48 protein-coding genes and 1 pseudogene (1 of these 49 only partly in view) are annotated in these 57333 nt (G+C 71.5%); 23 read left to right on the forward strand and 26 right to left on the reverse strand.

Annotated elements, in window-relative coordinates; all coding sequences use genetic code 11:
• Positions 1-91: 91 nt before the first annotated feature.
• The 7 genes from AB0O15_RS36055 to AB0O15_RS36085 all read right to left on the reverse strand — a co-directional run bounded on the left by AB0O15_RS36055 (position 92) and on the right by AB0O15_RS36085 (position 6622).
• On the reverse strand, positions 92-679 hold the full coding sequence (locus AB0O15_RS36055) for a hypothetical protein (protein ID WP_364328420.1): 588 nt from the start codon (positions 677-679) through the stop codon (positions 92-94).
• A 35-nt stretch (positions 680-714) separates the two neighbouring features.
• Positions 715-2076, reverse strand: a complete 1362-nt coding sequence (locus AB0O15_RS36060) for an ATP-binding protein (RefSeq protein WP_364328422.1) — start codon at positions 2074-2076, stop codon at positions 715-717.
• Entirely contained in the window at positions 2069-2749 is a 681-nt protein-coding gene (locus AB0O15_RS36065) for a response regulator transcription factor (protein WP_364328425.1), read from the reverse strand. The genes AB0O15_RS36060 and AB0O15_RS36065 overlap by 8 nt, the downstream gene beginning before the upstream one ends.
• A gap of 5 nt (positions 2750-2754) precedes the next feature.
• Positions 2755-3984: a sigma-70 family RNA polymerase sigma factor gene (locus tag AB0O15_RS36070; protein WP_364328908.1), complete on the reverse strand. Its 1230-nt coding sequence runs from the start codon at positions 3982-3984 to the stop codon at positions 2755-2757.
• A 10-nt stretch (positions 3985-3994) separates the two neighbouring features.
• Complete coding sequence (locus tag AB0O15_RS36075; protein WP_364328428.1) at positions 3995-4354, reverse strand: YciI family protein; 360 nt, start codon at positions 4352-4354, stop codon at positions 3995-3997.
• A 268-nt stretch (positions 4355-4622) separates the two neighbouring features.
• Positions 4623-5000, reverse strand: a complete 378-nt coding sequence (locus AB0O15_RS36080; protein ID WP_364328431.1) for an ATP-binding protein — start codon at positions 4998-5000, stop codon at positions 4623-4625.
• A 29-nt stretch (positions 5001-5029) separates the two neighbouring features.
• Positions 5030-6622, reverse strand: a complete 1593-nt coding sequence (locus tag AB0O15_RS36085; protein WP_364328434.1) for a PP2C family protein-serine/threonine phosphatase — start codon at positions 6620-6622, stop codon at positions 5030-5032.
• A 198-nt stretch (positions 6623-6820) separates the two neighbouring features.
• On the opposite strand from AB0O15_RS36085, the gene AB0O15_RS36090 reads away from it, so the two are divergent.
• From AB0O15_RS36090 to AB0O15_RS36110, 5 genes and pseudogenes are all read left to right on the forward strand, one after another.
• The gene (locus tag AB0O15_RS36090; protein ID WP_364328437.1) at positions 6821-9805 is read left to right on the forward strand and encodes a discoidin domain-containing protein; all 2985 of its coding nucleotides are present in this window, start codon (positions 6821-6823) and stop codon (positions 9803-9805) included.
• 20 nt (positions 9806-9825) lie between these two features.
• Positions 9826-10602: a DUF3800 domain-containing protein gene (locus tag AB0O15_RS36095; RefSeq protein WP_364328439.1), complete on the forward strand. Its 777-nt coding sequence runs from the start codon at positions 9826-9828 to the stop codon at positions 10600-10602.
• Positions 10603-10653: 51 nt separating this feature from the next.
• Positions 10654-11091: a GNAT family N-acetyltransferase gene (locus AB0O15_RS36100; protein ID WP_364328442.1), complete on the forward strand. Its 438-nt coding sequence runs from the start codon at positions 10654-10656 to the stop codon at positions 11089-11091.
• A 34-nt stretch (positions 11092-11125) separates the two neighbouring features.
• A pseudogene (locus tag AB0O15_RS36105) lies at positions 11126-11293 on the forward strand (sigma factor); the annotation flags it as partial.
• Between the two features lie 5 nt (positions 11294-11298).
• Positions 11299-12174, forward strand: coding sequence for a CU044_5270 family protein (locus tag AB0O15_RS36110; protein WP_364328445.1), 876 nt, complete (start codon positions 11299-11301; stop codon positions 12172-12174).
• Between the two features lie 144 nt (positions 12175-12318).
• Here AB0O15_RS36110 and AB0O15_RS36115 read toward each other — a convergent pair whose 3' ends face one another.
• Positions 12319-14532 carry a discoidin domain-containing protein gene (locus AB0O15_RS36115; RefSeq protein WP_364328448.1) on the reverse strand — a complete coding sequence of 738 codons (2214 nt, stop codon included), beginning with the start codon at positions 14530-14532 and terminating at the stop codon, positions 12319-12321.
• Between the two features lie 236 nt (positions 14533-14768).
• Between AB0O15_RS36115 and AB0O15_RS36120 the strand changes: the two genes are divergently transcribed.
• Entirely contained in the window at positions 14769-15326 is a 558-nt protein-coding gene (locus AB0O15_RS36120) for a DUF305 domain-containing protein (protein ID WP_364328451.1), read from the forward strand.
• A 16-nt stretch (positions 15327-15342) separates the two neighbouring features.
• On the opposite strand, the gene AB0O15_RS36125 is transcribed toward AB0O15_RS36120, so the two are convergent.
• Complete coding sequence (locus tag AB0O15_RS36125) at positions 15343-16734, reverse strand: DUF1996 domain-containing protein (protein ID WP_364328454.1); 1392 nt, start codon at positions 16732-16734, stop codon at positions 15343-15345.
• Positions 16735-16887: 153 nt separating this feature from the next.
• Here AB0O15_RS36125 and AB0O15_RS36130 point away from each other — a divergent pair, with 153 nt between their 5' ends.
• A complete protein-coding gene (locus tag AB0O15_RS36130; RefSeq protein ID WP_364328457.1) occupies positions 16888-17946 on the forward strand; it encodes a LacI family DNA-binding transcriptional regulator in 1059 nt (352 codons plus the stop codon).
• 730 nt (positions 17947-18676) lie between these two features.
• Here AB0O15_RS36130 and AB0O15_RS36135 read toward each other — a convergent pair.
• The 5 genes from AB0O15_RS36135 to AB0O15_RS36155 all read right to left on the reverse strand — a co-directional run bounded on the left by AB0O15_RS36135 (position 18677) and on the right by AB0O15_RS36155 (position 25386).
• Complete coding sequence (locus AB0O15_RS36135) at positions 18677-19762, reverse strand: ionic transporter y4hA (RefSeq protein WP_364328460.1); 1086 nt, start codon at positions 19760-19762, stop codon at positions 18677-18679.
• A gap of 95 nt (positions 19763-19857) precedes the next feature.
• Complete coding sequence (gene gap / locus AB0O15_RS36140) at positions 19858-20859, reverse strand: type I glyceraldehyde-3-phosphate dehydrogenase (protein WP_364328463.1); 1002 nt, start codon at positions 20857-20859, stop codon at positions 19858-19860.
• 78 nt (positions 20860-20937) lie between these two features.
• The gene (locus AB0O15_RS36145) at positions 20938-21876 is read right to left on the reverse strand and encodes a DJ-1/PfpI family protein (RefSeq protein ID WP_364328466.1); all 939 of its coding nucleotides are present in this window, start codon (positions 21874-21876) and stop codon (positions 20938-20940) included.
• On the reverse strand, positions 21873-24806 hold the full coding sequence (locus tag AB0O15_RS36150; RefSeq protein ID WP_364328469.1) for a P-loop NTPase fold protein: 2934 nt from the start codon (positions 24804-24806) through the stop codon (positions 21873-21875). Before AB0O15_RS36150 ends, AB0O15_RS36145 begins: the two co-directional genes overlap by 4 nt.
• 10 nt (positions 24807-24816) lie before the next feature.
• Positions 24817-25386 (reverse strand): TetR/AcrR family transcriptional regulator, encoded by a 570-nt coding sequence (locus AB0O15_RS36155; RefSeq protein WP_364328472.1) that lies wholly within the window; start codon positions 25384-25386, stop codon positions 24817-24819.
• Positions 25387-25424: 38 nt separating this feature from the next.
• Between AB0O15_RS36155 and AB0O15_RS36160 the strand changes: the two genes are divergently transcribed.
• The 9 genes from AB0O15_RS36160 (at position 25425) to AB0O15_RS36200 (ending at position 38414) form a co-directional block, all read left to right on the forward strand.
• Positions 25425-26504 carry an FAD-dependent monooxygenase gene (locus tag AB0O15_RS36160; protein ID WP_364328475.1) on the forward strand — a complete coding sequence of 360 codons (1080 nt, stop codon included), beginning with the start codon at positions 25425-25427 and terminating at the stop codon, positions 26502-26504.
• A gap of 217 nt (positions 26505-26721) precedes the next feature.
• Positions 26722-27717 carry a glutathione S-transferase C-terminal domain-containing protein gene (locus AB0O15_RS36165; RefSeq protein WP_364328478.1) on the forward strand — a complete coding sequence of 332 codons (996 nt, stop codon included), beginning with the start codon at positions 26722-26724 and terminating at the stop codon, positions 27715-27717.
• Between the two features lie 73 nt (positions 27718-27790).
• Positions 27791-29194: an AAA family ATPase gene (locus AB0O15_RS36170; RefSeq protein ID WP_364328480.1), complete on the forward strand. Its 1404-nt coding sequence runs from the start codon at positions 27791-27793 to the stop codon at positions 29192-29194.
• Positions 29195-29303: 109 nt separating this feature from the next.
• A complete protein-coding gene (locus tag AB0O15_RS36175) occupies positions 29304-32120 on the forward strand; it encodes an SWIM zinc finger family protein (protein ID WP_364328483.1) in 2817 nt (938 codons plus the stop codon).
• Between the two features lie 31 nt (positions 32121-32151).
• Positions 32152-33213 carry an AAA family ATPase gene (locus AB0O15_RS36180; RefSeq protein WP_364328486.1) on the forward strand — a complete coding sequence of 354 codons (1062 nt, stop codon included), beginning with the start codon at positions 32152-32154 and terminating at the stop codon, positions 33211-33213.
• Positions 33206-35506 (forward strand): DUF5682 family protein, encoded by a 2301-nt coding sequence (locus AB0O15_RS36185; RefSeq protein WP_364328488.1) that lies wholly within the window; start codon positions 33206-33208, stop codon positions 35504-35506. The genes AB0O15_RS36180 and AB0O15_RS36185 overlap by 8 nt, the downstream gene beginning before the upstream one ends.
• 117 nt (positions 35507-35623) lie before the next feature.
• Positions 35624-36805, forward strand: a complete 1182-nt coding sequence (locus tag AB0O15_RS36190; RefSeq protein WP_364328491.1) for a VWA domain-containing protein — start codon at positions 35624-35626, stop codon at positions 36803-36805.
• A gap of 226 nt (positions 36806-37031) precedes the next feature.
• The gene (locus tag AB0O15_RS36195) at positions 37032-37796 is read left to right on the forward strand and encodes a class I SAM-dependent methyltransferase (protein WP_364328494.1); all 765 of its coding nucleotides are present in this window, start codon (positions 37032-37034) and stop codon (positions 37794-37796) included.
• A gap of 180 nt (positions 37797-37976) precedes the next feature.
• On the forward strand, positions 37977-38414 hold the full coding sequence (locus AB0O15_RS36200; protein WP_364328497.1) for a nitroreductase family deazaflavin-dependent oxidoreductase: 438 nt from the start codon (positions 37977-37979) through the stop codon (positions 38412-38414).
• Here AB0O15_RS36200 and AB0O15_RS36205 read toward each other — a convergent pair.
• The 4 genes from AB0O15_RS36205 to AB0O15_RS36220 are packed head-to-tail and all read right to left on the reverse strand — an operon-like array spanning position 38383 to position 42363.
• The gene (locus tag AB0O15_RS36205; RefSeq protein ID WP_364328500.1) at positions 38383-39192 is read right to left on the reverse strand and encodes an ABC transporter ATP-binding protein; all 810 of its coding nucleotides are present in this window, start codon (positions 39190-39192) and stop codon (positions 38383-38385) included. The two genes, AB0O15_RS36200 and AB0O15_RS36205, sit on opposite strands and share 32 nt — an antisense overlap.
• A complete protein-coding gene (locus AB0O15_RS36210) occupies positions 39189-40280 on the reverse strand; it encodes an iron chelate uptake ABC transporter family permease subunit (protein WP_364328503.1) in 1092 nt (363 codons plus the stop codon). Before AB0O15_RS36210 ends, AB0O15_RS36205 begins: the two co-directional genes overlap by 4 nt.
• Positions 40277-41353 (reverse strand): iron chelate uptake ABC transporter family permease subunit, encoded by a 1077-nt coding sequence (locus AB0O15_RS36215; RefSeq protein WP_364328506.1) that lies wholly within the window; start codon positions 41351-41353, stop codon positions 40277-40279. The genes AB0O15_RS36210 and AB0O15_RS36215 overlap by 4 nt, the downstream gene beginning before the upstream one ends.
• A complete protein-coding gene (locus AB0O15_RS36220; RefSeq protein ID WP_364328509.1) occupies positions 41350-42363 on the reverse strand; it encodes an ABC transporter substrate-binding protein in 1014 nt (337 codons plus the stop codon). The genes AB0O15_RS36215 and AB0O15_RS36220 overlap by 4 nt, the downstream gene beginning before the upstream one ends.
• 177 nt (positions 42364-42540) lie before the next feature.
• Between AB0O15_RS36220 and AB0O15_RS36225 the strand changes: the two genes are divergently transcribed.
• A complete protein-coding gene (locus AB0O15_RS36225) occupies positions 42541-43686 on the forward strand; it encodes a DUF5925 domain-containing protein (protein WP_364328512.1) in 1146 nt (381 codons plus the stop codon).
• 97 nt (positions 43687-43783) lie between these two features.
• Here AB0O15_RS36225 and AB0O15_RS36230 read toward each other — a convergent pair whose 3' ends face one another.
• Both AB0O15_RS36230 and AB0O15_RS36235 read right to left on the reverse strand, forming a co-directional pair.
• The gene (locus AB0O15_RS36230; RefSeq protein WP_364328515.1) at positions 43784-44497 is read right to left on the reverse strand and encodes an ABC transporter permease; all 714 of its coding nucleotides are present in this window, start codon (positions 44495-44497) and stop codon (positions 43784-43786) included.
• The gene (locus AB0O15_RS36235) at positions 44494-45177 is read right to left on the reverse strand and encodes an ABC transporter ATP-binding protein (protein ID WP_364328518.1); all 684 of its coding nucleotides are present in this window, start codon (positions 45175-45177) and stop codon (positions 44494-44496) included. The genes AB0O15_RS36230 and AB0O15_RS36235 overlap by 4 nt, the downstream gene beginning before the upstream one ends.
• Before the next feature lie 109 nt (positions 45178-45286).
• Between AB0O15_RS36235 and AB0O15_RS36240 the strand changes: the two genes are divergently transcribed.
• Together AB0O15_RS36240 and AB0O15_RS36245 are read left to right on the forward strand one after the other, a co-directional pair.
• Positions 45287-46342, forward strand: a complete 1056-nt coding sequence (locus tag AB0O15_RS36240; RefSeq protein ID WP_364328521.1) for a histidine kinase — start codon at positions 45287-45289, stop codon at positions 46340-46342.
• Entirely contained in the window at positions 46339-46929 is a 591-nt protein-coding gene (locus tag AB0O15_RS36245) for a response regulator transcription factor (protein WP_364328524.1), read from the forward strand. The genes AB0O15_RS36240 and AB0O15_RS36245 overlap by 4 nt, the downstream gene beginning before the upstream one ends.
• A 7-nt stretch (positions 46930-46936) precedes the next feature.
• On the opposite strand, the gene AB0O15_RS36250 is transcribed toward AB0O15_RS36245, so the two are convergent.
• From AB0O15_RS36250 to AB0O15_RS36270, 5 genes are all read right to left on the reverse strand, one after another.
• On the reverse strand, positions 46937-48166 hold the full coding sequence (locus AB0O15_RS36250) for an adenylosuccinate synthetase (RefSeq protein ID WP_364328527.1): 1230 nt from the start codon (positions 48164-48166) through the stop codon (positions 46937-46939).
• A complete protein-coding gene (locus tag AB0O15_RS36255) occupies positions 48163-49092 on the reverse strand; it encodes a hypothetical protein (protein ID WP_364328529.1) in 930 nt (309 codons plus the stop codon). The genes AB0O15_RS36250 and AB0O15_RS36255 overlap by 4 nt, the downstream gene beginning before the upstream one ends.
• A 2-nt stretch (positions 49093-49094) precedes the next feature.
• Positions 49095-50081 (reverse strand): molecular chaperone DnaJ, encoded by a 987-nt coding sequence (locus AB0O15_RS36260; RefSeq protein ID WP_364328532.1) that lies wholly within the window; start codon positions 50079-50081, stop codon positions 49095-49097.
• A gap of 66 nt (positions 50082-50147) precedes the next feature.
• A complete protein-coding gene (locus tag AB0O15_RS36265; protein WP_364328535.1) occupies positions 50148-50897 on the reverse strand; it encodes an NUDIX domain-containing protein in 750 nt (249 codons plus the stop codon).
• Positions 50898-51400: 503 nt separating this feature from the next.
• Positions 51401-51691 (reverse strand): DUF1540 domain-containing protein, encoded by a 291-nt coding sequence (locus AB0O15_RS36270; RefSeq protein WP_364328537.1) that lies wholly within the window; start codon positions 51689-51691, stop codon positions 51401-51403.
• Positions 51692-51859: 168 nt separating this feature from the next.
• Here AB0O15_RS36270 and AB0O15_RS36275 point away from each other — a divergent pair, with 168 nt between their 5' ends.
• On the forward strand, positions 51860-52954 hold the full coding sequence (locus AB0O15_RS36275) for a glycosyl hydrolase (protein ID WP_364328539.1): 1095 nt from the start codon (positions 51860-51862) through the stop codon (positions 52952-52954).
• Positions 52955-53158: 204 nt separating this feature from the next.
• On the forward strand, positions 53159-54373 hold the full coding sequence (locus AB0O15_RS36280) for an IPT/TIG domain-containing protein (protein ID WP_364328541.1): 1215 nt from the start codon (positions 53159-53161) through the stop codon (positions 54371-54373).
• Positions 54374-54461: 88 nt separating this feature from the next.
• On the opposite strand, the gene AB0O15_RS36285 is transcribed toward AB0O15_RS36280, so the two are convergent.
• Positions 54462-55127: a hypothetical protein gene (locus AB0O15_RS36285; RefSeq protein WP_364328543.1), complete on the reverse strand. Its 666-nt coding sequence runs from the start codon at positions 55125-55127 to the stop codon at positions 54462-54464.
• Between the two features lie 145 nt (positions 55128-55272).
• Between AB0O15_RS36285 and AB0O15_RS36290 the strand changes: the two genes are divergently transcribed.
• Entirely contained in the window at positions 55273-56979 is a 1707-nt protein-coding gene (locus tag AB0O15_RS36290) for a S8 family peptidase (protein WP_364328546.1), read from the forward strand.
• Between the two features lie 30 nt (positions 56980-57009).
• Positions 57010-57333, forward strand: the beginning of a protein-coding gene (locus AB0O15_RS36295; RefSeq protein WP_364328549.1) for an aldo/keto reductase. It continues 606 nt past the right edge of the window; the window shows 324 of its 930 coding nt (coding positions 1-324); its start codon is at positions 57010-57012; the stop codon falls past the right edge of the window.

The raw sequence follows: 57333 nt of genomic DNA on the forward strand, positions 1-57333 counted from the left end.
CCGCATAAGTCACCGCTTCAACCAAGACCCATCCCACGCCGCTTCGCGCCGCGGGATGCTGCCGCGTATCTGGTCACGGTCGATTTTCGAGTTAGCCGATGGCCACCAGCCGCGCCGTGGTGGCCGAACCGTCCTTGGCGCCGGCCACGCCGACCGTGCCGCCGTTCTTGATCGCGCTCGCGTCGGCCTTCTTGCGGTCCTGGACGACCCGCAGGTCGGAGGCCACGGTCCAGGTCAGCGTGAAGCCGTCGGTCGACTTGACGGTCAGGGTCTTGCCGTCGGTGGCGGTGACCGTGCCGCGCTGCACCACGACGGTCTTCACGCCGTCCTTGCCCTGCACCGTCATCTCGCCGTGCAGGGTGTTCTTGCGCAGGAACTTGCGGGCGGCGACCCGGCGCTCCTGGCGCTTCGCCTTGCGGTCCGGCGCCGCCGCCGACGAGGACGGCGACGGGTCGGGCGCGAGCTCGGTCTGGTAGCCGACGGCCTCGAGGGCGGCGACCTCGTCACCCAGTGAGGCGTCGAGGGAGTCCGCGACCGCGGCGGGGGCGGCGTTCGGGGCCGGCCCGGCGGCACAGGCAGACAGGCCGAGCACGGCGGCGAGCCCGAGCGCGGTCGCGGTCAGCGCCGCGCGGCGGCGGTGATGCGTGGGTGTGCTCAGAGCAAAGCGGGTGCGAGTCATGCCGACAACTCTCCGCCGGGACGGCGAAGGCCGGGTCAGGGCAATGTTCGGGTTCCGTAAGGGAGCTGCGGGAGGGTCACGGTGAACTGGGCGCCGCCCTCGGGGGCGTGACCCGCGGTGATCGTGCCGCCCAGGCGTCCGACCAGCCGCGAGGCCAGGGCCAGCCCGAGGCCGCTGCCGACCTTGCGGATCCCCCGGTAGCGCTGGTGCAGGGCGCCGCGCTGGAAGGCCACCGCGAGGTCCTCGTCGGTGAAGCCGGGACCGCCGTCGCGCACCTCGATGACGCCGCCGGCCGGAGTGGCCCGCACGGCCAGGATCAGCGGGGCGCCCTGGGGCACGGCGCGCAGCGCGTTCTCGCACAGGCCGTCGACCACCTGGCGTATGCGGCCCGGGTCGGTGCTCACCAGCACGGGGTGGGCGGGCAGTTCGGTGCGCAGGGCGGGGCCGTCGGGGAGGCAGCGCGGCGCCCACGCCTCGCCGGCCGTACGGATCAGGTCGGTCAGGTCCACCTCGACGATGTCCAGCGGGAGGTCGGCCGCCTCCAGGCGGGACAGCACGAGCAGGTCGGAGATCAGGCGGTCCAGGCGGTCGGCCTCGGCGAGCATGGTCGCGCCGGCCTTGGGGGCGCCGTCCGCGCCGACGACACCGTCGGCGAGCGCTTCGGCGTACCCGCGGATGGTGGAAAGGGGTGTTCGAAGCTCGTGCGAGACGCTGAGCAGGAAGTCGCGCTCGCGGCCCTCGCTGATCTGGAGCGCGCTGGCCAGCCGGTTGAACGCCGTGGCCAGCTCGGCGGCCTCGGCCGGGCCCTCGGTGACCAGGCGGACCGAGCGGTCGCCGGCCGAGAGGTGACCGGCGGCGACGGCGGCGCGGCGGATCGGGCGGACGGTCAGCCGGGCCAGCAGCGCGCCCGCCAGCAGGCCACCGAGCAGGCCGGCGGCGAGCGGGAACCACACCGCGCCGAGCAGGCCGCCGGCGACGCCCGAGGCGACCGGCTTGGTGAGGATGACGCCGCTGCTCTGGCCGGTGATCGGGCGGCCGACGATGAACACGGCCCGGCCGCCGACCCGGCCGCGGGTGTCGACCTCGTCGCCCTCGGACACGAGCTGGACGATCCGTTGGGGCAGGCCGGGCGTGTCGACGACGCCGCGCCGGATCAGGTAGACCGAGATGCCGTCGCGGCGCAGGTCGCGCACGATGCGCTCGCGGGCGGCCGGGCGGACCGGGAGCAGCTCGACGGCCAGGCCGGCCCGCTCGTTCAGCTCGGCGCGGGCCTGCCGGTTCACCGCGTTGACGGCCAGGGGCACGGCGACCAGCGCGGTGATGATCACGGCGATCACCGCGGTCGCGGCCGTGACCAGCACGACCCGGGCGGTGAGCGTGCGGAAGACGTTAAACATCGGCGGTGTAGCCGACCCCGCGTACGGTGCGGATCAGCCCGGCCGCCCCGCCCAGCTTGGCCCGCACCTGGGCGACGTGCACGTCCACGGTCCGGGTGCCGGCGTGCGACGCGTAGCCCCACACCGAGGCCAGTAGCTCCTCCCGGGTGAACACCCGGCCGGGCCGCCCGAGCAGGTGCCCGAGCAGGTCGAACTCGGTCGGGGTGAGGGACAGCGGCGCGCCTTCGACGGTGACGAGACGCCGGCCGGGGTCGAGGGTGAGCGGGCCGAGCGTGCGTACCCGCTCGCCCTGGTCCGGACCGGCCGCGCGCCGCAGCAGCGCCTTGACCCGGGCGACCAGCTCGCGCGGGCTGAACGGCTTGGTCACGTAGTCGTCGGCGCCCAGCTCGAGCCCGAGGATCCGATCGACCTCGTCGTCGCGGGCGGTGAGGAAGATGACCGGCGTCCAGTCGCCGTCGGCCCGCATCCGCCGGCAGATCTCGGTGCCCTCCAGCCCGGGCAGCGCGATGTCGAGGATGGCCGCGACCGGGCGCACCCGGCGGGCGGCGGCCAGCCCGGCCGTGCCGTCGTGCTCGACGTGCACGCCGAAGCCCTCCCGGGCCAGGTAGAGCCGGACCAGGTCGGCGATCGGCCGCTCGTCCTCGACGACCAGCACGAGCCCCTTTTCCGTCACGGCACCTATCTTGCCGGTTCTCCGTGTTCGGGCGTTGTAAGAGATGCGCGCAGCGTGAGGTACCGCTGCTCGGGGACGCTGGTGGTGAGCGCGGCGGCCCGCACGTAGGCGTCGTGGGCGCCGGCCCGGTCGCCGGCCCGTTCCAGCAGGTGGGCCCGCACCGCGTCGACCCGGTGGTTGCCCGACAGCCGCTCGTCGCCGTCGACCGAGCCGAGGACCGCCAGCCCGGCCAGCGGCCCGCGCGCCCAGCCCATCGCGACCGCCTTGTTCAGCGTGACGATCGGTCCCGGGGCGAGCCGCTCGATCACTTCGTAGAGGGCGAGGATCTGGGGCCAGTCGGTGTCGTCCGCGGTCGCCGCCTCGTCGTGCAGGGCGGCGATCGCGGCCTGGAGCTGATAGGGCCCCACCGGCCCTTTGCCCAGGCAGGCCGAGACCAGCGCCACCCCCTCGGCGATCTGCGCCGCGTCCCACACCGAACGGTTCTGCTCGTGCAGCGGCACCAGCGCGCCCTGGGCGTCGGTTCGCGCGTCCCGCCGCGCGTCGGTGAGCAGCATCAACGCGAGCAGCCCGCCGGTCTCCACGTCGTCCGGGGTCAGCGAGCGCAACATCCGGGTGATCCGGATCGCCTCCACGGTCAGGTCGTCCCGCTTGAGGTCGGGCCCGCCGCTGGTCGTGTAGCCCTCGTTGAACACCAGGTAGAGCGTCTGCCGCACGACCCGCAGCCGCTCGGCGCGCTCGCCGGCCGGCGGCATCTCGAACCCCAGCCCGCTCTTCCTGATCGTGGCCTTGGCCCGGCTGATCCGCTGGGCCATCGTCGCCTCGGGCACCAGGAACGCCTTGGCGATCTCGGCCGTGCTGAGACCACCGACCGCCCGCAGGGTCAGCGCCAGCTGCGAGGGCGGCGACAGCGACGGGTGGCAGCAGAGGAACAGCAGCGTGAGCGTGTCATCCGTGGCGCTGACCTGGTCACCGGGAGCCGGCGGCGGCTGCAGCAGGAACTCGTTCTCCTCCCGCTTGCGCCGGGCCGACTCGCTGCGGAACTCGTCGACCAGCCGGCGCCCGGCCACCGCGAGCAGCCACGACCGCGGGTTGCCGGGCATCCCCTCGACCGGCCACTGGGTGGCCGCGGCGAGCAGCGCCTCCTGCATCGCGTCCTCGGCCGCGTCGAACTGCCCGTACCGCCGGGCCAGCGCACCCAGGACCTGGGGCGCCAGCTCGCGCAGCGTCGTTTCGATCTCCACGCGCTCAGACCTCGGGCGGCCCCGCCGGGACCTCACGCAGCTCGACCCGCTGCGCCCACGGCAGGATCTTCGACGCCAGCTCGATCGCGCGGGCCTCGTCCTTGACGTCCCAGATCCAGAACCCGGCGAGCGACTCCTTGGCCTCGGCGAACGGCCCGTCGGTGACCACCACCTGCCCGCCGCTCAGGCTCAGTGTCTTGGCCGTGGTGGGGTCGGCGAGCCCTTCGGCGAAGACCCACTCACCGGAGGCGTTGACCTCCTGGTTGAAGCTCTCCATGAACTGGATCATGTCGCGCACCCACTGGGTGTCGTGATCCTCCATCATCGTCGAGCTGTCACCGAACATCATCAGCATGTACTTCATCGCAGTCCCTTCGTTGTTCCGTCACCCGTGGTCGGAGCGGGCGGGGTGGTCTCGACATCGCGCCGACAAGAATTCGGGACCGAAATTCAAGAACCAGTTCAAGATCTGGATTTTCCCACGTCCGTCGTGGTCCAGACCGCATGCTCCCGCGGGCTCCAGGTCCGTGCCTGGTTCCGCGGCTGAAGCCGCAGATCAAACCAGATCAAACCCGAACGTTCTTTCTCTCCAAGCCGGGCGCACATGCCGGACGCGGAGCATGAGACTCGCTCTACGGGTGGCGGGAGACCGGGATGTCGGCCCAGACGACCTTGCCGTTGTCCTGGTGGTGGGTTCCCCACTCGCGGGTCAGCGCGGCGACCAGGAGCAGCCCGCGGCCGCCGATGCGGCGCGGGTCGGGGCCGAAGACGCGCGGCAGCTCGGGGCTGCTGTCGGCCACCTCGATGCGGACCGCGTCGTGGTGGCGGCGCATGGTCAGCCGGCCGCCGTCGCCGGTGTGCTGCACGACGTTCTCGACCAGTTCGGTGATCACCAGCAGGGCGTCGTCGACCAGGTCGGAGCTGTGCCACTGACCGAGGACGAGCCGCGCTTCGCTCCGGAGGGACGCACAGTCGGCACTGTGCTCGAAGGTCAACCGGAGCGGATCCATGCCCGGGTCAGTACCCGTTCCGGCCGGAGCTACGCCGACACCGCCTTGACGACCGTGATGGCGATGTCGTCCTCGGCGTCGCCGGAGAAGGATTCGAGCAGGTGGTCGCAGAGCTGCTCGGCGTCCAGGTGCTGCCGGTCGGTCAGCGCGACGGCCAGGTGGCGCAGCCGTTCGTCCAGGTCGGCGCGGCGCCGTTCGATGAGCCCGTCGGTGTAGAAGACGACCGCCGCGCCCGGTTCCAGGGCGATCGTGTGGTCGGTGCGTGCGACGCCCGCGCGTACCCCCAGAAGGGTTTCCCCCGGCGTCTCCAGCAGCCGGACGCTCCCGTCGGGACCCAGCAGCGCCGGCGGCGGGTGGCCGGCGTTCGACCAGCGCAGGGTCCGCACGCCCGCACCGACCTCGATCTGCGCGAGCACGACGCTGGCGAACGCGTGGACCGGCAGCCCGGCCATGGCCGCGCCGAGGTCGGTGAGGATCCGGGACGGCGGCGTACGCACGGTGAAGGCGATCCCGCGCAGCACGTTGCGGATCTGGGCCATCGCCACCGCGGCCGACCGATCGTGGCCGGAGACGTCGCCGACGGCCACGGTGAGCGTGCCGTCGGGCAGCTGGAAGGCGTCGTACCAGTCGCCGCCGATGTGCGCCTGGGCGATCGACGACAGGTAGCGCACGGCGACCTGGGTGTGCTCGGGCTGCGCGGGCTGGGTGAGCAGGCTCTGCTGGAGCGCCTCGGACATCGCCCGCTCCATCGAGACCAGCAGCCGGTCGGTGTGCCGGGCCCGGATCCGGCCCAGCGCCTGGGTCAGTGTCCGGCCGAGCAGCCGGATGAAGCCCAGGTAGGCGTCGTCCATGGTCAGGTGGGGGCTGAGCCGGGCGATCAGCACGCTGTCGTCGTCGCCGGCGGCCGGGTCGGCCAGCCGGAAGTGCACGCTGGCGCCGGTGTCGTCGGGCAGGACGGTGAGCATGTCGGGCGGCGCGGTCAGCGGTTCGAAGGTGGTGGCCGGCTCGTCGGAGGCCGGGACCATCAGCACGACCGAGGCGAGATCACTCTCGGCCGAGCGGAGCACCGGCAGGGCTCGGTCGATCAGGTCGGCCCGGCGCTCGGCCCCGGCCAGGGCGTCGCCGAGCCGGCGCAGCAGGTGCAGCCGGCGTGTGCCGATCACCTGGGCGGTGGTCTCGGCGGCGATGTCCATGACCCCTTCGACCTGCCCGGCCGGGCTGGTCACGGCCGAGTAGGAGAAGGTGAAGTAGGTCTCCTCGAGGAAGCCCTGCCGGTTCATGAGCAGCCGCAGGTTCTCGACCCAGGTGCCGTCGCCGCCCTTGGCCGCCGCCTCCAGCATCGGCCCGATGGTCTCCCAGATCTCCGGGAAGACGCCGCGCGCCGGGGTGCCGAGGGCGGCCGGGTGCTTGTCCGCGATCATCGGCGCGTACGCCTCGTTGTAGAGCAGCGCGAACTCCGGCCCCCAGAACAGCGCCACCGGGAACCGGGTGTGGAACGTCGTCCGCAGGGTGGTGGTCAGCGTGGGGCTCCACGACTCGACCGGACCCAGCGAGGTGGCCGCCCAATCGGTGCCGGCGTAGAGCTCACGCAGCGCACCGGCCGCACCGAACAGGTCACCCACCCGCTGAATCTAACCCCCGGCCGGGGACGTGGCCTCCGACGGGCCACTCCCGACACTTGGAGAGCGCTTTCCAAGAAGCGAGATGAGCGCCCGTTTTACCCGCATACACCCGGCCAGGCATTGACAGGGGCGAAACTCACGCGTAACACTGCGGCCACCATGGAGAGCGCTTTCCCCGAGCGCTGAGAAGGAGTCCCCATGCATCCCCGCCGCCGGAAATTCCTCGAGCGAAGCATCGTCCTCACCGTTCTCGCCGCCTGGCTGGCCGTCCCCACGGCCGCCCGGGCCGCCGATCCCCTCATCTCCCAGGGCAAGCCCGCCACCGCCTCGTCGGCCGAGGGCAACGACGTCGTCGCGGCCAACGCCGTCGACGGCAACACCGCGACCCGATGGTCGAGCCAGTTCAGCGATCCCCAGTGGCTCCAGGTCGACCTCGGCGCCACCGCGACGATCACCCAGGTCGTGCTGCGCTGGGAGACCGCGTACGGCAGCGCGTACCAGATCCAGACCTCGGCCAACGGCACCGCCTGGACCACCATCTCCACCCAGACCGGCCGCACCGGCGGCACCGACACCCTCAACGTCACCGGCAGCGGCCGCTACGTGCGCATGAACGGCACCGCCCGCGGCACCGGCTACGGCTACTCGCTGTGGGAGTTCGAGGTCTACGGCTCGACCGGCGGCACCACGCCGACGCCCGACCCGGAGCCCGGCTGGACCAACGTCTGGCAGGACACCTTCGACGGGCCGGCCGGCACCAGCCCGGCCGCGGCGAACTGGCTGATGCGCACCGGCACGCAGTACCCGGGCGGCGCCGCGAACTGGGGCACCGGCTCGGTCGAGACGGCCAGCAACGCCACCGCCAACGTGTCGCTCGACGGCGGGGGCAAGCTGAACATCACCGCGCTGCGGGACGGCGCCGGCCGGTGGACGTCCGGCCGCCTCGAGACCCAGCGCACCGACTTCACCCCGCAGCGCGGCGAGATGATCAAGTTCGCGGCGGTGCTCAAGCAGCCGAACGTCGGCAACGGGCTCGGCTACTGGCCGGGGTTCCGGGCGACCGGCGCGGCGTACCGCGGCAACTTCAACAACTGGCCGGGCGTCGGCGAGACCGACATCATGGTCGACGTCAACGGCCGCGGTCAGCTGGCCCAGACGTTGCACTGCGGCACCGCCCCGGACGGACCCTGCGCCGAGTACAACGGCCGGTCCAGCGGGCTGGCCTCGTGCACCGGCTGCGCCACCGGCTATCACGAGTTCGCCCAGGTGATCGACCGCACCAAGACCGACGAGGAGGTCCGGTTCTCCCTGGACGGGCGGCAGACCTGGGTGGTCCGCGAGTCGCAGGTCGGCGTGACCGCGTGGGCGGCGGCCGTGCAGCACGGCTTCTACCTGCGGCTCGACCTGGCCATCGGCGGCTCGCTGCCGAACGCGATCGCCGGGCGCACCACCCCGACCGCCGAGACGACCAGCGGCGGCGTGCTCAGCGTCGACTCGGTGACGGTCAGCCGGGCGACCGGGACGACACCGGCCGCGATGACCGACCCGGCGACGCCGGCCGGGCCGAGCACGGTCCGGGTCACCGGCTCGCAGGGCACCTGGCAGCTCCAGGTCAACGGCGCGCCCTACGAGATCAAGGGCATCACGTACGGTCCGCCGCAGGCGGCCGCCGACGGCTACACGCGCGACCTGAAGAACATGGGCGTCAACACGATCCGCACCTGGGGCGTGGACGACGCGAACACGCCGGCGCTGCTCGACCGAGCGGCCCAGCAGGGCATCAAGGTGATCGTCGGGCACTGGCTCAACCAGGGCGCCGACTACGTCAACGACACCGCGTACAAGAACGCCGCCAAGACCGAGATCGTCAACCGGGTCAACGCGCTGAAGAACCGCCAGGGCGTGCTGATGTGGGACGTCGGCAACGAGGTCATCCTGACCATGCAGGACCACGGGCTCGCGACCGACGTGGTCGAGGCGCGGCGGGTGGCGTACGCCCGGTTCGTCAACGAGGTCGCGGTGGCCATCCACGCCGCCGACCCGAACCACCCGGTCACCTCGACCGACGCGTACACCCAGGCCTGGACCTACTACAAGCAGTACTCCCCCGCGCTCGACCTGCTCGCGGTGAACTCGTACGGCGCGGTCGACACGATCAAGCGGGACTGGATCGCCGGCGGCTACACCAAGCCGTACGTGCTCACCGAAGGCGGCCCGGACGGCGAGTGGGAGGTGCCCAACGACGCCAACGGGGTGCCGACCGAGCCGACCGACCTGCAGAAGCGGCAGGGCTACACGGACAGCTGGAACGCGATCAAGGGGCACCCGGGCGTGGCGCTGGGCGCGACCGAGTTCCACTACGGGCTGGAGAACGACTTCGGCGGCGTGTGGCTGAACACCACCACCGGCGGCTGGCGGCGGCTCGGCTACCACGCGCTCCGGCAGGCGTACACCGGGCAGGCCGCGCCCAACACCCCGCCGGAGATCACCGCGATGTCGGTCAGCTCACCCACCGCGGTCCCGGCCGGCGGCACCTTCACCGTCGGTGTCACCGCCGGCGATCCGCAGGGTGACCTGATCCGCTACAACCTGATGGCCGGCGACAAGCACATCACCGGCAGCACCGGCCTGAAGAACCTGTCGTTCACCCAGAACGGCAACAGCTTCACGGTACGGGCGCCCGAGCAGCTGGGCGTCTGGAAGGTGTACGTGTACGCGTTCGACGGCCAGGGCAACGTCGGCATCGAGCAGCGGTCGTTCCGGGTCGTCCCGCCGACCGTGCCCGGCACCAACCTGTCCCGCGGCCGGCCGGCGACCGCGTCGACGTACCAGCCGACCGGCACGAACGGGCCGCAGCTGCCGGCGTACGCGGTGGATGGCGACTACGGGACCCGGTGGGCGTCGGAGTGGCTGGACACCGCGTGGCTCCAGGTCGACCTGGGCTCGGTGCAGTCGTTCAACCACGTGCAGCTGGCGTGGGAGGCGGCGTACGCGAGCTCGTACCAGATCCAGACCTCGGCCGACGGCAACAGCTGGACCAACGTCTACTCGACGACCAGCGGCGACGGCGGGTTCGACTCGCTGAACATCACCGGCTCCGGGCGGTACGTCCGGGTCAACGGCACCACCCGGGCGACCGGCTTCGGCTACTCGCTCTGGGAAATGGGTGTGTATCGCAGCTAGCCGAACGGTAGAAGGGAGGCGTGCGCTTCGTATATTGCGACGAGTCGGGGTACGAGGGCGAAAAGCTCATCGACTCCACGAAGCCGCTGTTCGCGCACGCCTCCGTTCTCATGTCCCACGCCGACGCGGCCGCCCTGCTGGCTTCGCTCCGCTCCCGGGTGAAGTCCCCGGCGACCTCCTACCGGGCCGGTCACCTGCTGCGCGAGAAGCACCGGCCGACGCTGCGCTGGTTCCTCTCGCCCGACGGCCCCGTGGCCGGCCTCGGCAGCGTCTTCCTGCTGGACAAGGCCCACTGGGTGGCCACCCGCACCGCCTCACTGCTGGACATTCCGGTGGAGTCGCTGGACCACTCGCCCTACGTGCTGGCCGCCGCCAACGACATGCTGCGCGGCAAGGACCAGCCCGGCGTGGTCGACGAGTTCTTCCGGGTATCCGGCCTGGATGATGCCGGTCGCGAGCGGGCCGAGCTGTTCCGCGAGTGGCTGGCCACCGACCGGGTGGCCAACTCGGTCCTCGACCCGCTGATGCCCGCACTGATCTCGGCCGTGAAGCGCTGGGGCCCGGCCACCGTCGTGCACGACCGCCAGATCATGTTGCCCGAGCGCCGGGTCGAGCTGATCCGCGAGCAGTGCGACGGGCTGATGACCGGTCTGCGGTTCGTGGCCATCGAGGACTGCCCGCAGATCCAGGTGGCCGACATGTTGGCCGGCACGGTCCGCGCCCTGAGCGAACGCCCGGACGACGAGATGTCCGCTCTCGCCGCCCGGTTCGTCGCCGCCGACTCGTTCCTCGTCTGAACCCGCGGGGCCGATCCCGACCGTGATCGACCGGTTGTCTTGAATGTCAGGGTGTTCTCCGTCCGCCGTGATGACGGCCTGCTGCTGACCGACGACCGTGACGCCATCGACCTGGACCGCGTGCATCGCTGGCTCTCCACCGACGCGTGGTGGGCCCTCGACCGCACCGCGGAACAGACGCGCGGCATCGTCGCCGCGTCCCGCCCGTACGGCGTCTACTCCGATACCGGCCAGGTGGCGTTCACCCGCGTGGTGACCGACGGGCTGACGTTCGCGTACCTGGCCGACGTGTTCGTCGACCGGGCCGCCCGCGGCCGTGGCATCGGCACCTGGATGACCCAGCAGGTCTGCGCCCACCTGGACGACCAGCACATCCGCACCATGGTGCTGGCCACGACTGACGCCCACGACGTGTACGCCCGGGCCGGCTTCTCCGACGTCCCGCCCCGCCGCTGGATGTGGCGGACCCAGGTGACCCCGCCGGCGTGAACGCCCCGCCCGGCCGCGACCAAGAACAATGGTGATGACTGTCAACAAGGTCGACGCCGACGTCGGCGTGCTCTTCGAACGGCACGCCGACGAACTGCACCGCTATCTGGCGCGCCGGGTCGGTGTGGCCGCCGACGACCTGGTCGGGGACACGTTCGTGGCGGCGTTGCGCGGGGGCTTCGACGCGCGGCGGGGCTCGGCGCGGGCGTGGCTCTACGGGATCGCCACCAACCTGGCCAACAACCACGTGCGGCGGCGCGGCCCAGCGCCGCGGCGGTCGCGCAGCTCGACCGGGCGGCCGCGGCCACCACGGGCGGTCCGACGGCGCCCGGGCAGTACTTCTACACCGAGAAGCACGAGTGGGCGCTGGGCGCGGCACAGACCCGCGGCGGGAAGAGTCTGGCTCAGCTGCAGGAGACCATCTACGAGACCTGGGTCCCGCACGAGCGCTCTCACGAGTGGGTCAAGGTCACCACGGTCACCGGCAAGACACAGTGGCTGGTCGGCGACGACGAACTCGTGCGCCGCGAGGGTGACGGGGGGCTCCGGAGCATTCCGGGACGCACCCGGGAGGCCGGGCCCTGCGGCGACTACCCGAGCGACAACGGCCGGCTTGGCGAGACCACCGAGCGCCCGAGCTGCGACCAGCGTCCGGGCGACTGGTATGAGCCGACGCCACGCTTCCTGGCCGGTCTGCCGACCGATCCGGCCAAGCTCTACAAGCGACTCGAGGACGACAACCTCGGCGGGCGCGCGGACATGCTCCCGATGGCGGCCGGCGTGCTCACCGCCGACGCGCCGGCCTCGGTGCGGGCAAACCTCTTCCGGGCCCTGGAGAACGTGCCCGGCCTCCACCTCACCTCGGACACCGTGAACCTCGACGGCCGCCACGGCGTCGGGCTGGGCATCACCGAGGACGGCCTGCGGCACGAGATCGTCATCGACCCGGACACCGGCCGGCTCATCGGCCAACGCTTGGTGCTCACCAGGCCCGGAACCGAGATGTGGGCGGGCCTGCCGACCGGCACGGTCGCCGAGTACACAGCCGTAACCACGAGCGTGGTCGGTGTGGTGCCGCGCTAACCGCAGACGCACTCACGCCACGAAGGAGGGCGCACGTCGCAGGGAGGGTGGCCGCGGAAGCGAAGCGTGCGGCCACCCGGACCGACCTCGGCGGGAGCAGCGGTCTGAACCACTGCCCCCGCCACGACCGAATCTTGATCTTGGTTATGGACCTGTCGTCAGATATTGGGTTTCGGCTCCGCGGACGGCCGGGGCGCCCTTGTCGTTGATGATGCGGTTGATGGTTCCTTGGCCGCCCAATGACACCGTGACCATGTTGGTGAATCTGATGCCGGGCTTGACCGGGGCCTCGAAGGCGCGTTCGCCGACCACCGACTGGTCGAGGGTGAAAACGCAGTAGCTGCCCAGCCCCCACGCCTGGTGGTCGTTGACCGGGTCGGCGACCTTGTAGGCCGCGTAACCCCTGGTGGAGCCGTTCATCCAGGCGGCCTGGTTGGGCATCTCGTAGGGCATCTCGTTCTGGTAGAAGTAGGTCCGGCCGCGCTCGCCGTTCCAGACCGTCTGGTACTTCTGGAAGTGCTCGACGAACAGGCCGTACATGGTGACGTCGTCGCCGTTGACGATCAGGCCCTGATCGGCCGTGTTGACGTTCCAGCCGACGCCGTCGCCGTGGTCGGCGCGCCACAGCCACATGTGGTCGCCGATCACGTCGTCGCTGTTGATGACGAGCGTGTTGGTGGCCTTGCCGACGCCGGGGCCGCCGATGCGGAAGAAGACGTCGTGCAGCGAGGTCGGGTTGGCGCTGTGGTCGGTGCTGGAGCCGGGGGCGCCGACCTCCATGAGCGACGGGGACGTGACCGCGCCGGCGTCGAACATGATGCCGGCCACCTTCACGCCGTCGACGTCGGCGATCTTCAGCGGGGTGACGCCGTTGTCGGCGAAGAACGTGGCCAGGCCCAGGCCGAGGATGACCGTGTTGGCCCGGGTCACGTTGATCGTCTGGTTGACGTGGTGGGTGCCGGGGGTGACCAGCAGGTGCTTGCCCTGGGACAGCGCGTTGTTGATGGTCGCCGCGGTCGTGCCGGGCCGGACGATGAAGAAGTCGGCCAGCGAGATCGAGGCGCCCGCGGGGGTCTTGTTGTACCAGCTCGTGCCGGTGCTGTTCTGCCGCAGCGCGGGCACGAAGACCCGGTACTCACCGTTGGCGAAATATAGGAACGGCTTCTCGCGTACGACCGGAGTCGTGTTGACCACCGTGTGTGACGGGTTCGGGAAGTGCGGCGGCGGGGCGCCCTGCACACCCTGGAAGACCATGTTCCAGACCGAGCCGGCCCAGCTGCCGAACTCGCTGTTGCGGGAGTACCACTGCTGCTGCGAGCCGGAGACGACCGCACCGTCCACCTTGGTGTCGGCCATCAGGCCGCCGGACGACCAGCCGTCGCCACCGTTCCACAGCTGGATCTGGTTCTGCGCGCCGCGCAGGTGCATGCGGCGGTACGGCGCGGCCTGGGAGACCGCGTACCGCTCCACGGTGGTGCCGGCGGGCAGGGTCACCGACAGGTTCTCCGCGGTACGCCAGAAGTTCTGGGTCGCGTTGCCGTTCATCCAGTTCGCCTCGACGCGCACGTGGCCGTTGAGGTTGACGTCGTCGGGGGACATCCCCAGCCCGGCCACCTGCTCGAAGAAGCCCAGGTTGACGTCGGCCGTGTAGGTGCCGGGCTTGAACAGGACCGCGTACCGCTCGGGGCCGAACTGGTTGCGCTCCTGGGCGGTGAACAGCTGGTTGAGCCGGTTCTGGATGGTGGCCGTGGGCGTCGACGGGTCGTAGACGTTGACGTTCGGGCCGAAGTTGGGGTTGCGCGGGTCGGTCGGCTCGACCGGGTCCGGGTTGGCCGGGCCGCCGTCACCGGTGAACGCCCTCAGCTCCCACAGCGAGTAGCCGTAGCCGGTGGCCCGGGCGGTGCCGTAGACGCGCAGGTAGCGGCCTTCACCCGCGACGGTCAGGTTCTGCGTGCCGCCGGTGCCGGTGGTCGTCGAGTAGATGTTCGTCCAGGCGGTGCCGTTGGTGCTGGTCTGGATCTGGAAGCTCCGGCCGTACGCCGCCTCCCAGCTCAGGTCGACCTGGCAGAGCGAGACGGTGTTGCCCAGGTCGACCTGGATCCATTGCGGGTCGCTGAACGCGCTGGCCCAGCGGGTGCCGGTGTTGCCGTCGACGGCCAGCCCGGCCGCGTAGCCGGCGCCCTCGCTGGAGCTGGCCGTGGCCGGCTTGTTCAGGGCGACGTTGGTGGTGCCGCAGGCGGCGGCCTGCGCGCTGGTGACGCTGACGATGGTCAGGCCGAGCACGGTCGCGAGGCCGGCGGCGGCCGCGGTGAGAGTTCGGCGGGTACGGCGGGTACGCCGCCTGAGATCAGGTGTCATGATCCTGCCTGTCGTGGGGATCTGTGGCGGCCCGGCCCGCGGGGAAACGGGCCGGGCCGCCATGGGGACGGAACAATCTCGCCGTGGGAACGGCGGCGGGGAGAAGAGGGGTTAGGAAAGCGCTCTCCCAGGTAAGGCAATTGTTTCCCGCACGTTGCAGGACGTCAATACGTCCACGGTTCCGGAAATTGCCTCGCGCATTGACACGTTCGCCGGAAAAGGCCGAGACTCCCGTTGTGCCCCGCCGTACCCTTGCCCCCGCCCTGGTTCTGCTGATGGCCGGACTGTGCGCCTGCGACTCCCCCGCGTCGCCGGCCGTGCCACCGCCTCCGGCCGCGCCGTCCACCTCGTTCGGTGGCACCGACCGCGCCTGGATCGAGATCAACATCGCGATGAACGAGGAACTGACCCCGCTGCTCGAGCTGGTCGGCGAGCAGAGCCGGGACAATGCCGTGAAAGGCATCGCCTCGCAGGTCAACGACGTGAACGTGCGCGATCTGACCGAGCTGCGGGCGCTCCACGACGCGGCCGGGCTGCCCGCCGAGAACCCGCACAAGGGCATGCCGATGCCGGGGATGGTGACGCCCGAGGTGGTGACCCGGGCGGCCGCGGCCGAGGGGGCGGCGTTCGACCAGATCTTCCGCGAGCAGGTGCGGGCCCATCTGGATCAGGGCGTGAAGCTGGCGAAGAGCGAGACCACGGCCGGGGTGGAACCGCGTACCAAAGCACTCGCGGAGCGAATGATCAGCGATCGCGAATCCCTTTTGCCGAAGCTCCCCCCGGCCGTGAAATAAGTGCTCCTAATTTCTGTTATCGGGGCAGTTCGTAGTTCTCGTTCAGCGCCGCGCCGCGATCCGGCTTGTAGAGGTCGAAGCCGCGCGGGTCACACTGGAGACCACCGTTGATGCAGTGGGTGGTCAGGGCGGCCAGCGTCGGCGAGTCCCACACGTTGTAGAAGTCGTAGTGGAACGTGTAGCCACGCCCGCTCGACAGCCGCACGTCGGCCATGTTGCCGCTGACCGGGAACGCCATCTTGAACTCGATCATCGGCACCGCGACCGGGTGACTGGCCGGGCAGACCCCGAGCGTCGGGTACGCCATGTGGCTCTTGTGGTCCGGCGTGTCCAGGTAGAGGCCGTTCCAGCAGGACGGCGCCTGCATGCGGATGTTGAGCTGGGAGCCGGCCGGGCAGGTGGCCGGGAAGTCCCAGTTGAACGAGCTGTCGCCACACTCCCAGCCCTCGACCGCCCCGGGCGCGTTCTGGAACTCGCTCTGCGTGGCGCTCGGGCTGCCGACCACGTACCGCAGCCCGGGCGGGGACGGCCGCACGCTGCGGTAGTCGATCACGCCGGACTTGTAGTAGATGACCTGCCGGCCTGCCGGCTGCACCGCGGTGGTGCCGTTGAGCAGGGTCGGCATCCAGTAGCCGGTCTTGTCGCCCGGCGTGATGCACGACGTGCCGCCGGCCTGGAGGCTGCCCAGCGTCGACATCGCGTTCGTGGAGTTGTTGCCCATGAACGTGTGCGAGTGCGAGGCGCCCGGCAGGCCCGGGAACACGATCGGGTCGTCCGGCAGGTTGGACCGGCTGACCGAGCAGTTCATCTGGAACTCGTGGTGTGTGGTCGGCGGGTTGGTCGCCGGCGGCACCTGGGTGGACGGGACGACACCGGTGACCGGCGGGTTCGCCGGGACGTAGCCGTCGCCGCCGGGCGGGGTCGAGCCGCCGGCGCCGTACACCTGGAACTCGTAGAGCGAGTAGCCGTAGCCGGTGCCGCGCTGGGTGCCGTACATCCGGACGTAACGGCCGCTGCCGCTGACCGCCAGCGACTGGTTGCCGCCGGTCGCGGTGGTCGTCGAGTAGACGGTCGTCCAGTTGTTGCCGTCGGCGCTGGTCTGGATCTGGAAGGCCTTGGCGTACGCGGCCTCCCAGCGCACGTCGACGCGGCTGATGGTGGCGGTCGCGCCGAGGTCGACGCGCAGCCACTGCGGGTCGCTCCAGGCACTGCCCCATCGGGTGTCGTTGCGCCCGTCGACCGCGGCGGCGGCCGGGGCGCCGCCGTTCTCGGTCGACGAGGCGAGGGTGGGCCGGCCCTGTGACAGCAGCGAGTCGGCGGCCTGCGCCATCGGCGCGTTGATGACCAACGCCCCGCCGACGGCGACCGCCGCGCAGGTGATCAGCAGGCGTCTTCTTCGTGTTCGCATCACTTCTCCTGGGGGATTCGGGGAAATCGATTGGAGAGCGCTTTCCGAAGTGTTACGCCCAGGTTGCCGCGCGGTCAATACACGGGCGGTTTTGTCGGTTTTCGAAGCCTCGGCCGGAGAGCGCTCTCCAACGGCTGTGTTATAACTGCGTCCATGACCGCCACGAGGGGACGTAGCCCGGTCGGCGAACGCCTGCCGACGCTGGAGGACGTGGCCCGCGTCGCCGGCGTCTCCCGGGCCACCGCGTCACGGGTCATCAACGGCATCCGCAACGTCGACCCGCAGCTCAACGAGCAGGTGTGGAACGCGGTCGGCGCCACCGGCTACGTGCCCAACCGGCTGGCCCGGTCGCTGGTCACCCGGCGCACCGGCACGATCGCTCTGGTCGTGTCCGATTCGGAGGCCCACGACGACGACCCGTTCATGGGCCGTTTCTTCGCCGACCCCTACTTCGGCCGGGTGGTCGGTGGGCTGATGAGCGTGCTGCGGCCGGCCGGGGTGCAACTCGCCCTCCAGATCGTGGGTACGCCCGACCAGCGCACCCGGCTGATCGGCGACCTCCGGCACGGCCAGGCCGACGGGGCGGTCGTGCTGTCGCTGCCCGCGCACGACCCGCTGCCCCGCATGCTCACCGACGCCGGCGTCCCCGCGGTCCTGATCGGCCGCCCGCCCGAACCGGTGCCGATCGACTACGTCGACCTGGCCAACGACACCGGCGCCGCGCTGGCCGCCGACCACCTGGTCGCCCGGGGCGCCCGCCAGATCGCCATGATCTCCGGCCCGGCCGACGTGCCCGCCAGCAGCGACCGGGTGACCGGCTTCCGCCGGGCGATGGCCCGCCACGGGCACGGCTGGGTCCCGATCGCCCACGGCAACTTCACCCGCGAATCCGGCGAGGCCGCGATGCGCTCCCTGCTCGACGCCCAGCCCGCCGTCGACGGCGTCTTCGCCGCCAACGACCTGATGGCCCTGGGCGCCCAGTCCGTCCTGCGCGACGCCGGCCGCCACGTCCCCGACGACGTCCGCGTGGTCGGCTTCGACGACAGCAGCGCCGCCCTGGCCGCCAGCCCCGCCCTCACCACCGTCCGCCACCCCTTGGAGGACATGGCCGCCGAGGGCGCCCGCCTCCTCCTGGCCCGAGTCGACGACCGCACCATGCGCGTGTCCTCAGTCATCTACGAGCCAACCCTGGTGATCCGTTCCTCCAGCTGACCCCCCAAGCCGGGAGCCGCCACCGAACCACGGGGCCAGTGGCGGCTCCCACCCACCCTTCCCACTTGCCTCGCTCGCGCCCTGAGGCCGTGCCGCGCGCGGTCTCACGCGCCGGCCGAGGCCCGAGGACTTGCGGACCGAGGGCCTGCGGGCCGGGAATCGCGGGGCGAAGACTTGCTGGCCAGGCTTGCGGGCCGGGGATCGCGAGGCCGGGATTTGCGAGACCGGGGGGTGGCGCGCGCGGAGTCGGGGACCCACCCATCTACGTGGGGCCGAGCCCGGCGTCGCCCGCCCGGACACCGTCAGGGCCTACCACCGGTGCCGGGCAGCCCGGTGAGGGGCGGCAGCGAGGGTGAGCGGGCACCAGCGCAGCCCGGCCGGCGCGGATGGGCCGGACCTTCGCCCGGGAGGCTGTCCATCGGGGTTGGGCCTGCGTGCACGAACCTGGAAGGGCTCGAGTCGCCTCCGTCGACCCGCCCGAAGCCCGGACGGGTGTGGACTTGCACGCACGATTCGGAGGGCTCCGGCCCGCCCACCCGACGACCCCGACGGGGTTGGGCTTGCGCGCACGGACCCGGAAGGGCTCGGGCCATCTCCGATGGGCCCCAGCCCGTAGCCCGCGGGAGCATACGATCCGCACCCCGACGAACGCGGGAAACAAGGCCGTTGAACTTGATCTTGCTCGCATCTTGATCTTGAGAGGTCGACGCCAAACGAGGCCGGCCTGACGCTAGGGGCTGGCGGCCAGGAAGAGGAAGACGGCCAAAAGGCCTAGATGGATTCCGCCCTGGAGGACGTTGGCTCGGCCGGGGACGACGGTCAGGGTTCCGACGACCATGGTGAGGGCCAGGAGGACGATCTGGGTGCCGCCCAGGCCCAGCAGGAGGGGGCCGCTCAGCCAGATCATCGCGATGGCGATCGCCGGGATGGTGAGGCCGATGCTGGCCATGGCTGAGCCGAGGGCCAGGTTGAGGCTGGTCTGCATGCGGTCGCGGGCGGCGGCTCGGACGGCGGCGATGGTTTCCGGGAGCAGGACGAGCAGGGCGATCACGACGCCGACCACGGATTGGGGCAGGCCGGCGTCGGCCACGCCGGCCTCGATCGACGGGGAGACGCCCTTGGCCAGGCCGACCACGGCGATCAGGGCCAGCAGCAGGACGCCGAGGCTGATGCCGGCCGAGCGGGCGGAGGGCGGCTCGAGGTGTTCCTCCTCGTTGATCACTTGGCCGGCGGTGGTGATGGGGAGGAAGTAGTCGCGGTGGCGGCGGGTCTGGACCAGGACGAAGAGCAGGTACAGGCCCAGTGAGGCGACGGCGGCGAAGGCGAGCTGGGCGGGCGAGAACTCGGGGCCGTTGCGGCTGGTGGTGAAGCTGGGCAGGACCAGGCTGAGGGTGGCGATGGTGGCCACGGCGGCCAGGGCGCCGCCGGTGCCCTCGGGGTTGAAGACGGCGATGCGGCGGCGGATGGCGCCGACCAGCAGGGACAGGCCGAGGATGCCGTTGCAGGTGATCATCACGGCGGCGAAGACGGTGTCGCGGGCCAGCGACTGGGTCTTCTCGCCGCCACTGATCATCAGGGTGACGATCAGGGCGACCTCGATGATGGTCACGGCCACGGCGAGAACCAGGGAGCCGTACGGCTCACCGACCTTGTGGGCGACCACCTCGGCGTGATGCACGGCGGCCAGCACCGAACCGGCCAGGAACAGCCCGACGATGATCACGATCGGCGGTGGCAGGTCGCGGCCCCACGTCAGGATCAGGGCGGCGATGGCCAGGATCGGGACCGAAACGGTCCACTGGATTTTGGCAATCATCCGACAAGATTGCCAGATTTCCTCAGCGGCCCGGACCGGCTTCGCGGGCGCGGACGATCGCCTCGGCCCGGTCGGCGACCTGACGTTTGGCGGGGCTACCGGACGCCGGCCATCAGTTCCAGGGTGTCGATGACCCGGTTGGCGAAGCCCCACTCGTTGTCGTACCAGGCGACGACCTTGATGTGGCGGCCTTCGACCCGGGTCAGGGCGGCGTCGAAGACGGCCGAGGCCGGGTTGCCGGTGATGTCGCTGGAGACCAGGGGCTCGTCGGAGTATTCGAGGATGCCGTCGAGGGTGCCCTTGGCGGCGACGTGGTAGGCGGTGAGCACCTCGTCGCGGGTGACCGCGCGGGCGACCGTGGTGTTCAGTTCGACCAGCGAGCCCACCGGCACGGGAACGCGGATCGAGTCGCCGGAGAGCTTGCCGTCCAGGCGGGGCAGCACCTTGCCGATCGCCTTGGCCGCGCCGGTGGTGGTGGGCGCGATGTTCACCGCGGCGGCGCGGGCGCGCCGCAGGTCGCGGTGCGGGCCGTCCTGGAGGTTCTGCTCCTGGGTGTACGCGTGGACGGTCGTCATGAAGCCGTGCTCGATGACCGCCACGTCGTCCAGCACCGAGGCCAGCGGGGCCAGGGCGTTGGTCGTGCAGGACGCGTTGGAGACGATCAGGTGCCGGTCGGGGTCGTAGGCGCCGGTGTTGACCCCGTAGGCCAGCGTGACGTCGGCGCCGTCGGAGGGCGCGCTGACCAGCACGCGGCGCGCGCCGGCGTCGAGGTGGGCGCGGGCCGCGTCGGCCTTGGTGAACCGGCCGGTGGATTCCAGCACCACGTCGACGCCGAGGCCGGCCCAGGGCAGTTTGGCCGGGTCGCGTTCGGCGGTGACCCGGATGCGGTGGCCGTCGACGATCAGGTCGGCCCCGTCGACCTCGACCGGGCGGTGCAGGCGGCCCTGCGCGCTGTCGTACTTGAGCAGGTGGGCCAGGGTGCCGGGCGGGCTGAGGTCGTTGATGCCGGCCACCTCCAGCTTGCTGTCACGCTGGAGCAGGGCGCGGAGGGTGTTGCGTCCGATGCGGCCGAATCCGTTGATGGCGATGCGAGTCATGCCGTTCAGCGTCTTTTATTTGAGTGGGGGGCGTAAGTGGCTCGAACGACAGTATGCGCAAGGATCTCGCCACGATGATCAACTCGCAAAAGTATGCCGGTACTCGGTCGGCGAGGTGCCCAGGATCCGCTGGAAGTGCAGGCGCAGGTTGGCCGCGGTGCCCAGACCGACCCGGGCCGCGATCTGCTCCACCCCGAGGTCGCTGACCTCGAGCAGCTCCCGGGCCAGATCGACCCGCGCGCGCAGCACCCACTGCATCGGCGTGTAACCGGTGTCCTCGACGAACCGGCGGGAGAAGGTGCGCGCCGACACCTGGGCGTTGCGGGCCAGCGCCTCCAGCGTGAGCGGCTCGCCGAGCCGGGCCAGCGCCCACTCCCGGGTCTCGGCGAACACGTCGCCGAGCGGCTCGGGGACGCTGCGCGGCACGTACTGGGCCTGGCCACCGCTGCGGTACGGGGCCGCGACCAGCCGCCGCGCCACGATGTTGGATAGGCCGACGCCGTGGTCGCGGCGCACCAGGTGGAGGCACAGGTCGATGCCGGACGCGGCGCCGGCCGAGGTCAGCACGTCGCCCTCGTCGACGAAGAGCACGTTCTCGTCGACCCGGACGAGCGGATGTTTCTCGGCCAGCGCCCGGGTGTAGTGCCAATGGGTGGTCGCCCGCTTGCCGTCCAGCAGGCCGGTCGCCGCCAGCGCGAAGGCGCCGGTCGAGATGGCCGCGAGGCGGGCGCCGCGGGCCTGGGCGGCGCGCAGCGCCTCGACGACGGCGGCCGGCGGCTCGGTGGTGGCCGGCCGGCGGAAGCCCGGCACGAACACCGTGCCGGCCCGCTCGACCGCCTCCAGACCCTCCGCGACCAGGTACGAGAGCCCGTCGCCGCCGGTCACCGGGCCGGGCGCGGCGCCGCACACCCGCACCTCGTACGGCATGGTCGGCCGGTTGGCGAACACCTGGGCCGGTATCCCGACGTCCAGCGGCTTGGCCCCGTCCAGCACCAGCACCGCCACGCGATGGTTCATGTGATCTCCCGCTCCAGGATCTCCAGCAGGCTCTCTTCATACCCCCGGTAGCCCGACCGGAGCAGCATCTCGCCGACCATCGCCACCGCGAGGGCCAACGGCTCCGAACCCGGGCCGGTCCGCGCCGGATCATGGATGAAACTGTGCCCGATCTGCTGGATTCCCTGCCGGTCACCGCCCGCGCGGTCCCATGCTTCGAGGTTGACGACCGCGTCGATGCCGGGCGGCGCGGTGATCGCGACCTGGATCGCCATCGCGCTTCCGGCCGCACCGGCGGCCAGGCCGTCGAAGAGGCGTGGGGTGGTCTCCTGCGCGCCGGCCAGGGTGTCGCTGATCAGGGTGATGAGCTCGTCCGGGAGCAGCGCGGCCGGCAACGGCTTCTCGTTGTGCCGGCGTCCGGCCGACCGCCGCCCGGCGTCCAGTTCGGAGAACCACAGCCCGATCTGATAGTCCGCGACGATGAAGGGCGACAGATCGGTGGTCCCGGTCCAGACCTGGACGCCGGCCCGGACCGGCGTCGACACCCGCCACACCGTCGCGTCCGCCGGATCCGCCGCGTTCGACCTCAGGAAGGCCGCGGCCCTGGTGCGCGTACGGCCGTCACCCGGATCGCTGATCCGCCACGGCTCCGCGGCCACCGGCCAGTGCCGTTCCGCCACCGCGGTCAGCCAATGACTGATCCGGCTGGCCGCCAGCTCGGCCAGCAGGATCTCCTCCCGGAGCTCACCCACGGGTCCGGATGACGGTCCACCGGCCCGCGGGATCGCCGCCAGCTCGGGCGCGAGGACGGTGACCGCGACGGTCAGCTCCGGCGATTCCGGAGCGTCCAGGGCGAGGACGGAATAATTCTGGAACGTCGTGATCATCTCGTCGGGCAGCCGGAACCGCTCCGCCGCGGGCAGCGCGTGACCATCCGACAGCAACATCGTCGCGGCGTACCGGCGGCGGCCGGCCCAGGACAGGTCGAACCGGTCCAGCCGCTCGCTGCCCCCGACGACCTCGTCGGCCTCCACGCCCTCGTCGACCGCCATCCGCACGCGCCGGATACCGAGGCGGTTGACCAGGGTGTCGGCGGCCAGGCCCAGGATCATCGGGCGGCCCGACACCCCGTCCACCCCGACCTCGATCAGCCGGGCGGCCACGTCGAGGGTCCAGATCTCGTCGTCGACCGCGCGCCGGAGCAGCCGATTCGTCTCCGCGGCGCCGAGCAGATCCTCGACCAGGGCGAACAGCGACTCGACCGGCGCCTCGGGCGCGTCGTTGCCGAGCTGAGCATGCTCCCGGAACATCCGCCAGCCGGCCGCTCCGCCCAGGTTGGCCAGCTCACCACCCCGCGGAACCGCGCGCAGGAAGGCGACCATGGCGGCGACGCCACGGGCCGCGACCAGGTCGACCAGCGGCTGCACCTCGAGCGGTCCGGCCCGGGCGAGCAGATGCGACAGCCACTGGACCAGGGCCGCGTCCGGGCCGCCAAGGATCAGGCCCTGGCCCGGCGGCAGGGGCAGGAAGCCGACCAGGGCGTGCACCATCGCCGCCGACTCGATCGGGGTGAGCTGTTCGTGCAGGGTGTCCAGCCGGCGGATGACGCTGGCGCTCCGGGCGCACTCGTAGCGGTTGGCCGGGTCGGGTTCGAGGGCGGCGACCAGGCTCGGATCCGGCGTGCCGGGAAGGCCGCGGGCCCAGTCGCGCAGGGCCCGGAACAGGTCCGCGTCGGTCACGTCGGATGCCGACGGCATGAAGGTGAAATAGCGGTCCACATAGTCCGGATGCCCGATGCCGCGCCGGCGTGGCTCGGCCGGTCCGTCCGTACGCAGCGAAGGAAACATCCGGGTGACCGCCTGCCGCACCCGGTCGGTCCCGGGCGTACGCCAGGCGTCCAACCGGCTCTGGTCGGCGTGGCCGGCCGGGGCGGCCAGCATCGAGCGGTCGGCGAGCAGGTCGCGGTAGAGCTCCGGGTACGCCGACCGCAGATGGGTGATCACCACGAAGTCGGCCAGGTCGACCTCGTCCCGCCCGGCCAGCGGCAGATGCACGCGGAGCTGGGCGATGAAGCGGTTGATGCTCCGCGGCTCGCCCAGGTCGGCGGCCAGCAGCAGCTCCCACTCGTCGGAGATGCGGCGGCGTTCCTCGTCGCCCAGGCTCGCCCGCAGATCGGTCAGCAGCTCGGTCAGGCGGCGGTTGAACAGCAGCGCCGACTGCTCGGCCCGGATCAGCGGCTGGTCCACCCGCAGCGTGACCATCTTCTCCAGGAAGGCCAGGGCCCGGGGCTCCCGGCCGGCCGCGAGCGGGGTGGCCATCAGCAGGTCGAGCAGCGTGCGCTGGTCGTACGCGACGAAGTAGTGGACGTGGGGCAGACGGCCGAGCACCCGCACGGCGCGGAACAGGGCCAGCAGCTCGTCGGGTTGCAGGCGGTCGACGTCGTCCACGAAGACCAGCACCGAGCGGGCGAGCTTGCGCAACTCGTCACTGAGCTGCTCGAACCGGCCCTGCAGGGTGCCGTCGCCGCGGAGCCGCCGGGCCAGCAGGTCGCCGGCGCTGCTGGCCGCGTCGCCGGCCATCGGGATCAGCGCCAGCCAGGGCGCGGCGACCTCGGCGTAGGTGGCCAGCCGCTCCCGGGCCCGGACGGCCTTGCCGGGCAGCGCCGAGCCGATCGCGCCCAGCAGCTCGGCGACGATCGCCTCGGCCGAGCCCAGCGCCCACGGGTTGAGCCGGGAGACACCCCAGCGGTCCTCGTCGAGGGCGGCCAGGACCAGGTTGACGGTGCTGGTCTTGCCGCTCCCCCACGGACCGACGAGCGCGACGACGGTGCTGCTCGGATGGGCGCCGATCTCGTCGAGCATGGCGACCGCGCGCCGCACGAACGGCAGCCGGCCGAGGCTCTCGGCGCTCTCCGTCGAGATCGGATCGTCCACCCACCAGGTGCTCCCCACGCCCGCGAGGCTAGCCAGTGGTGACCAGGCCGGTCAGATAGGCGCGGATCATCGGCTCGGCCGACACGTCCCGTCCGCCGCCCGCCACCCGGTCGAAGAGCAGGCCGTCGATCAGCGCGATCAGGGCGGGGGCGTGCGCTTCCGGCTCGGGTACGCCGATCGCGTCGAGGGTGGCCTCGGCGGTGGCCAGGGCGCCGGCCCGGATCGGTGACCTGGTCGTCAGCAGCGCGTGCAGCTCCTCGTCGCCGGTCAGCTCGACCAGCAGCGCGTACCGGGCGCGGTGATCGGCCGGGCGCCGGGCCAGGGTCGCCAGGCCGGCGGCCAGCCGCTGGGCCGCCTCCGGCACCGTGCGGGCGGGCTCGGCGGGCGGGCGCAGGTCGGTGACGGTGCGGTTGGCCAGCCGGTGCACCATCGCCTCGATCAGCTGCCGGCGGGTGCGCGCGTAGTAGGACGTCGACCCGGCCGGCAGCGCCAGCTCGCGATCGACGGCCCGGTGGGTCAGCGCGCGCAGCCCGTCCTTGGCCACGATCGCGATCGCCGCGTCCCCGATCGCCTCGCGCCGGTCTGTGCTCTCCGTCATCTTCACAGCGGTCACTCTACAAGCGTAGAGTCCTCTACATGCGTAGAGTAAAGGTCATCGGGGCGGGCATCGGCGGTCTGGCGGCGGCGATCGGTCTGCGGCGGCGCGGGTTCCAGGTCGAGGTGTACGAGCGAGCCGACGGTCCCGGCTTCGTCGGCGCCGGGTTGTCGCTGTTCGCGAACGGGTTCACGGCACTTGACGTGATCGGGGTCGGTGACGAGGTGCGGGCGCTGGGCGGGCCGCAGTCCGGTCTCGTGGCCGGGCAGCGGCGGCCGGACGGACCGTGGCTGGCCACCGTCCCGCCGTCGGCGATCCACGAGTTGTGCGTCGTCCACCGGGCCGACCTTCATCGCGTGCTGGCCGACGCTCTCGAGCCCGGCACGATCCGCTACGGCTCCCCGGCGACCGCCGATCCCGCGGGGTATGACGTTGTGGTGGCGGCGGACGGGATCCGGTCGGCGACCCGGGCGTCGTGGCCGGGTGACCCCGGTGTCCGGTACAGCGGCTACAGCACGTGGCGCGGCGTCACGACGCGGCCGGTCGACATCGGCGGCGCGGCCGGCGAGACGGTCGGGCGCGGCGAACGGTTCGGGATGGCGCCGCTGGGCGACGGCCGGGTCTACTGGTTCGCGGTCGTCACGATGCCGCTCGACGCCGTCTTCGTCGATGACTCCCTCGAGGTCCGGCGGCGATTCGGTGGGTGGCACGCGCCGATCGCCGAGCTGCTCGACGCCACCGATCCGGCCACGGTCTTCCGCACCGGGATCCACGAGCTGGCCGGGCCGGCGCCGACGTTCCGCCGCGGCCGCACGGTCCTGCTCGGCGACGCCGCCCACGCGATGACCCCCGACCTGGGCCAGGGCGCCAACCAGGCCCTCGAGGACGCCGCCACCCTGACCGTGCTGCTCGACGGCGCGGACGACCTCGACGAGGTCCTGACGGCCTACGACCGGCTCCGGCGTCGCCGTACCCAGCCGATCGCCCGGCGCGCCCACCTCATGGGCCGGTTGATGCAGAGCCGCAACCCGCTGCGCGATGCGGTCCTGCGCCTCACCCCGGGGCGTGCGGTCGCCGGCCAGCTGGCGCGGCTCCAGTCCTGGAAGCCGCCGGCGGCCTGAAACGCGGGCCGGCGCCGTCGGCCGGCCGGGAGCGGTGCGGGATCGCGCAAGAGGGTGAGCGGGCACGGGCGTGGAGGCGAAGCGAAGCGAGCCGACCCTCGGCGGGAGCTGCGGTCTGGACCACCCACCCGGCTACGACCTCGGGATTATGACCGGATGTTCCTGGGTGGGCGGAACGGGGCATGAACCCCCACAGGGACAGCCGCGACGAGGCAGGATGGCGAACATGGCTACGCAGGGTGAGTTCAAGCGGGACATGAACTACATCACCACGCGGATCACGGTGGACGGGCGGGACGGCTATCCGGTCGAGCCGGGGCGCTATCGGCTGATCGCGGCGCGGGCCTGCCCGTGGGCCAACCGGGCGATCATCGTGCGGCGGCTGCTCGGGCTCGAAGAGGTGCTCTCGATGGGCGTGGCCGGGCCGACGCACGACGAGCGGAGCTGGACGTTCGACCTCGACCCGGGCGGCCGTGACCCGGTGCTGGGCATCGAGCGCCTGCAGGAGGCCTATCTCAAGCGGGACCCGGACTATCCCAAGGGAATCACCGTTCCGGCCATGGTGGACATCCCGACCGGTGAGGTGGTGACCAACGACTTCGCGCAGATCACCATCGACCTCTCCCTGGAATGGACGAAATACCACCGGGAAGGCGCCCCGCAGCTCTATCCCGAGCATCTTCGCGCGGAGATCGACGAGGTGAACGACGGGATCTTCCGGGACGTGAACAACGGCGTCTACCGGGCCGGATTCGCGGCGTCGCAGGGCGCGTACGAACAGGCGTACCAAAGGCTCTTCGCCCGGCTCGATCTTTTGGAGGAGCGGCTCGCGGATCAGCGTTATCTGGTCGGTGACACGATCACCGAGGCGGACGTGCGGCTGTTCACCACGCTGGTGCGATTCGACCCGGTCTACCATGGTCATTTCAAGTGCAACCGGCAGAAGCTGACCGAGTTCCCCGTGCTGTGGGCGTACGCGCGTGATCTTTTCCAGACACCGGGGTTCGGCGACACGGTTGATTTCGTGGACATCAAGCGGCACTACTACGAGGTTCACACGACGATCAATCCGACGAAGATCGTGCCTCTCGGTCCCGATCTGAGCGGCTGGCTGACACCGCACGGGCGCGATGCGATAAAGAGCCGGCCATTCGGTGACGGGACCCCTCCGGGACCGCCGCGTGAACCGGTTCCGGCCGGGCACGGAGCATGACTACCATCAATGCTGTGACCGGTCGGATACAGAGCCCCCCAGGCGCGGGCGAAGACGAGTAGCCTGCCGAGTCATGATCGACGACCCTGAGGTTCGCGCGTTCGCGGCACAATTCCGTGCGTTCCTCAAGGCGATCGAGGAGTCGGTTCCGGCGCCCGAGCCGACCCGCCTCCACAAGAAGGTGACCGAACATCTGGGCGCCGACCCGACCGAGATGCCGGTGACCACCGAGGGTTTCGCCGCCTACGACCATGCCAACGTCCAGGCCGCGATGGACGCCTACCTCGACCGTGAGGGCGTCGCGTTCGAGCTGATCGGGCTGGTCGGCAGCGGCCGCGACCACCACAACCTGGCCGACCTCATGAACAACGCCCGGCGTCAGAGCCAGTTCGACGTCGGCACGGTCGACTACACCACGGTGACCGTGGGGGTGGGCCGCGAGCGGTCGTGCGTGAGCTTCGGCCTCTACCTGATCACCGAGGGCGACCAGCGGCTGGCCGTGCTGATGCGGCTGAGCAACTACCGCGGCGGCGCGCTCGAGACGCTGGTCGAGGTGATGGGCGGCAGCATCGACGCCGGGCAGGCGTTCCTGCACCGGATCCGGGCCGAGATCATCAAGCACCACATCTGCCGCGGCCAGGTGCTGTCGTTCGAACCGTGGGAGTACGGCGCCGGCATGGGCCCGCTGCGCTTCCACGAACGGCCCAGGGTGGACGCCGCCGACGTGGTGCTCCCGGCCGGCGTGCTCGAGGCCGTGCACCGGCAGATCCTCGGCGTGGCCGAACACCGCGAGCGGCTCCTCGCGGCCGGCCACCACCTCAAGCGCGGCGTGGTCCTCTACGGCCCGCCGGGCACCGGGAAGACGCACACGGTAAGGCACCTCATCGGCGCCCAGCGGGAGGCGACCGTGATCGTGCTGACCGGGCTGGGCGTGCAGTACATCCGCGAGGCCTGCAACCTGGCCCGGGTGCTGCCGCCGGCGCTGATCGTGCTGGAAGACGTCGACCTGGTCGCCGAGGAACGCACCGTCTCGTTCAGCAATCCCCTGCTCTTCCAGCTGCTCAACGAGATGGACGGGGTGGCCGGGGACGCGGACATCGCCTTCCTGCTCACCACCAACCGGCTCGATCTGGTCGAGCCGGCCCTCGCCCAGCGCCCCGGGCGGGTCGACCTGGTCGTCGAGGTGCCGTTGCCCGATGCGGCGGGCCGGCGGCGGCTCCTTTCGCTGTACGGGGTGACGGCGCACCTGGACCCCGACGAGGCGGAGTCGGTGGTCGCCAAGACGGACGGTTACACCGGCTCGTTCTTCGCCGAGTTGTCACGCCGCGCCGAACTGCTCGCCGCCACCGCCGGTGACGTCCGGACGGGCATGAAGCACGTGACCGAGGCCCTGGACGAGCTCAGCCGCAGTCGTGAGGCCGCCGCCTCCTCGGGGCGTCCCAAGCCGCCGCCGGTGCCCGGCACGCCGTACGTCTGACGCAGGTCTTCGCCCTGGACGACCCCGATGATCTCGGCCTCGGCCCGGTCGCTCCGAAGACGATGACCTTCACGGTCAAAGTGTCGCACCCTTCTCTTAGGGTGACCCGGTGTCCGTTGAACGTTGGTCGGTCGAGCAGGTCAGGGCGGTCGCGCCCGACCCGGCGTCGGCCCGCGCCGGTCAGGGTCAGGGCGCGCCGTCACAGTGGTCGGCCACCGGCCTCTCCGGGCCGGTGCTGTGGGGGCTCTGCCGCGGCTATCGGGTGGCCGTCGATCTCGCGGGCCCTCGGTTCAAGTGCTCGTGCCCGAGCCGCAAGTTCCCGTGCAAACACGCGCTCGGGCTGCTGTTCCTCTGGTCCACGGTCGGCGTTCCCCCGGCCGACGCCCCCGAATGGGCGACCTTCCCCGCGCCTCGTCCGAAGTCCGACAATCCCGATCCGGTGGCCGCGGCCAAACGACTCGCGCAACGGGAAGATCGCGTCGCGGCGGGCATGACCGAGCTGGGCCGGTGGCTCGACGACCAGGTGCAGACCGGGCTGGCGGCGGCCGAGCGCGGCGGCTACGACGTCTTCGACGAGATGGCGGCCCGGCTGATCGACGCGCAGGCGCCGGCCGCGGCCTCCACGGTGCGCCGGCTGGGCGGCCTGGTCGGTGCCGGCCCGCATTGGGCCGACCGGGTGCTGGGCGAGATGGGCCTGCTGCGGCTGCTGGTCGACGGGCACGATCGGCTCGGCGAACTGCCGCCCGGCCTGGCCGCTTCGGTACGCACCCGGATCGGCTTCCCCACCAGCGCGAGCGACGTGCTGGCCGGGCCGCCGGTCACCGACCGCTGGCGGGTGCTCGGCCGGGTCGACTCCGAGGACGGCAACCTCCAGTCCCGGCGGATCTGGCTGCACGGCGCCACGACCGGCCGGTTCGCGCTGCTGCTGTCCTTCGCCGCGCCCGGCCAGGCGCTCCAGTCCGACGTGGCGCCGGGGCGTGACCTCGACGCCGACCTGTGCTTCTACCCGGGGGCGTGGCCGCTGCGGGCGCTCATCTCGTCCCGCCGCGGCGACTTCCCGCTGTCCCCTCCGACCGGGGTTTCGATCCTGTCCGCGTTGGACTCCTTCGGCTCCGCGCTCGCGGCCGAGCCGTGGCGGCCCGACGTTCCGGTGCTGCTGGCCGGGGTGCGGCCGGCCGACGAGGACTGGCTGGTCGACGAGGCGGGCGATGCGCTGCCGCTGGCGGCCGGGTTCCGCAACCCGTGGTGGCTGATCGCGGCCGGTGGCGGGCGCCCGGTCACGGTGGCCGGCGAGTGGTCGCCGGCCGGGCTGCGTCCGCTCGGCACCTGGGTCGACGGGCAGTTCGTGACGGCGCCCGAGCAGACCTACGACGGGCCGAACCGCCGCGAACCCGAGTTGCCGCCCGACCTGCTGGCCGCCGCGCTGGTCGGCACCGCCCGGCGACCGTGGCAACCGGCCCCGGTGACGGTCGGCGGCCGGGCCCTCGATCTGGCCGCGGGCAGCCTGCTCGAGGCGGCCGGCAGCGCCCTGATCTATCGCCGCGCCGGCCAGACGCCGGGCCGCGGGCGCGAGCCGATCGGGGCGGCGCCGGCCGAGACCCAGCCCGCGCTGTCGTGGGCCGCCGGTGAGCGGCTGCGCCGCATCCTGACGCTGGGCGAGGCGCCGTTCGGGTCCACGGCCACGCCGGTCTACCTGGCCGAGTGGTTGCGGCTGGCCGGGGCGCGCGGTGGCCGGGCGCCCGGCCGCCAGTTGCCCGGGCTGCTCGACCAGGCCACCACCCACGACGACCTGCGGGCCGGGGTGGCCGTGGTGGCCGGGGCGCGCGGGCGGTGGCTGGCCGCGATGCGCGACAAGTGGGAATGGCTGCTCTTCGCCTCACGCGCGCCCGCGACGCCCTGGGACACCGGGACGCTGGACGAGCGGGTGGCGCTGCTCCATCACACCCGCCGGGCCGACCCGGCGGCCGGACTCGCGTTGCTGGAGTCGACCTGGGACGCCGACCCGGCGCCCGACCGGGCCCGCTTCCTGGCCGAGCTGCGTCACGGACTGTCCGGGGCCGACGAGCCGCTGCTGGAACGGGCGCTCGACGACCGCAACGGCGCCGTGCGAACCGCCGCGCTGGAGATCCTGCGAGGGTTGCCGGGGTCGGCGTGGGCCGGGCGGATGACGGCCCGCGCCCGGGTCGCGGTGCGCCTGGAACGCCGGATGATCGGCCGGGACCGGCTGGTCGTCACCCCGCCGGAGGAACTCGACGAGGTGATGCGCCGCGACGGGCTCACGCCGTCGAGCGGGTCCGGCTCGTCCTCCGGCGCGCGGCGCTCCGGGGGCGCCGGGGCACATCGGCTCGGGGGGATCGTGGCCGGCACCCCGCTGGCCGTGTGGCTCGACCTGGCGAAGACGCCGGCGGCGATGATCGAGCTGGCCCGCGGGGACGACTTCGAGGACGCGCTGCTGCACGGGTGGGCGCAGGCCGCGATCGACCAGCACGATGAGGCGTGGGCGGCGGCGCTGGTGGCCAACGATCAACGCAACGACGGTCCGGCGCTGCGGCCGGCGGTCCGCTGGGATCTTTACGCGCTGCTGCCGCCGGCCGTCCTGGCGCGGATCATCCTCGACTTCCTGGTCCGGCGCGACTATCAGGTCAGCCGGCTGCTCACCGCGCTGCCCGGCGAATGGCCCGACGAGCTCGCCGCGGCCGCGCTGGCCGCGTTACGACACGGGGTGCGCTCCGACCAGGACGCGTGGCTGGTGCACGAGCTGTGCCCGGCGGCGATCGCCGGGATGCCCACCCGGTTCGCCCCGCGGGTCGCCCAGCTCGCCGAGGAACTCGACCACGAACTCGGCCCGACCATCCGTACCCGCCCGATCGCCGAACTCGCCGCGGCCCTGACCTTCCGTCAGGAAATGCACCAGGAGTTCGCATGACCCTCCGCCGCTTCCCGCACCTGGAGTTCGAGTGACCGTTCTTCGTCCGCACGCCGAGGACCAGTACGCCGACGAGCTGGCCGCGCTGGCCGTCTCCGACGACCGGCCGCGACCGCCCGGCTGGCGGCTGTCCCCGCACGCGGTGGTGACCTACCTGCTCGGCGACGGCGCCAAGATCACCCCGAAGTACGTCGGACCGCGGCGGCTGCTCGAGGTGGCGGTGTCGACCCTGGTCACCGATCGCGCGCTGCTGCTGCTCGGCGTACCCGGAACGGCCAAGACCTGGGTCTCCGAACACCTCGCCGCGGCCATCTCCGGCGACTCGACCCTGCTGGTGCAGGGCACGGCGGGCACGGCCGAGGAGGCCATCCGGTACGGGTGGAACTACGCGCGCCTGCTGGCCGAGGGGCCGAGCGACGCCGCCCTGGTGGCCAGCCCGGTGATGCGGGCCATGCGCACCGGCACGATCGCCCGCATCGAGGAGCTCACCCGGATGCCGTCCGACGTGCAAGACGCGCTGATCACCGTGCTGAGCGAGAAGACGCTGCCGGTGCCCGAGCTGAACAGCGAGGTGGCGGCCGAGCGCGGCTTCAACGTGATCGCCACCGCCAACGACCGCGACCGCGGCGTCAACGACCTGTCCAGCGCGCTGCGGCGCCGGTTCAACACCGTGGTGCTGCCGTTGCCGGCGTCGGCCGACGACGAGGTCGAGATCGTCGCCCGGCGGGTCGCCCAGCTCGGCCGGTCGCTCGACCTGCCCGAGGTGCCGGCTGCCATGGAGGAGATCCGGCGGGTGGTCACGGTCTTCCGCGAGCTGCGGGCCGGGATGACCGAAGACGGGCGTACGAAGCTGAAGTCGCCGACCGGCACCCTCTCCACGGCCGAGGCGATCTCGGTGATCACCAACGGGATGGCGCTGTCCGTCCACTTCGGCGACGGCCGCCTGCGCCCGGCCGACGTGGCCTCGGGCATCGTCGGCGCGGTGATCAAGGACCCGGTGTCCGACGACGTGGTCTGGCGCGAATACCTCGAGACGGTGGTGCGCGAACGCTCGGACTGGCGCGACTTCTACCGCGCGGCGCGAGATGCCTGAGCAGTACTACGGCATCCGCCACCACGGCCCCGGCTCGGCGCGCGCGGTCGTCTCGTCCCTCGATCGGCAGCGCCCGTCGATCGTCCTGATCGAGGGGCCGCCCGAGGCCGACGACCTGGTCCGCTGGGTCGCCGATGCCGGGCTCGAGCCGCCGGTGGCGCTGCTCGGGTATGCCACCGACGACCCCCGGCGCTCCGCGTTCTGGCCGTTCGCGGTGTTCTCCCCCGAGTGGCAGGCGCTCCGCTGGGCGGTGGCGGCCGGCGTACCCGTCAGGTTTTTTGATCTCCCCTTCAGCTATCGCCTTTCGTCCACAGCCGTGACCTCCGCCCGCGTCACCTGTGGACAACCGCCGTTTTCGTCAGTCGGTTCGGCTACATTGCTGCCCACCCACAAGGGCGGGGGCGGCGGCGGTGCGGCGGGAGCTTTTCAAGATCAAGTTGATGATCAATCAGGGGCGGCGGAGCGCTCGGTCCGGCCGGTCGACCCGATCGGCGAGCTGGCCGCCGCGGCCGGCTACGACGACCCCGAGCGCTGGTGGGAAGACGTGGTCGAACACCGCGGAATGCCCGCGTTCGAGGCCGTGGCCGAGGCGATGGGCGCGATCCGCGAGGTGTCGCCCGAAGACCCGGAAGACCTGGTGCGTGAGGCGTACATGCGCACCGTCCTGCGTGAGGTGCGCCGCGAGCACGACGACATCGCGGTGATCTGCGGGGCGTGGCATGTGCCGGCGCTCAGCCGGAAGGTCACCATCAAGGACGACCAGGCGCTGCTCAAGGGCCGGCGCAAGAGCAAGGTCACGTTCACCTGGGTGCCGTGGACCTACGGGCGGCTGTCGTCGTGGTCCGGCTACGGCGCCGGGGTGCGTTCGCCCGGGTGGTACCACCACCTGTTCAGCACGGCGTCCGATGTGGTGCCACGCTGGCTGGTCGACGCGGCCGGGGTGCTGCGGGCCGAGGGCGTGCCCACCTCGTCGTCGCACGTGATCGAGGCGACCCGGCTGGCCGAGGCGCTGGCGTCGTTGCGGGGGCGGCCGCTCGCCGGGCTGGCCGAGGTCACCGAGGCGGCCGAGGCGGTGATGTGCGACGGGGAGCGGCTGCGGGTCGAGCTGATCGACCGGAAGCTGGTCGTCGGCGAGCGGCTCGGGTCGGTGCCGGAAGAGATGCCCGCCGTACCCCTGGCCAAAGATCTCGCCGCGCAGCAGCGTGGGTTGCGCCTCAAGCCAGAGGCCCAGCAGCGCATGCTCGACCTCGACCTGCGGCGCGACATCGACCTGAACCGGAGCCGCCTGCTGCACCGGCTGCGGCTCCTCGACGTGCCGTGGGGACAGGCGCAGGGCGGGCGGCAGGGCACCGGCACGTTCCGGGAGGGCTGGCGGTTGCAGTGGCAGCCGGAGTTCGCGGTCAGCCTGGTCGAGGGCAGCATGTGGGGCACCACGGTCGCGGCGGCGGCCACCGCGCGGGTCACCGACCGGGCCCGGTCGGCGGCCTCACTGGCCGATGTCACCGAACTGGTCGAGGTGTGCCTGCTCGGCGACCTGAAGGAGGCGTACCCGCCGGTGCTGACCGCGCTGGACGCGCGCGCCGCCGAGGACGCCGACGTCACCCACCTGATGGCGGCGTTGCCCGCGCTGGCGCGAACGGTGCGCTACGGAGACGTACGCCGAAGTGACGTTTCCGGCCTGACCACCGTCACCACGAGCCTGCTCGGCCGGGTGTGCGCCGGTCTGCCCGCCGCGGCCGGCTCCCTCTCCGACGACGCCGCGAAGGACCTGCGCAAACACATCGACGGCGTGCACGCGGCGATCGCCCTGCTCGACTCCCCGCCGGAACGCGAACGCTGGCTCACAGCCCTGGAATCGGTGGCCGGCCGCAACGACCTGCACGGCCTCCTGGCCGGTCGGCTGACCCGCCTGCTGATGGACGCCGGGCGCATCCCGCCGTCCGAGGTGCGCCTCCGCCTGCGCCTGCCGCTCACGGTCGGCACCCCACCGGCGCAGGCGGCGGCGTTCGTCGAGGGATTCCTGTCCGGCGGCGGCCTGCTGCTGGTCCACGACGACCAGCTGCTGGAACTGCTGGACGACTGGCTCGCCGACATCGAAGACTCCTCCTTCGACCAGGTGCTGCCGTTGCTCCGGCGTACGTTCGGCGCCTTCGCCACCGGTGAACGCCGGGCCATCGCCGACCGCATCGCGAACGGTCCCTCGGCGTCGTCCGCGGCGGAGGTCCCGCTCGACCACGACCGGGCCGCCCGCGTCCTCCCGACCCTGGCCGCCCTCCTGGGTGCCCGGCCATGACCGCCCTGTGGACGCTTCCTCAAAACTGTCGTACCCCTCGCCTACATTTCGGCCCACCCAGTGCACGGGGTGGGGGTGGCGGCGGGGGCGCCGAACCCAAGATCAAAAACTGGAGGCGTGGCCGTGACTGACCGGGACGAGGCGGCCCGCGACGAGCGGCGACGGCGGTGGCGGCTGGTGCTCGGCGGGCCGGCCGACGAGGCGCTCGGCGAGGCCGAGGGGCGCGACGGTCAGATGGACGCCGCCATGGCCGCGCTCTACGACGCCACGGCGGGTGACGACGAGGGCGGCTCGCGGCGGTCGGCCGGGCTCGGCGGTTCGGCGCCACGGGTGGCGCGGTGGCTCGGCGACATCCGCGAGTTCTTCCCGAGCACCGTCGTGCAGGTGATGCAGGCCGACGCCATCGAGCGGCTCGACCTGCACCGCTTGCTGATGGAGCCCGAGATGCTCCAGGCGGTCGAGCCCGACGTGCACCTCGTCGGCACGCTGCTCTCACTCAACCGCGTGATGCCCGACCAGACCAAGGCCGCGGCGCGGCAGGTTGTCCGTACCGTCGTGGACGACCTGGAGAAACGCATCGCGCAACAGACCCGCGCGGCGGTGACCGGCGCGCTGAACCGCGCGTCCCGCACCACCCGGCCGAAGCACGCCGACATCGACTGGGACCGCACGATCCGCGCGAACCTCAAGCACTACCAGGCCGCCCAGCGGACCGTGATCCCCGAGCGCCTGATCGGCTACGGCCGCCGCTCCCACGCCGTGCAACGCGACGTGATCCTCTGCGTCGACCAGTCCGGCTCGATGGCGTCGTCGGTGGTGTTCGCCGGGGTCTTCGCCGCGGTGCTCGCCTCGATCCGGTCGCTGCGCACGTCGCTGGTGGTGTTCGACACGTCCGTGGTCGACCTGACGGAACAGCTGAGCGATCCGGTCGAGGTCCTTTTCGGTACGCAGCTGGGCGGCGGCACCGACATCAACCGGGCCATCGCGTACGCCCAACAGCTCATCAGCCGCCCCCGCGACAGCGTCTTCGTCCTGGTCAGCGACCTGTACGAGGGCGGCGTCCGGCAACAGATGCTCCGCCGTGTGGCCGAGATGACCGCCGCCGGCGTGCAGGTGGTGGTGCTGCTGGCACTCTCCGACGAGGGCGCGCCGTCGTACGACCACGAGAACGCGGCGGCCCTGGCGGCCCTGGGCGTCCCGGCGTTCGCCTGCACTCCCGACGCCTTCCCCGAACTCATGGCCGCAGCCATCCAACGCCGCGACCTGAAGTCCTTCGCGGAGCGTTTCGCCAACGGCTGACCCCCTCCCCCACGCCCTCTCGCCGCCACGCTGCTTTCTCGGCGCCTGCGCCGTTTCCAGCCCCCACGCCTTTCTCCGAGCTTCGCGCCTTCTTGCCCCCGTGCTTTCTCCCTCCCGCAAGCTTTCCCTCCCTCGCGCCTTGAGCCAGCGGCCCGCCTCGTCAGACCTCACTTTGCTGTTGCCAAAGCCTTGCAATAAGCGCCGCGATGTAACTAGCGTGAGGGCCATGGGTGCTTACATCGAGAAGGTGGCCGCGTGGCAGGAGAGCTGGGATCGGCAGCAGGAGGGTTACCTGCCCGATCGTGAGGAGAGGTTCGCCGCAATGCTCAACGCGGTGGATGCCGCGACCGACGGTGCGCCGCCGCGATTGCTCGATCTGGCCGGCGGGACAGGCACGATCACGTTGCGTACGCTCGCCCGTTTCCCCGGCGCCACGGCCACGGTCGTCGACCAGGACCCGGTGCTGCTCGCGCTGGCCCGCGCCTCGCTGGGTGATCGGGCCGCCGTGCTGGCCGCCGACCTCAACGACCCGTCCTGGGCGGAGGCGCTGCCCCACCGCGAGCACGACGCGATCCTCACCGCGACGGCGATGCACTGGCTACCCGAGCAGCGGCTGACGGCCCTCTACACCGAGATCCGCACCCTGCTGCGCCCCGGCGGCATCTTCGTCAACGCCGACCAGATGCCCGACGACGGACTGCCCACCTTCGGCAAGCACCTGCTCGATCGGGAGGACGCCAACCGAGACGCTCGCTACGCCGCCGGCGCCGCGCTGTCGTGGAGCGACTGGTGGTCCCGCGTACGCGCCGACGACTCGTTCGCCGACCTCATCGCCGAGCGCGACCGCATCTACCCGCCCGGCCGCACCGCCCACACCGAGTGGCTCCCGCCCGTGTCCTGGCACCTCGACGCCCTGCGGAACGCCGGCTTCACCGAGGTCGGCATCCTCTGGCGAGGCGGCCCCGACGCAGCGGTGCTCGGCGTCCGCTGACCCACACACCGGTGTCCTTGACCCACACTGGCGGAGTCACTGACCAACACCAGCGCCCGCTACCCACACCATCGGGACCGCTGACCAACACCAGCGCCCGCTGAACCGCCACCGGTGTCCGCTTCATACCGGTGTCCGCTTCACACCGGTGTTCCGCTACCAAGATCGTAGGGTGATGGCATGCCTTTGACGGGTGAATACGAGCCGAGCACATCGGCGTGGGCGCGCAAGCAGGCGGAGGCGTACGAGGTCTCGGCCGGCGCCGAGGCCTCGACGACGATCGGCAAGCCGATCATTGTGCTGACCTCGGTCGGCGCGAAGACCGGCAAGCTCCGCAAGACCGCCCTCATGCGCGTCGAACACGACAACGCCTACGCCGTGGTGGGCTCGCTGGGCGGCGCGCCGAAGAATCCGGTCTGGGTCTACAACCTGCGGGCCAACCCGCTCGTGGAGCTCCAGGACGGCGCCGAGAAGCACGACTACACCGCCCGCGAACTGGCCGAGGGACCCGAGCGGGACGAGTGGTGGAAGCGCTGCGTCGATGCCTTCCCGAACTACGCGGAGTATCAGCTCAAGACCGATCGCCTCATCCCGGTGTTCGTGCTGACGCGCGTCTAGCCGCCCGGCCGGCCGGCACCACCAGCGGCGTGCCGGTCTGCGGGTCGCTGATCACCTCACACTTCAGCCCGTAGACGTGCTCGACCAGCTCGGCCGTGATGATCTCGGACGGCTCCCCCTGCGCGATCACCTCACCGGCCTTCATCGCGATGAGGTGCGTGGCGTACCGGGTCGCCTGGTTGAGGTCGTGCAGCACCGCGACCAGGGTGCGGCCCTCCTCGTTCAGGTCGGCGCACAGGTCGAGCAGGTCGATCTGATAGGCGATGTCGAGGTAGGTCGTGGGCTCGTCGAGCAGCAGGATTCCGGTCTGCTGGGCGAGCGCCATGGCCATCCACACCCGCTGGCGCTGGCCGCCGGACAGCTCGTCCACCACCCGGTCGGCGAGCGGCGTCACGCCGGTGGCCTCCATCGCGAGCGCCACCTGCTCCTCGTCCTCGGGCGTCCACTGCCGCAGCAGCTTCTGATGGGGGAAACGCCCGCGTGCCACGAGGTCGGCGACGGAGATGCCCTCGGGCGCGATCGCCGACTGGGCGAGCAGCCCGAGCCGGCGCGCGACCTCCTTGGCCCGGTACGACGAGATCGCCGCGCCGTCCAGCACCACCGCGCCGGCCTTGGGTGGGAGCAGCCCGCACAGCGCCCGCAGTAGCGTCGACTTGCCGCAGGCGTTCGGACCCACGATCACGGTGAACGACCCGTCGGGGATTTCCACGGTCAACCCGGACGCGACCACCCGCTGGTCGTACGCGAGGGTCAGGTCCGCACCGGAGAGGCGGGTCATGAGGTTCCCTTTCGCCATTGCACGCTGAGCAGCCAGGCCAGGTACGCCCCGCCGACCGCGCCGGTGACCACACCGACCGGCAGCTGGGCGGGGGCGAGCAGCCGCTGCGCGACGAGGTCGCTGAGCACCATCAGCAGCGCCCCGGTGATCATCGAGGGCACGAGCGGCAACGTCGCCGAACGGGCCAGCCGTTTGGTGATCTGTGGCGCGGCCAGTGCCACGAACGCGACCGGTCCCGTGGCGGCGGTCGCCACCGCACAGATCGCCACGGCCAGCAGCACCAGCACGAGCCGGGTGGGTCCGGCCTTCACGCCCAGCGAATGCGCGGTGTCGTCGCCCATCTCGAGCAGGTGCAGCCGCCGGCTCATCAGCAGCAGCGGCGGGGTGAGCACGATCAGCGCCACGCCCAGCAACTGCACGTAGCTCCAGTTCCGCCCGTTCAGCGTGCCGACCAGCCAGACCGCGGCCGACTGCGCGGCGTCGAGGCGGGCACGGCTGATCAGGTAGCTGTTGAGCGCCACGAGCATGGCGCTCACGCCGATGCCGACGAGCACGACGCGCCGGATCGCCCCGCCGCCGAGCGCCGCCAGCCCGTACACGATCAGCGCCGTGCCGACCCCGCCCACGACCGCGGCGAACGCCGCCCCGCCGGGCCCCGCGCCGAACGCGATGATCGCGAGGACCGCCCCGGAGGCGCTGCCGGTGGTGAAGCCGACGATGTCCGGGCTGCCCAGCGGGTTACGCGACAGGCTCTGGAAGACGGCGCCGGAGGCGGCCAGCGCCGCGCCGGCCAGCAGTCCCAGGCACAGCCGAGGCAGCCGCAGGTCGAGGAGCACGAACCGGTCGGCCCGCCGTCCCCCGCCCGCGAACACGTCCATCATGTCGGCGAACGGGATCCGCGTGCCGACGTAGACGACGGTCACCGCCGACGCCACCACGACGGCGAGCAGCAGCGCCGTGGTCACCCCGGTGGTGCGCAGGTCGAGCCGGAGCGCGACGCCGCCTCCGCGCAGAAGCACCCGCCCGCGCGCGGGGCCGGGCCGGTCGGCTGTCCTGGTCGCGGTCGACCCGATGATCGGCTCGGTCATAGCGGCACGATCCGGCGGCGGAGGATCACGGCCAGGAAGATCGGCGCCCCGATGAAGGCCGTGACCAGGCCGGCCTGCACCTCGCCCGGCCGAGCGATCACGCGGCCCGCCACGTCGGCCAGGAGCAGGAGCGCAGGCGCGAGAACCAGGGAGTACGGCAGGAGCCAGCGTTGATCGGGCCCGACGATCGCGCGGGCCAGGTGTGGCACCGCCAGGCCGACGAAGGCGATCGGCCCGACCGCTGCCGTGGCACCACCGCAGAGCAGCGTGATGGCGATCGCGCTGAGCACCCGCGTGCGGGCCAGGTTCGCGCCGAGCGCCCGGGCGGTGTCCTCGCCCAGCGCGATGACGTTCAGCGACGGTCCCAGCACGAGCGCGAGAAGCGCCCCGGCGACGATGAACGGCAGCACGCCGAGCACGACATCCATGTCCCGGCCGGCCAGCCCGCCGACCACCCAGAGCCGGTAGCGGTCGAACGTGGTGACGTCCAGCAGCGCCACCGCGTTCGTGATCGCCAGCAGCGCCGCGCCGACCGCCGCCCCGGCGAGCGCCAGCCGCTCCGGCGAGGCCCCGGACCGGCCGCGGGTGCCGAGCAGATAGACGACCACGAACGCCCCGGCTGCTCCGGCGAACGCGAACCAGATGTAGCCGGTCAGCGAGGCCACGCCGAGCCCGCGGATGGCCAGCACGACGGCGGCCGCGGCGCCGGCGTTGATGCCGAGGATGCCCGGATCGGCCAGCGGGTTGCGGGTGAGCGCCTGCATCAGGGCGCCGGCCAGGCCCAGCGCGACTCCGGCGACAAGTCCGAGCAGCGTACGCGGGATCCTCAGGTCGTGGATGATGGTCAGGTCTTCGGCCCGGGACGGATCGGTGACCCGCCCGTCGAGCGCGTCCCACACCGTGCCGAGCGGGATCGCCTTGGTGCCGATGGCGATGCTCAGCGCCGCCGCCGCGACCAGGACGGCGACCGCCAGGACGAGCCCCAGGCCACGCGTGGTGAGACCGCCGCGCGCCTTGACCCGCTCCGCGGCCGGGAGATAGCCGGCCTTGACGGCCGCCGCCGTGGTGGTCACTTCAGTGCGTCCTGCACCAGCGGAAGGAACTTCTCCAGCGTGTACGGCGTGCTGAGCACCGAGTTGGTGGAGAACGCGTTGACCAGGTCGGCGTCGTCGATGATCAGCAGCCGTCCCGCCTTGGCCGCCGGGATGCTGTTGAGCACCGTGTCCTTGCGCAGCTCGGCGCCGGCGCCGATGCCGAACATCACGGTCAGGTCGGCGTCCAGCAGGCTGACCCGCTCCTTGGAGACCTCGGCGTAGAAGTTCGCCGGCTTGAGGTCCTCGATCTTCGGGGAGTTGGTGAAGCCCAGCGCCTCCATGAACTGCACCCGGCCGTCACCGCGGGTGTAAGCGCCGTACTGCCCGGCGAACGCCGCCGCCACGCACACGGTCTTGCCCGCGAACGACGGGTTGGCGGCTTTCGCGTCGGCCAGCACCTTGTCGTTGTCGGCGACCAGCTTCTCGCCGTCCGCCTTGCGCCCGAGGATCTCGGCGATCAGCACGGTCTGGTCCTTGAGCGTGGTGCCGTAGGGCTGGGTGCCCGCCGGGCCGGACAGCGTGGGCGCCAGCTTCTCGAGCTGCTCCCAGGTGGCCTTCACGTTGTCCGACTTGGTGAAGGTGACCAGGTCGGGCCGCAGCGCGGCGACGGCGTCGAAGTTGATCTCGGGACCCTTGAGCACCTGCGGCTTCGCCCCGTTGAGCTTGGGCTGGGCCCACGGCCCGACGCCGACCGGCCACGCCTGGAACCAGTCGAGGATGCCGGCCGGCACGACACCGAGCGCGAGCAGGACGTCACCGTCGGCCCAGCCCAGCGAGACGACCGTCTTGGGCGCCTGCTCCACGGTGGTCGTCCCGAACTGGTGGGTGACCGACGCGGGGAACCCGCCGCCGCTCGTGCCCGGCGAGGCCGTGCCGCCCTGGCTGCCCGAGCCCTCGTCATCGCCACCGCAGGCGGCGAGGAAGCCGGCAGCGACGGCCCCGACGGCCCCGAAGAGCAGTCCTCGGCGGGAAAGGTTTTGGCCGATCATGGAATCTCCCAGTTCAGCAAGTAAGGCTTGCCTCACCTTAGCTGCCCTCATTCCCGCATGTGCAACCTCCTGGCCTGCGCAATCGAGTGTCCGGACTGGACGGAGGATCACGCGGGGGAATCGCTCAAAGGTGAAAACGGCTGTATTTCCGGCCGCATCGGGACGATCATGGTGGGTATGCGCGCACCCCACCAGTCCGTCGACCGGCTCGGCAGCCGTCCCGTGGAGGCGGCGGTCAGCCCGCCGGTCACCCACGCCCTGCCGCTGGCCGCGGCCGTCGACGACGGTGACCGCCTGGTCGACGTGGTCGACCTGCTCGCGCTGGACGCCTTCGTCACCGGCCGGGAGCCGTTCGGCCGCAGCACCTACCTCGAGAACGTCCGCACGGACGCGCCGCTGACCACCGACGACGCCCGCGTCGTGCGGGACGCTGTCGAGGAGGACGGCCAGGGCCGCCTCTCCGTCGGCGAGGGCTGGACGCTGCACGTCATGCGCTGGCTCCAGAGCCGCCGCGCCCGGGTGACGGTCACCGCGATCACCGCCGAACTCGCTGAGTCGGTGTTGGCCACCGCCACCGCGGGAGCGGTCGAGGAGCCGACGCCGGCGCCGGAGAACGTGCCGATCGGCTTCTGGCACTTCGGCGCTCATGGCCCGCGCCGGGTCCAGCGCGAGATCGACGCCGCTTTGTGGGCCGAGATCAAGCCCAACTACGCCAGCCCGGTCGCCGACACGCTCGAGCGCCTGATGACGCTCGACGGCAGCGTGGTCAACGGCCGCCTCCTGCTGCTGCACGGTGAGCCCGGCACGGGCAAGACCACCGCGTTGCGGGCGCTCGCCCAGCAGTGGCGTTCGTGGTGCCAGGTCGACTGCGTCCTGGACCCGGAGCGCCTCTTCAGCGACCCGGCGTACCTGATGAGCGTGGCCCTCGGCACCGGTGACGACGACGAGCCGCGCTGGCGCCTGCTCATGCTCGAGGACTGCGACGAACTGGTCAGCGGCGAGGCGAAGGCCAGCGCCGGCCAGTCGCTCTCCCGCCTGCTGAACCTGACCGACGGCCTGCTCGGTCAGGGCCGCAACGCGCTGATCGCCATCACCACGAACGAAGACCTGGCCTCGCTGCACCCGGCCGTGGTGCGGCCCGGCCGATGCCTGGCCAGCATCGAGGTGGGACGGCTGCCCTACGCGGAGGCGGTCCGCTGGCTCGGCACGCCGGCCGGCATCGGGCCGGAGGGCGCGACGCTGGCCGAGCTCTACGCCCTGCGCACCGGCGCTCAGCCGGTCACCGTGCCGAAGACGGCGCCCACCACGGGCATGTACCTGTAGCACCTCGCAACCTCCCTTCGATCCAGTTACCGGATGGATGCCGCACTGCTCCGCCCCAACTGCGCGGTCCCCGCTCCGCGCTCTTGCTCCGCGCCGCTCAGCTGGTCCGCGGGTCCCAGCGGAAGTACCGCCCCGCCAGCAGCCCGGCCGCTCCGATGCTCACCGTCATCACCACCACGTCGCGCCAGCCGTCGAACCATCGGGCGTCCGCCTGCCAGGCCAGGCGGACCAGCTCGGTCACCGCGCCGCCAGGGAGCAGGAACGCCCAGGCTCCGCCTTTCAGCACCCAGACCCCACCGCCGAACAGCGCGAGGAACACCGGCACCGTGGTCAGTTGAGCCAGCTCGGGCGCGGGGGTGACCACGGAGGTCATCACCGCGAACGCCCCGGCCAGCACGATGCCGAGCGCGACCGCGGCGACCAGCGGCCACCAGCGCCCGGGCGGATCGACGCCGGCCGCCAACGTCACCGCGACCATGAGAACGGTCTGCACGAGCCCGAGGACGACCAGTGGCAGGAGCAGCCCGGCCCAGGCTCCGACCGAGGTCAGCGCGCTCTCTCGCAGGCGCTTGAGCACCCTTTCCTGGCGGCGCCCGGCCAGCATGGTGACGGCGCCGACGTAGGGAGTGAACCCGAGCAGCAGCAACACCTGCATGGCGATGGCGTCCGCGTCGAGCCCGGCGGGCGAGTCGCGGGCCAGCAGCATCCAGCCGACGCCGGACCCGATCGGCAGGAGCACGGCGTTGGCGAGCGCGAGCGGGCTTCGCAACAGCAGCGTCAGCTCGGCCCGCGCCAAGGTTGGCCAGATCATCGCCTGTCCTCCTGGTTCTCCGACGTGACGGCTCGGAAGGCCGCCTCGGCGTCGCCGCTGCCCGACCGCGCGACGCGACCCTCGTGGAGCACCACGAAGCGGTCCGCGTACTGCGACGCCTCTTCCAGGTAGTGCGTGGTCACCAGCACGGCAGCACCTGACGCCACCCGGTCGAGTAACGCATCCCAGGCGGCGCCGCGCGACTCCGGGTCGAGGCCCGTGGTCGGCTCGTCGAGCACCATCAGGGGCGGGTCGCCGGACAGGGCGATCGCGAGATCGAGACGCCGGCGCTCGCCGCCGGACAGGTGTCGCACCTTGACCCGCGCCCGCCGCTCCAGGCCGACCTCGGCGAGCGACCCGGTGGCCGGACGGTCGTTGAGCCCGGTCCAGAGGCGGAAGGTCTCGGAAGCGGTCAGCCCGGGCGTGAAGCCCGAATCCTGGGGCACCAGGCCGATGAGCGGGGCCAGGCTGCGACGCTCACGGCGGGGATCGCGGTTCAGCACCCGAACCGTGCCGGCGGCCGGGGTGAGCATGCCGCGGATCAGGTCGACGAGCGTGGTCTTGCCGGCGCCGTTGGTGCCGAGCAGCGCGACGATCTCGCCGGCTTGGACACTCAGGTCGACACCGGCCAAGGCTTCGTGGCCGGCGTAGGAGAATCGGATTCCGTTGCACTCGATCATGTGGACGAGCCTGGTCGCATCCGGCGCCCGCAAGTAGTGACATCGTGTCATCGAAGTCGATGACATTTGTCAGTACCGGCCCGCATCGGCCGAGCGGCATGATGGCCCCATGACGCGCTCCCTGCGATACCTGCGGCACTTCACCGCCGGTTCGCTGTTCTTCAGTGTGCTGGTGGTGGTGGCCCTGTCCCCCACCCCGGCCACGGTGGTGGCGTGCGCGGTCGCCGGCGTCCTCTACGTCCGAGCCTTGTATGCCCGCCCGGGCTCATGGGTGCTGCGGCTGCTTCCGGTGGGCCTGATCTGCGCGGTGATCGCCACCGCCCAGAACCCGGAGCAGATCTGGCCCGTGGTGGGCGTGCCGGCCTCGGTGGCCGCGGCCGTCATGGCGGCCACCAACTGGCCACGGCCGCCGATCGCCGGCACGGGGCTGGCCGTCGCGGGTGTCACCGTCGCGGTGAGCACCGGTGACTGGCCGACCGCCCTCGTCGCCACGGGCGCGACCCTGCTCTGCGTCCTCGCTCTCATGGCTCAGTTCTGGGTGTGGGAGGTCGCGGTGCGCCTCGATGGAGAGCGCGCCCGTGACGCCATCTACGCGGTGGATCAGGAACGACAGCGCTTCGCCGCCGACCTGCACGACATCCAGGGCCACAACCTTCAGGCCATCGTGCTGAAGAGCGAGCTGGCCGCGCGATTGATGACCACCGACCCTGAGCGTGCGGCCACGGAGATGCGCGCGGTGGAGGAACTCGCCCGCGACGCGCTACGAGACACCCGCAGCGTGGCGCACGGTTATCGCGAGGTCTCGCTCGACACCGAGATCACGAACGCGGTCGGGCTGCTCCAGGCGGGTGGGGTCCGGTGCCACACCGATCTGGCCTCCTACGGCGAGATGCCCGCGGAGACCAGCCGCCTTCTCGCCCTGCTGGTGCGGGAAGCGACGACCAACATGCTGCGACACAGCGCCGCGACCAGAGCCGGCATCACGCTCGCCCACATCGATGCCAAGGTCGAGCTGAGAGTCCGCAACGACCGGCCGTTGGAGGGCCGGATCCACGACGGGCAAGGGCTGGCGGGCTTGGAGGAGAGGTTCGCTGCGGCGGGCGGCAAGCTGCGCTGGACCGGCGGGGTCGACCACTTCGAGGTCGAGGCGGTGCTTCCACGATGATCAGGTTGCTCCTGGCCGATGACGAGGTGCTGATTCGCGGGGCCATGGCCGCGCTGCTCGACCTCGAGGAAGACCTGACGGTCGTCGCCGAGGCCGCCGACGGCGAGACCGCGGTCGCGTTGGCCGAGAAGGTTCAGCCCGACCTCGCCGTGCTTGATCTGGAGATGCCGCCCGGTGACGGGATCAGCGCGGCCGCCCGGCTGGCCATGCCGGTCGTCCTGGTCACTCGGCATGCCCGGCCGGGCATCCTGCGGCGCGCCCTCAGCGTCGGGGTCCGTGGGTTCGTGCCGAAGACCACGCCGGCCGACCGGCTCGCCGAGATCATTCGCGAGGTGCACGGCGGGCGGCGCTACGTGGATCAAGACTTCGCCTCCTTCGCATTGAGCGAGCGGCCATGCCCGTTGACCGACCGCGAGACGGATGTCCTGCGCGCGACCCGGCAGGGCATGTCGATCAAGGAGATGGCGCCGGCGGTTCATCTGACGCCGGGCACGATTCGCAACTACCTGTCGAGCGCGATCACGAAGCTGGCCGTCGCCGATCGCCACGCCGCGGCTCAGGTGGCGTGGGAGCAGGGCTGGATATAGGTATGGCTCACAACCCACGCACCTTCTTGTCATTGGTGGCCGGGCCATGAGACTCGACCAGCACGGGGGCCTTGAGGGTTTCGCCGATCTCCGCCGCCCAGTTCTCGGGGGCGTGCATGTCGCCGGGGCGCGCGCGGTCGAGCAGCGACGTGAGGGCGGACTGGTATCCGAGGTCCCGGGCAGGGCCGGGAACTATGCGCTGCCACGGCCTCTCGTCGAGGCTGTAGGAGGTGCACATCTTCAGGGCCGGCGTGACCCGGTCGAGGTGGGTGACAGCGATGCCGTCCAGTCCGCCGGCCACCTCTGCCGCGTAGCGATGCGCCACGGCGTCGAAGTGGCCCGTCCGGAAGGCGCCCTGCCAGTCACCCCGGGCATTGTGGGGCTCGGGCAGGGTCAGGTCGTCGGCCTCGGTCACCAAGGGACCGGCGCCGTGCCGGGTGGTGTAGGTCCGGACCACGCCGAGACGGACGAACGAGTCGCAGAGGGACGCGACATTGTCGAAGGTGGTCGTCGACCAGGTGGTGTAGGGGTGCCAGCCGCGCCACTCGTCGAGGAGCACGCCTTGGGCGCCCTCGAAGATGCATGGGCCCTCGTTGAGGAGCGTCGTGACGTACGAGGAGTCCACGATCGACACTGCGCGACCGAAGGCGAGGAACGCGTCCACCACTGCGGGGAGGGGCGGGGCCGGGAGCGGGCCGTACTGCTCGGTGAGCACGGACCGGACCTGGGCCAGTCGGGCGCGCAGCCGAGATGGCGAACGCACGTCACCGACCCGAGGGGCGGCGGGATTCTTGAGCGCGTACTCCACGGTTTGGCCGACGCCCATCCCGCAGGAGCCGTGGCGGCCTTCGCCACGTCGCTGCTCACGCAGCTGATTGGCGGCGCGGTGCCACGGCGTGGCGAGCAACGCGTCCTCGTCCACGGTGAGCAGGTCGTAGGGATTGCCCAGGGCGGACGCTTCGGCGGACAGGGCGAGAGGGTCGACGACCATGAAGCGCGTGAGGTGCGTGGGCACGCCCTGCAGGGTGCCCGCCCCGAACTGGGCGAAGGTGTGGTGCCGGCCCGATGCGGTGATCACGTTGTGCGCGGCCTGCGCTCCCCCGTTGAAGCGCAGGACCGCGCGGCGGGCGGTGGTGGCGCACAGAGCGTCCACCACCGTCCCCTTGCCGGCGTCGCCGTAGCCCAGATCCACGACGGCGACATGCTCGGCACCAGCCTGGCGGCGAAGCGATGTCACAGCCGGATGTTCCCGGCCGAGGTCGGCAGCTGCTTCCGTAGCGGCGCCAACGCTTTGCCGACCGTGGTGGTGGCGGTCGAGCCGTACTCGATCAGGTCGGCCAGGCCGGCGTCCAGATCGATGGCGTCCTCGCCCATGCCGACCGTGAGCGCGATCGTCTCGCACACGGCGTCGAGGTCGTCGATCTCGATCACGTTCTGCCCGAGCAGGTCGCGCCACCGGGTGAGGACCTCGCGGTCGCCACCCCAACCGGCGGCGGTGGGCAGCAGGTAGTAGACGTCGAACTTCTGCTGCAGCTCGGCCAGCATTGCCTCGGTGCGGATCGGCTCGGTCAGTTTGTCGCCGATCCGGGCGCGGACCTCCTTCGGCTTCACCGCCGGGTAGGGCATCTCGTCCCCGATCAGGAACAGGTAGCCGCGGCGGCCGCGGTGCAGCATCGAATCCAGGGAGGTGTGGCGGGCCATGAAGTACATCGCCAGTTCGTAGGACTCCATCTTCTGACCGCCGCCACCGCCCTCGAGCACGATGCGCGCCAGGTCGTCGTCCATGCGGTTGTCCGACTCGAACTGGCCGATCTGCAACGGCACGCGGTCACAGCTCGCGTCGCCGACCGCGCCGAAGAGAATGTGCGGGTCGGTGGCATAGGACTTGCGGGTCAGCAGGCCGAGCAGCTGCGGCAGCTTCGTCTGCAGCACGCGCGGCACGCCGCCCATCGAGCCGGTGACGTCGAAGAGGACGGCGATCGGGGTGCTGTGCGGGTGTTCGTCGTTGTCCCTGCTCTCCCGGTGGGTCACGCCCTTCGGGTCGAGTGCGGGGTGTGCGTCACGTGCGCCGCCGTCGCTGTACGCGAAGGCGCTCGCACCGGTTGCCGCACGGTAGTTCTGCGCGGCGTCGTACACGTCGGTGGACCAGCGTCCACTGCCCATGTTCATGCCCCTTTCAGGAGGGTGAATGGCCGGAACTTCCTTGGGCCGAAGCAGGCGAAGAGCACTTCGTCGAGTTCGGCCAGCAACGCCCAGGCGTCCTGGGGACGCATCCGGGGCGCGTCGTAGAGGCAGCCGTCCAGGAAGCGTGCGATCGGCGCGGGTGGGCGCCGGATCAGCCGCCGCATCAGGACGGTCGCCAGGTAGATGTCGGTGGCTGGGGTGGCCGGCCACTTCGCCGGCACTTCGGGTGGATAGTCGGCGCGGTGCTGGGCGACCAGCGCGGTCAGCGGCGTGCCGGGCGCCACCGAGTAACACCAGTCGACCAACACCACGCCGTGCTCAGTGGGGTGAATCAGCACGTGCCCGGGCAGGACCGCGCCGTGCACCACGCCGGCGCGATGCGCCCAGCCGAGGCCGGTCAGCAGCCGTCGCCACATCCACGCCGCGTCGCGCGCGTCGATGCCGTCCGGTCGCTGCCGCAGCACCTCGGCCAGGGTCACGAAGCCGTGCAGCCGTTGCAGCACGTTCACCCGCTTGCGGCCGTCGCGCACCGACTCGATCAGGCGCGGCGCGTACGGGCGGAAGCGTGGATCGCCATCCGTCCACAGTGTTCGGAGGGCGGTTGATTCGGCGGTCATGAGATCGTTGTCGCCGGGCAGCCGTGGCACCTTCCGCAGGGCTCGATCGCCGTTGTGCGGCACCAGATCCGCCAGGTCGCCGCTCAGCGCGCCCGGGACGAATGCCATCCACAGGGCCGACAGCTTTGCGAAGGCCTCGGTGGCTCGTGCGCTTTCCGTCGCGGGTGCGACATCCGGGTGCACGATCTTCGAGAGCATGCGGTACGCCTCGACGGGCTCCCCGACCGCAGACGGCGAGTTCCCGCTGTCGACGAAGACTGATGCCGGGTCGGTGGTGGGTCGCGCCAGAGCAACCAGGTCACCGAAGCTGCCCGCCGCTGCGATGACTTCCACCGCCTCGTCAAAGGTCATGGCAAGCCCTCCGCTCTTTCACGAGCGAGAAAGCTGCGATCCGCAGCGTGGGTGATGAGCGCGGAGTCATCTGACTGTCTCCTCGCGGGTGGGGCGTAGGAGGGCTGGGTGCAGGAGGCGGGCGTCGCCGGCTCGGTACAGGCGGGCTCGGGGGCCTCCTCGTTCGCCGCCTCGGGAGGCGGTGGTGCCTGTGCTTTCCACGAAGCCGGGGACGGAGAGGACCTTGCGGTGGAAGTTCCCTGCGTGCAGGTCTTCGCCCCAGACCGCGGCGTAGACGGACCTCAGTTCGCTGATCGTGAAAGCAGGGGGCAGGAAGGCGGTCGCCAGAGGCGTGTACTCGAGTTTGGAGCGGGCGCGGTCGAGGGCGTCGGCCAGGACGGTTGCGTGGTCGAAGGCCAGCTCTCCGGTTTCGTCCACCGGCACCCAGGATGCGTTGGAGGCGTCGCCGCCGGCGCGGGGGTCGGGGAGGCTGGGGGCGAAAGCCAGGTAGGCGACGGAGACCACGCGCATTCTCGGGTCGCGGTCGGGGTTGCCGTAGGTGCGGAGTTGCTCCAGGTGCACCTGCTCGAGGGTGTCCTCGCCGGGGCGGAGGCCGGTTTCCTCGGCCAGCTCGCGCAGTGCGGCGGTGTCCAGGGTTTCCTCGCGGACGAAGCCGCCGGGCAACGCTCGCCAACCGGCGTAGGGCGACTCGCCCCGCTCGACCAGCAGGACGCACAGCCGGCTGTCCCGGATGGTCAGCGCGACCACGTCCACCGTCACCGCGATCGGCGCGTAGGCCCGGGGGTCGTACGTCTCCAGGAACTCCTCGTCCGTCACTCGCCCGCTCCTCAGTTGTTCTCAGTTCGAGTAATTCTTGATCTGAGAACAACATAGGCCGGGGCATCGTCAGGGTCAAGGCAACTCGCGGTACGGGATCAGCCAGAGGGCAGCGCCACGCGGCACGGGCGAGGTGTGGCGGGAAGCGCCAAGTGGATCACGGCGGGGGCGGCCCGGCGGGAGTCGCGACCGCAAAGGTGGCGAGAACGGGCGGCCGGCGGGAAGCGGCCAAGTGGATCACGGCGGCGGGCGGCTCGGCGGGGGTCGCGACCGCAAAGGTGGCGGGGATGGGGCGGCCGGCGGGAGGCGTCACCGCACGGGTGGGCCCGAGTGGGACAGGCGGGCGGGAATGCCTCGGCCGGAGGGGTGGATCTTTGGGACGCGAGGCGAGAGCAGAGAGGAATAGAAGGGGGCGGGAACTGCGCTCGAAGAGGGGTTGGAAATGGGAGAAACAATGAGGCCCGCCTTTCCTTAGGGAAGGCGGGCCTAACTGCAGATGAGGCTTACCTGGCCTCGAAGGTGAGGCAGTCGGCGCGGTCGGTCGCGCTGCCGACGGTGATTGCCGGGGCCTGGCACTCGAGGTTGCTGTTGTGTACGCACTCGGAGCGCTTGCACGCGCCGACCTGGGCCGTGAGCTGGCCGATTCCGCCCTGCAGGTCGGAGTCGACATACGTGTCGCACTCCGAGTTGCGGCGGCCGATGGTGATCGCGAAAGCGGTGCAGCCGTCGTGGTTGTAACCACAGCCGCTGACGGTGCACTGCGACACCCGCGGCATTTCCATCATCTGTGTCATGGCGTGGGCCTCCTCATTTTCATTGCGTCCCCGGGTCACGATAATGCAAGCACCGGCGATTCGCGCGACACGCGGGCGGCCTATTTTCCGCGGTTTAACAGGTGAGGTTAGGCTGCAATTACCGCTACTTAGGTAAGGCTGTTCTGACGAAAAACGGAGGATCCGCGCATGCCACGCGTCCGGTTCGCCGCCGCCCTGCTGACGCTGACGCTGCTCGCCGGCGCCGGCGTCGGCGGGTGCACCGCGGATGACCCCGCCCCTGCGCCCACGCCGGCGGCGGCGGCGAGCTCGGCCGCGAAGAGCCCCTCGTCGGCCGAGTCGCGCTCCGCGAAGCGGTTGCTCGCTCTTCCGCGTACCCGAGGGGATTGGCCTGGACCGAACGGCCTGTCCGGCGTGAACGGGGATCCCACCTTCGACACCGCGCACGTCGAGGCGTTCTGCGCCGCGCGCGGGCGGGCGTGCCGGGTCGCGCAGACCTACACCGACCGCAGCACCTACGAGTCGATGACCAGCGGCACGGGGTGGACGTTCGAGTTCTTCGACGACTTCCCGGGCGCCCTGGTGATCTCGCAGGGCCTGGTGCCGACCGGCGGCGAGGCCGAGCTGCCGAAGTGCGCGGCCGGCGACTACGACGAGCAGTGGCGGCACTTCGGCAACCTGATGGTGCGACACGGGCGCGGCGACTCGATCGTGCGGCTGGGCTGGGAGATGCAGGAGCGCACCATGCCGTGGCGGGCGACGGACACGCAGGCGTACGTCGGCTGCTACCGGAGGGCGGCGACGGCGATCCGGGCCACCAACCCGGACGTGACCCTGGACTGGTCGATCAACGCGCACAGCTCACCCGACGGGCTGTGCGGCGGGGTGAGCACCAACTGCTACCCGGGCGACGACTACGTCGACATCGTCGGGATCGACAACTACGACCACTTCCCGTGGAGCCCGACCAAGGCGGCGTTCGACCGGACGGCGGCCAAGGCGGAAGGCCTGACCTGGCTCTACAACTTCGCGCGTACGCACAACAAGCCGTTCTCGGTCGGCGAGTGGGGCGTGGTGCCGACGGGCGACGCGGGGAAGGAGAACCCGCAGTACATCAGGTGGATGCATGAGTGGTTCGCGGCGCATGCGGACCATCTGGCCTATGAGGCCTACTTCTCCGACTGTGGCGAGGGTGGGGTACAGAGCAGTCTGTTCCGCGACGACGACGAGTGCGTCAAGAACCCCGAGTCGGCAGCGGTGTACAAGTCGATCTGGGCGGAGTGAAGGACGGGATGAAGGTCAGGGAGAAGGTCGGGTGAAGGACGGGGTGAAGGTGGAGTAGCGACCGATCCATCGAAATTGCTCGTTACTGGCAAACCCCTGCAAATTTCACATTACGCTCCCTGCGAGAGGGCCCAGCCATGAGACGACATGCGCGGGCCACCCACCCAAGCCCAAACGGTTCGTAAAACCGTAGGAGGACCTCGCATGCGTAAGTCCGAAACAAGCACCGGTTCTCGGCTGCTCAAGGCCGGGATCGCGGTCGCGGCGACGGCCGTGGTCGTGGCTGGTGCGGCTACCCCCGCCTTCGCGGCCACCGTGCCCATGACGCTCAGCGCGACCACCGGCCCGTCGGGTGGCACCAACACCCTGCTCGGCAAGACGACGGCCGCGGTCTTCACGACCGTCCCGGCCGTCAACTTCGTCGTGGGCACGGCCTGCCCGACCACCTTCACGGCGCCGGTCGCCGTCACGGCGACGGCCGGCACGGTCCGGGCCACGGCCGGAACCGTGAAGAAGCTGTCCACCACCCAGATCTCGATCCTGGTGCCCGTCGGTGTGGCCCTGCCCGCCGCCACCTCGTCGCTGAAGTTCAACGTCTGCGCCTACAGCGGCACGACGGTCGCCTCGGCCGCGGGTGTCACGCCGGTCGTCGCCGGCAGCCCGCTGATCGCGAACGCCATCTACACCATCGCGGCCAAGCCGGTCCTCGCGGCGGCCAACGTGGTCGCGCCGGCCACCGGCCCGGCGCTCGGTGGCACCTCGGTCACCATCGCGGGTGACGGCACCTACAAGTTCCCGACCACCGGCGTCTCCGCCACCCTCGGCGGCGAGCCGCTGACGGCGGTCTCGGTGGCCTCGGACCAGCTCTCCTTCACGGCCACGACCCCGGCCCACGCCGCGGCGACCAACCAGACGCTGTCCGTCACGACCTCCGGCGGCACCGTGTCGAGGGCGAACGCGTTCGCGTTCACCAACAACCTCAACGTCTTGCCGAACACCGCGCCCGGCAATGCGTCGGCCGACATCCTCGTCGAGGGCTCGGGCATCGGTGACGCGTTCGCCGCCTGGTCGGCGCCGGCCAGCTCGGACACCGACGACCCGCACATCTACCTGGTGCAGGGCTCGTACAACCCGACGTCCAACGGCGGCAACAAGACGGTGGGACCGATCGCCGACGCCTCGGCGATCACCTACATCGGCCCGAACCAGGTGCTCGCCACGTTCAACCTCGCCAACAGCGTGGCGGTGGACGGTACGGCCGCGGCAGGCACCCCGGTCCCGGACGGCGCCTACACCGTCACCTGGGTGACCAACGGCAAGCTCGCCGTGCAGCCGGGTGGTGCCAACGTCGACCCGCTCAAGCCGTACAACAAGTCGATCGTCACCAGCGGCTCCACCTTCACCGTGGCCGACTACTGATCGGTGGCCGACTCCTGATCGGTCAGCACCCGAATGAACGAACGGCCCGGAGCGAAAGCTCCGGGCCGGTTCGCATCCGAAAACAGGGTCAGACCAGGTTCTTCCACTGCTTCTCGATGGCCGCCACACTCGCCTGCTTCGAGGGCCGCCCGGCCGCGTTGGTGGCGACGGTGTAGACGCTCCGCCCCGCGCTCGTCCGCCAGCACACCAGCAGCGCCGGCTTCTCGGCCGGCTTCATGTCCACGCTGAACCGGAAGGTCTGCGAGCACCGCGCGGCGCCGACCGGCTCACCGTCGTCGGCCACCCAGCCCAGCTCCCGGTACCCGGCCAGGTTCTTCCTCGCCGACAGCACCCGCAGGCTCTGCCGCCCCTTCACCACCCGCGTCTCGGTCACGTCGGCCGCGGTGACCGACCGGTCCGCCGGGCTCTGCGGCAACGGCCGCTTGATCTTCACCCCGGGCTTGGCCCGCGCCGCCTTCACCCGGTCGGCGGTCGTCTTCGCCGTGGGCGACGCCGACGTGGGCGGCATCGACGGCGAGGACGGGGCGGTCGCGGCGGAGTTGGCCGGCGTGGTGGTCACCGGCGACGGGCCGGGCGACGACGGCGACGGCGCCGCGGCGGAGGAGGCCGGCGGGAGCGAGGTCACGGTGGGGTCGTCGCCGGCCAGCTGATCGGTTGCCACGTAGGCGCCGGCGCCCAGGGCGGCCAGGCCCACGATTCCGACGATCGCCTGCTTGCGGCGTGCGTGCGTCATCAACCTCATCCTTTGCGCGTCGAGGAACACGGTCAAACCCTGATGTTCCCAAGAATCGGGATATAGCGGACCCGAACCGAAGGAGACCTTCAGTCAGAGCCGGCTCGGCCGATCTATCACCCCGTCGCCGACTGGGGAGGTTCACATGGGCCGGAAGCACTACGGACTGGGGTTAGGGGTGCTCGGCGTGGCCGCCGCCCTGGTCGCTCCGAGCGCCGCGATGGCCGCGGAGCCCCCGCTGCCGGTGGCGGTCGCGAAGTCGATCCCGGCCAAGGTCAGCAAGGCCAGCCCCGTACGCATCACCCGCACCTCGAAGGACAGGAGCGGCCGGCCGGTCTTCACCACGACCACCGCCACCAGCCGGGTCGCCGCCGAGCAGCTGCTGCGCGGCACGGAGACCGAGGTCGAGAAGCCGGTCCACGCGCTGGACGACCCGTACCAGAGCCAGCTCTGGGCGCTCCCGAAGATGAGGGCGACCGAGGCCTGGGCCAGCTCCACCGGCGCCGGCGTGATCGTCGCCGTGCTGGACACCGGCGTCTCCGCCAGCCACCCCGACCTGGCCGGCCAGGTGCTGTCCGGTTACAACGCGTTCACCGGCGCCACCGGCCCCGGCACCGATGTGCACGGGCACGGCACCCATGTGGCCGGCACGATCGCGGCGATCGCGGGCAACAACGTGGGTGTGGCCGGCGTGGCCCCGAACGTGAAGATCCTGCCGGTCAAGGTGCTTCAGGACGACGGCGGCGGCACCTCGACCTCGGCCGCCCAGGGCATCGTCTGGGCCGCCGACCACGGCGCCGACGTGATCAGCATGTCGCTCGGCGGCGGCTACTCCTCGTCGTACGGCGACGCGGTGGCGTACGCCCGGTCCAAGGGTGTCACGGTGGTCGCCTCGGCCGGCAACTCGCGTCAGCAGGGCAGCCCGGTCATGTACCCGGGCGCGTCGCCCGGCACGATCGCCGTGGCGGCCACCGACTCGAACGACGTCGTCGCCACCTTCTCGAACGCGGGCAGCTACGTCGACGTCGCCGCCCCGGGGGTCGACATCCTGAGCACGGTTCCGGGTGGCTCGTACGGTTACAAGAGCGGCACCTCGATGGCCGCCCCGCACGTCTCCGCCCTCGCCGCGCTGCTCCTCGCGAAGAACCCCCAGCTCACGCCGGACCAGGTCGAGCTGGCGATGGAGTCGACGGCCAAGGACCTGGGCGCGGCGGGCCGGGACAACGACTACGGGTACGGGCGGGTCGACGCGGTGGCCGCGCTCAACGCGGTCGGCGGCGCTCCGGCCCCGGCTCCGGCCCCAGCCCCGGCCCCGGCTCCGGCCGGCGCGGTGATCTCCTCCGACGCCACCTCGGGCCAGGCGCTCTACAACACCAAGGTCAGCACCGTGTTCACGGTGACCATCAACGGCGCCGCGGCGTCGAAGCGCTCGATCCAGATCTGCACGGCCGACAAGGGCGCCGCGTTCAGGTGCAAGAGCGGCACCACCAAGGTCGACGGCACCTACACCCTGAGCCGCAAGATCACTTTCCCGTACGAGGTGCGCCTGGTCGTGCCGGCCACCACGAAGAGCACGGTGACCGGCGAGTCGGAGACGTACTCGTACACGGTGGGCTCCGAGGTGGCCCTGGCGCCGAAGAAGACCTCGCTGGTGGTCACCCTGACCGGCGCGGCCACGCAGCTCAACAAGCTCCAGCGCTCGCTCGACGGGTCCTCCTGGGAGACCGACCGCACGTTCAAGGCGGCCCCCAGGTCGACGCTCAACAAGATCAAGCCGGGGTACCTCTACCGGGTGGTCGTGCCGGACACCAGCCTGGTGGTGGGCTCGCTCAGCGACACCGTGCAGATGTAGCTCGATGCGATCGGCCGTACCGTGTGGACCATGATGCTGAAGCGCACACTGGGCGCCACCGGGATCGAGGTCAGCGCGGTCGGCCTGGGAGCGTGGCAACTGGGCCGCTCGGCCGAGTGGCCCAGCGGCCCCGACCCGGACGAGGCGGCCCGCATCGCGCGGGCCGCCCTCGATCTGGGCGTGACGTTCATCGACACCGCGCCGGTCTACGCGGGCGGGCAGAGCGAGCTGAACGTGGGCCGGGCGCTGGCCGGCGTCCCCCGCGACCGCTACGTGCTGTGCACGAAGGTGGGCCGCCGCCCCGACGGCAGCACCGACTGGGATCCCACCGCGATCGAGGCGTCGGTCCGGGGC

This window comes from Actinoplanes sp. NPDC089786, from assembly GCF_040684855.1.
In the GTDB taxonomy this organism is placed as follows: domain Bacteria; phylum Actinomycetota; class Actinomycetes; order Mycobacteriales; family Micromonosporaceae; genus Actinoplanes.

Bases quoted from the DNA above. Each gene is read 5' to 3' on its own strand.
- AB0O15_RS36205 (WP_364328500.1), bottom strand. From the start codon at position 39,192: ATGACCCGCCTCTCCGGTGCGGACCTGACCCTCGCGTACGACCAGCGG.
- AB0O15_RS36160 (WP_364328475.1), top strand. From the start codon at position 25,425: ATGCGTAGAGTAAAGGTCATCGGGGCGGGCATCGGCGGTCTGGCGGCG.
- AB0O15_RS36060 (WP_364328422.1), bottom strand. From the start codon at position 2,076: ATGTTTAACGTCTTCCGCACGCTCACCGCCCGGGTCGTGCTGGTCACG.
- AB0O15_RS36135 (WP_364328460.1), bottom strand. From the start codon at position 19,762: ATGATTGCCAAAATCCAGTGGACCGTTTCGGTCCCGATCCTGGCCATC.
- AB0O15_RS36245 (WP_364328524.1), top strand. From the start codon at position 46,339: ATGATCAGGTTGCTCCTGGCCGATGACGAGGTGCTGATTCGCGGGGCC.
- AB0O15_RS36200 (WP_364328497.1), top strand. From the start codon at position 37,977: ATGCCTTTGACGGGTGAATACGAGCCGAGCACATCGGCGTGGGCGCGC.
- AB0O15_RS36155 (WP_364328472.1), bottom strand. From the start codon at position 25,386: ATGACGGAGAGCACAGACCGGCGCGAGGCGATCGGGGACGCGGCGATC.
- AB0O15_RS36185 (WP_364328488.1), top strand. From the start codon at position 33,206: ATGCCTGAGCAGTACTACGGCATCCGCCACCACGGCCCCGGCTCGGCG.
- AB0O15_RS36230 (WP_364328515.1), bottom strand. From the start codon at position 44,497: ATGATCTGGCCAACCTTGGCGCGGGCCGAGCTGACGCTGCTGTTGCGA.
- AB0O15_RS36080 (WP_364328431.1), bottom strand. From the start codon at position 5,000: ATGGATCCGCTCCGGTTGACCTTCGAGCACAGTGCCGACTGTGCGTCC.
- AB0O15_RS36235 (WP_364328518.1), bottom strand. From the start codon at position 45,177: ATGATCGAGTGCAACGGAATCCGATTCTCCTACGCCGGCCACGAAGCC.
- AB0O15_RS36275 (WP_364328539.1), top strand. From the start codon at position 51,860: ATGCCACGCGTCCGGTTCGCCGCCGCCCTGCTGACGCTGACGCTGCTC.
- AB0O15_RS36240 (WP_364328521.1), top strand. From the start codon at position 45,287: ATGACGCGCTCCCTGCGATACCTGCGGCACTTCACCGCCGGTTCGCTG.
- AB0O15_RS36290 (WP_364328546.1), top strand. From the start codon at position 55,273: ATGGGCCGGAAGCACTACGGACTGGGGTTAGGGGTGCTCGGCGTGGCC.
- AB0O15_RS36270 (WP_364328537.1), bottom strand. From the start codon at position 51,691: ATGACACAGATGATGGAAATGCCGCGGGTGTCGCAGTGCACCGTCAGC.
- AB0O15_RS36055 (WP_364328420.1), bottom strand. From the start codon at position 679: ATGACTCGCACCCGCTTTGCTCTGAGCACACCCACGCATCACCGCCGC.
- AB0O15_RS36145 (WP_364328466.1), bottom strand. From the start codon at position 21,876: ATGAACCATCGCGTGGCGGTGCTGGTGCTGGACGGGGCCAAGCCGCTG.
- AB0O15_RS36285 (WP_364328543.1), bottom strand. From the start codon at position 55,127: ATGACGCACGCACGCCGCAAGCAGGCGATCGTCGGAATCGTGGGCCTG.
- AB0O15_RS36225 (WP_364328512.1), top strand. From the start codon at position 42,541: ATGCGCGCACCCCACCAGTCCGTCGACCGGCTCGGCAGCCGTCCCGTG.
- AB0O15_RS36255 (WP_364328529.1), bottom strand. From the start codon at position 49,092: ATGGGCAGTGGACGCTGGTCCACCGACGTGTACGACGCCGCGCAGAAC.
- AB0O15_RS36115 (WP_364328448.1), bottom strand. From the start codon at position 14,532: ATGACACCTGATCTCAGGCGGCGTACCCGCCGTACCCGCCGAACTCTC.
- AB0O15_RS36170 (WP_364328480.1), top strand. From the start codon at position 27,791: ATGATCGACGACCCTGAGGTTCGCGCGTTCGCGGCACAATTCCGTGCG.
- AB0O15_RS36075 (WP_364328428.1), bottom strand. From the start codon at position 4,354: ATGAAGTACATGCTGATGATGTTCGGTGACAGCTCGACGATGATGGAG.
- AB0O15_RS36260 (WP_364328532.1), bottom strand. From the start codon at position 50,081: ATGACCTTTGACGAGGCGGTGGAAGTCATCGCAGCGGCGGGCAGCTTC.
- AB0O15_RS36220 (WP_364328509.1), bottom strand. From the start codon at position 42,363: ATGATCGGCCAAAACCTTTCCCGCCGAGGACTGCTCTTCGGGGCCGTC.
- AB0O15_RS36280 (WP_364328541.1), top strand. From the start codon at position 53,159: ATGCGTAAGTCCGAAACAAGCACCGGTTCTCGGCTGCTCAAGGCCGGG.
- AB0O15_RS36210 (WP_364328503.1), bottom strand. From the start codon at position 40,280: ATGACCGAGCCGATCATCGGGTCGACCGCGACCAGGACAGCCGACCGG.
- AB0O15_RS36195 (WP_364328494.1), top strand. From the start codon at position 37,032: ATGGGTGCTTACATCGAGAAGGTGGCCGCGTGGCAGGAGAGCTGGGAT.
- AB0O15_RS36130 (WP_364328457.1), top strand. From the start codon at position 16,888: ATGACCGCCACGAGGGGACGTAGCCCGGTCGGCGAACGCCTGCCGACG.
- AB0O15_RS36125 (WP_364328454.1), bottom strand. From the start codon at position 16,734: ATGCGAACACGAAGAAGACGCCTGCTGATCACCTGCGCGGCGGTCGCC.
- AB0O15_RS36090 (WP_364328437.1), top strand. From the start codon at position 6,821: ATGCATCCCCGCCGCCGGAAATTCCTCGAGCGAAGCATCGTCCTCACC.
- AB0O15_RS36165 (WP_364328478.1), top strand. From the start codon at position 26,722: ATGGCGAACATGGCTACGCAGGGTGAGTTCAAGCGGGACATGAACTAC.
- gap (WP_364328463.1), bottom strand. From the start codon at position 20,859: ATGACTCGCATCGCCATCAACGGATTCGGCCGCATCGGACGCAACACC.